This is a genomic window from Ruegeria sp. AB5, from assembly GCF_056542645.1.
The window spans coordinates 224,877-280,413 of record NZ_JBQGAE010000004.1 but is presented as its reverse complement, the minus strand read 5'-3'; the positions used below and the strand labels follow the sequence as shown (position 1 = coordinate 280,413).

Below are 55,537 nucleotides of genomic sequence, written 5' to 3'. Positions count from 1 at the left end.
GTATCTGTTCGATTTGGATACATCACCCGATTTCCTGTCATACGGCTTTGAACAACAGGGCGCCATCGTCGAGGAATATGTGTGCTGCCGCGCGCTGGACCCGCAGGCACAGCGCACCCGGCGGCTACACGACATGTTGGGCGCGCATTTCGACCTGTCTCCGCTGCCCCTGAAAGGTCGCGAGCGAGATGTTGCGATCCCCTGGGACGACGCAAAGATCGAGGGGATCTGCAGTTGAGCCTCTAGTTCTCCTGCAAGGTCTTGAGATATTCGACCAGATCCACAATAGGCTGGCTGGTCAGGATCGGCTGACCCTCGGGTGTTTTGATCGCTGTATCCTGCCCATCGAAATACGGCCCATAAACAGGCATCGGGCTGCCATGGCTGACCAGGGGATCACGGCCATCAATCCTTGCAATGACCCGCATCAGGGGGAACACGCCATCCGCATCGTTCAAGGTCGTCAGATCAGTGGGCTGAATAATCAAAACACCCGCCATAGGTCCCTGACCTTTGGCATCGATTCCGTGGCATGTGGCACAGTAGTGCCGGTAAAGCTCAGAACCGGTTTCGACATCCTGCGCCCAAACGGTTGACGTGTTAACGACCAGCGCCAAAGACGCTGAGGCGCAAATGTGTCTGATCATCGCATCCTCCTATTCCAATTGACAAATACAGGCTTGCCCGTCGTGCGTCTGGGCGCAATGATCCAGATCAACGCCAGCCGTTTCGAGAGAGGACAAGCCATGACACAATACGCCGCCATTATGCTGGCCGCCGGAATTGGTGTCCCAATTCTTGCGGCGCTGAATGCGGCCCTTGGCAAGCTGATCGGATCACCCACAACGGCGGCCGTGGTTCTCTTTGCAATTGCCTTTGGGTCATCGGCATTGGTGATGGTTGTGTTCCCCGGCTTCGAGGCGCTGTCAAAAGTGGCTCAAGCCCCAAAACATCTGCTTCTAGCGGGCGTACTGATCGCCTTTTACGTTTTGTCGATCACCCATGTCGCACCGCATTTCGGCGTTGGCAATGCAGTATTCTTTGTACTTCTGGGGCAATTGATCAGCACGGCAGCGATTGACCATTTTGGTCTGTTTGGCGCGCAGGTCACGCCGCTTACCTTGATGCGCGCGGGCGGCATTGCGGTCATGGCAGTTGGAGTGGCGATCACTCAACTGGCCTGAGCACCCCACTCTCTAACCGCACAGTCCGATCCATCCGCGCGGCCAGATCAAGGTTATGTGTCGCGATCAGCGCGGACAGGCCCTGATCCCGCACCAGGGTCATCAGGGCATCAAAAACCTGATCCGACGTATCCGGGTCGAGATTGCCGGTCGGTTCATCTGCCAGCAATACACGTGGGGCATTGGCCAGCGCGCGACAAAAGGCAACCCGTTGCTGTTCCCCTCCGGACAGCGCCGCCGGGCGGTGACCCGCGCGCGGGGCGACACCGACCCGGTCCAACAGAGACATCGCCCTGGACTGCGCGTCCCGCTCTGACACACCATTGGCCAGTTGAGGCAGAGTAATGTTCTCAAGTGCGGTGAATTCAGGCAGCAGGTGATGAAACTGATAGACGAAACCCACGTCCTTGCGCCGAACGGCCGTGCGTGTGCGGTCCCCTCTGCCCGAGAGGTCCTGCCCGGCAATCTCGACACTCCCTGTGTCGGGTGCATCCAGCAATCCTGCGATATGCAGCAGGGTCGATTTGCCCGCACCGGACGGTGCTACAAGCGCGACCGCCTCGCCCGCCTGCAACTCCAGATCGATGCCACGCAGCACCTGCACTTCGCCCGGCGTGCCTTTCAGGTAGGTTTTGCTAAGGCCGGTCAACCGCAAGGTCACATCATTCATAGCGCAGCGCCTCAACCGGGTTCAGCCGCGCCGCGCGGCGGGCGGGGAAGTAGGTGACAAGAAAGGACAGGCCCAAAGACAGGCCGACTGCCTTCATCACATCGCTCAGATGCAACTCGGCGGGCAAGGCATAGATGCCTCGGATCGACGGGTCCCAGACCCCGCCGCCCATGGCGAAGTTGACGAACGAAAAAATCGGATCGATGTAGAGCGCAAACAGGCTGCCGAGAATCACACCCAGCGCGGTGCCGATGAGCCCGGTAAAAGCCCCACAAATGAAAAACACCCGCAGGACCGAGCCTTCGCTCAACCCGATGGTTCGGAGAATACCGATGTCGCGACCCTTGTTCTTGACCAGCATGATCAGGCCCGAAACGATGTTCATCGCCGCGATCAGGACAAGGATCGACAGGATGATGAACATCACGTTGTCTTCGACCTCAAGCGCGCGCAGAAAACCGCCCGAGGCATCCTGCCATGTCCAGATCTGGCTTCGCTCGCCTGCTGCCTCAAGGATCGGAATCAGGATCGGGTTGAGGTCTTCCGGGTGTTCGACCATGACTTCGATCTCATCCGCAACGCCCTCGCGGTTGAAAAAGCCCTGCGCTTGCGAAAACGGCATGTAAACCCGCGTGCGGTCGATGTCATACCGCCCGGCCGAGAATACATAGACCACGCGGTAGGCATTGACGCGAGGTGAGGTACCAAAGGCGGTCTTGACCCCGTTGGGCGAGGTCAGCTTGACCGTGTCTCCAACCGTCGCACCGATACTGCGGGCCACGCCCGAACCGATGGCAATCACGTCTTCACCCGTTTGGAACTGGGACAGATCGCCTACTGCCTCTTCACTTTCGGCAATCCCCGGCAAGTCGCGCAGATCATCTGGCCGCATCCCGAACACCTGAACCCCGCTGCTGCGGTCGCGATTGGTGATCAGCACCTGCCCTTTGACCAAAGGCGCCACCCGTTCGACCCCGGGCACCTGAGCGATGCGGGAAGTTCTGTCTTCAAAATCCACGATTGTCCGGTCCACCCGGCCTTGCGCATCAATATCGCCTGAAGAATAGACCGTCACATGCGCATTCGCGCCCAGAATGGTGCCAACGAATTCAGCCCGGAATCCCGAACGGACAGCCAGTGTCGCAATCAGTGCAAAAACGGCCAGCGTGATCCCGATCAGCGAAATCCAGGTCATAACACTGACGCCACCTTCGGCGCGGCGGGCACGCAGGTAGCGCCAGGCGATCTTCCATTCAAAAGGGGCGAAAGGCGGGGGTGTTTTGGCCATGCCTGCTCCGGGTTTTTCTGGGTTGCCGCGACCCTTTCGGCATTTCGCGGAATGGTCAAGCGGGTTATCCGGTTGGATCAGGCCGAAAGCGCCGAAGTTTGCGCAAGAATATCATCCGCCACCTGCTGCTTGCAGATACCGCGCGCTTCAAGGGTCGCGTAGACCTGATACCGCAGGTTCTCGGGCAGATTGGCAACCGCGCGATTGTGCAACCCAAGGCTCAGCGATGCATCATCTTGCAACCGTGCGACCAGCCTGGCCAATTGATCCTGAGAATATGTGGGCCACAATCCAATATGCGCAGGATCAGCTGGTTCAAACCATGGCGCATGACCCTCGGAAGATTTCAGGCAGAACGCGTTCAACAACATGAATTCAGACGGTCGCTTGCGGGACGCAAAAAGCGCCTGAACCGAGCCGTAGCGCGCGTTGATCTCATCCAGAAGGGCAAGTACCAATGCCCGACGCACTGGAAACGGCGTCGAAAATGTTGTGGTGCGCATGTCGTTGGGCTGCGCAAACGTGACGTCCAGCGCCTCGAGGCTCTGGTTCAGCCAGTTTCGATGGTAGTCACTTTTTACCGGCATGAACTGAATGCGCGCCGGGCCTTTGGGCGAAAAGAATTCATCCTCATCGAACGGGCGCAGGAAAAGGTTCTTGGTATCCAGTATGATCAGATTCTCGGCTTCTGCGACACGCGCGGCGCCCAGTTTCAGAACCTGCTGCATGCGGTAGCCGTTATTGCCGCGCCATCCACCCTTACGGATCATCGGAATGCGATACCGGTTTTCAATTAGCACCCGGTCCTGCAACGGTCTGCGCGCGCAATGGCCCTCACCCAACAAAACCTCTTCGCCCGCCAACACCCGCACTTTGGGGCGCAACGGGCCATAGGCCTGTAGGATTGGCTCGACCTTCGCGGTCAGCCCGGCCTCATCAACATCGTTAAGAATGACATGAATCGAGGCGACCTGCTCTGGCGCAACAAACCGGGCAATGGACATCGCCTGAAGCGTCAGCAAAGGGTAGTCCTTGGAATAGACGATGGTGGCGAAACTCAGCAAACCAGGTGGCCTCTCTCTGTAACGTGACCCGTCTACCAGCAAATTGCACGAGGTCAAATTTGCGCCAGAAAACAGGGAACGCGAATCACTCGCCGCGTTTCCGCCCCCCTTTTCGAATAAAAGTAGTCTTTTGCACCAACCAGTTACACCTGAGGTTGTGACGCTCTTCACAGACTGATCGCTATTGTTTCAGCTATGAAGTCAATGTCGGCATTGCGTGAGGGACTGAACTCGAAATGCCACAATTATTAAGCAATATTATTTCGCTTTTTGCTTAATCCACGAAACTTTGTCACCCTGATTGTGGGGGAACACATTTGAAAGAGCGGGGGTCGCTCATGAATATTCAAAATACGACACACGGATTGGGTCCGATTTTGACCCACAAAGCTTCATCAGACCTGGATTGTGAGACCGCAGCGCTGCTGCGGGCAGCGATCCGTCCGATATTTGCCAGCGCTGCAAGCTGGAGCACTCTGTCAGACATTCTGAAGGACAAGGGTTATCTATTGGCTTTTCGCCAAGGGCGTCTGTGCATCACCGACCAAGAGACGGGTCAACGCATCTGCGGGCTGCGCTTTCTAGGATTGGAGTTTCGGGAGCTGGTGCGCCGCATGGGGCGTCCAATCGTTGTCGCACGCGGCAACAGCGCAGACGGAGATTTCCTGACAACGCGTCCGGTCACCCGGTCCTAGAAGCTCCGCCAAAACTGGACAGACCGGCGTATGGTTTTTGCCAGGCTATGACGTGCTGCGGTTTTGATTGGCTCGGGCGTTCCGGGCCGACGCAACACGTCCCAGATCAAACCTGCGGGCATGTGGCCCCGCCGATAGAATCCGGCGAAGTCGTCCAGGGTCAGGCCCTTTGCTGATTTGAAACCTGCGTAATAGTTCATCCACACGCGCGCATAGTCTTGACCGGTTGCGTTCTGATCGCTGGTCGCGCCTCGATCCCAGAACAATGATATCGGGTCGTCCATACGCTCGCCCTGATAGCCGCCACCGATCAAACGCAGCATCAGGTCGTAGTCTGCCGCGATCCGGAACTGTGTGTCGTGCCCGCCCAGCGCCTGAAACACATCCCGCCGGATGAAGACCGAGTTGTGGCAGAACGGCATGCGCTGCAAGATGGCTTTCAGCGACATGCGCTTTTCCATCGTCTCACTGCCGTCCTCATAATGCCGCAGCGTTGATCCATAAAGGAAATCCGGCTTCGTCGCCTGCAACCGGTCCGCAGCCTGATTCAGGATATTGTCCGAGGCCAGAGAATCGTCCGAATTCAGGAACAGAAGGTATTCACCTGTCGCCGCCTGCGCGCCCTTGTTCATCGCATCATACAAACCACCATCTGGTTCGCTGACCACGACGGTACGCGGCACGCCATCGGTCAGGGTTCCCAAAAGCGCGACCGTGCCATCGGTTGAGGCACCATCCTGAATGATATGCTCGGCCCGCCCGCAGTTCTGGCGCTGCATACACTCGACAACGCCTTTGAAACTGTCCTGTCGGCCTTGCGACAACAGGTTGTAGGTCGCTGTGATGACCGAGATCAAAGGCTCAGGCGATGTGTTCATAAATCCCGGCGATCTTGGTGACGGCGGCCTCGGGGCTCAGTTCCTCGCTTTCGCCGGTGCGGCGGCAGGTCAGCTCGACCACGCCGTTCTTCAGGCCGCGCGGGCCAACAGTGATGCGCCATGGCAGACCGATCAGGTCCATTGTGGCGAACTTGCCCCCGGCCCGTTCGTTACGGTCGTCATAAAGCGGCTCAAGCCCCAGCGCGGTCAGCGCGGCATAGAGCTTTTCACAGGCCGCATCGGCTTCGTCATCGCCTTGCTTCAGATTGACGATACCGCAATGGAATGGCGTCACGCCCTCGGGCCAGATGATGCCCTTGTCGTCATGGCTGGCCTCGATGATCGCGCCGATCAGGCGGCTGACACCGATACCGTGGCTGCCCATATGCACCGGAACCGGCTTGCCATCGGGGCCTTGAACGGTTGCGCCCAGAGGTTCGGAGTACTTGGTCCCGAAATAGAAAATCTGCCCCACTTCGATCCCCCGCGCCACACGGCGTCGCTCTTCGGGCACCTGATTGAACAGCGCCTCGTCATGGGTTTCGTCCGTGCGGGCGTATTTTGAGGTGAATTCTTCCAGAATAGCCTGGCACTGATCGCGGTCGTCATAATTGATGTCACGATCACCAAAGGTCAGGTCGGTCACCGCGCTGTCATAGAAGACCTCGGATTCACCGGTGTCCGCCAACACCAGGAATTCATGCGTGTCATCGCCACCAATCGGACCGCTATCGGCGCGCATCGGAATCGCCTGCAGGCCCATGCGCTCATAGGTACGCAGGTAGCTGACCAGATGGCGGTTATAGGCGTGCAGCGCGTCTTCCTTGGTCAGGTCGAAATTATAACCGTCCTTCATATAGAACTCGCGCCCCCGCATCACGCCAAAGCGCGGACGGATTTCATCGCGAAATTTCCACTGGATTTGATAGAGCGTCAGCGGCAGATCCTTGTAGCTGTTGACGTGGCCGCGAAAGATATCGGTCACCAGTTCCTCGGCGGTCGGCGTGAACAGCATATCGCGGTCATGCCGGTCTTTCATCCGCAACATTTCCTGGCCGTAATCGTCATACCGTCCGCTTTCGCGCCACAGATCGGCCGATTGGATGATCGGCATCTGGATCGCGATATGACCCGCGCGCGCCTGTTCTTCGTGTACAATGTTTTCCAGCTTGCGCAGCACTTTGAAGCCCATCGGCAGCCAGGAATATATCCCGGCCGAGGCCTGTTTGATCATGCCCGCGCGCAACATCAGCCGGTGGCTGACGATCTGAGCCTCTGACGGGTTTTCCTTGAGAACGGGCAGAAAGTAACGGCTGAGGCGCATTGCGTGACCTTTAAAGGTGAAAATCGACTGCGACGGTGATTATGCCAAAGCCCCGCCGGGGGCAATCATACATTGGCGAAATTGCGACGTCAGGCCCGTCGGTTTTTTGATTGACCCGTCGATCAGGACCTCCAATTGTGACAGAATTGTAAAATCACGAGGCGTCGATGCTGACAATCAAGGAACCTGCGCGCGACATCCCGGTCGTCCACAAAACGGAAATTCTGGTCGTGGGCTCGGGCCCCGCCGGGCTGGCCGCCGCATTGGCAGCCGCGCGGGCCGGGGCCGAGGTGTCGCTGGTCGACAGGTTCGGCTGCATGGGCGGCAATATCACCGCTGTGGGCGTCGAAGGTTTCGCCTGGTACCGCCACGAGCAAACGGTCGAGGCAGGCGGCATCGGTATGGAATTCGAAACCCGCGCCAAAGAGATGGGTGCGGCGGTGCCCGAAAGTCAGTCACTGAGTTATGAGCTGGACAGCGAAGGGTTCAAGCTGGTCGCCGACAAGCTGGTCGAAGAGGCCGGCGTTAACCCCATGCTGCACCGGCAATTCGTCGCCCCGATCATGGACGGCGACCGGATTACCGGCATCATCACCGAATCCAAAGCCGGGCGCGAGGCGATCCTGGCAAAGGTGGTGATCGACGCCACCGGGGACGCAGATGTCGCCCACCGCGCCGGGGCGCCCACGCATAAAACCGCACGCGAGGATATGATGGCGGCCTCGGTCATGTTCCATCTGGCGGGCGTCGACAAGCGCGCCTTTATGGAGGGCGTCAAGGCCGACCCGCAGACCTATAAGGATTGGGGCGGCGGCGGTGAGTGGAATATCGAGACCTCGGGCAAAGAAGACGACATGTTCTCGCCCTTTGTGCACAAGCCGTTCCAGCAGGCGATTGATCAGGGCCTGATCCCGGCACATCTGAACACCATCGCAGGCACCTGGGGCGCGATGCATGACACGGGTGAGCTGACCTATATGAACCTCATCCATCTGGCTGAGATCGACGGTACTGACCCTGACAGCCTGACAAAGGGCGAGATCGAGGGACGGCGGCAGTCGATGCTGGCCATCGAGGCGCTGCGCCGGTTCATGCCCGGTTGCGAAAACGCACGGCTGCGCAATTTCGGAATGACAATCGGCATCCGCGACACCCGCAAGATCGACGCGATCTATAACATGACCGAAGACGATGCCCGCCATCAGGGCCGGTTCGAGGATACAATCGGCATCTATCCCGAATTCATCGACGGCTACGGTATTCTGATCCTGCCGACCACTGGGCGATACATGCAGATCCCATATCGGTCGATGCTGCCCAAAGGCGTCAAGGGCCTGCTGGTCGCGGGCCGGTCGCACGGCTCTGACAAGGTGGCCCACGCGGCCACGCGTAACATGGCTTGCTGTGCGGTCATGGGTCAGGGCGCAGGGATTGCGGCGGTACAGGCGCTAAAAAGCAACCGAGAGCTGGACACTCTTGATTTATCCCCCATTCACAAGGAACTGAACCGTCAGGGCGTGAGGATCAATTGATGGAGGCGATCCCCACCATAGATGTTTCGGCATTGGCTCATCCGGAAGGGCCCGCTTATGACGTGACAGTACAGCAGATTCTCGACGCCTGTACGGGGATCGGATTTTTGTCGATCACCGGAACCCGTGTGTCTCAGGACACGGTGGATCGGGTCCGGCAGACGGTGCGGGAAATCTTCAACATTGAAACCACCAGAAAGTGGGAACAGGCCATCACCCGCGACAACTACCGTGGGTTCATTCCGATGGGGTTTTTCACTCCGAATGACGGGTCGGGACAGGCCGACAAATACGAAGGATACAAACTGCATCACGAGGTCCCGGAAGCCGCCGACATCCGGCAGGCCTGCGCGCTTTATGGTCCGAACATCTGGCCAAAGGACGTCCCGCAGGCCCGGCAAGTCATTCTGGACTACTGGACCCAACTGGACGACCTGACTGATCTACTTCTGGGCGCGCTTGAAGCCGGGCTGCATCTGAACCCCGGCGCCTTGCGGGACGCCTTTCGCGACCCGATGACCAACATGACCCTGCTGCACTATCCTCCACAAACCCCGGATGACGTAGGATACGGCATTCATCCGCACAAGGATACGGATGCGCTGACGATCATCTCGCCCGACCCTGTTGGCGGGTTGGAGGTGCAAACCCGTGACGGCCACTGGGTCTCACCGAAATGCCCCCCGGGCGGGTTCATCGTCAACATCGGCGACATGCTTGAGCTGTGGTCGGGTGGCCGATTGAAATCCACGCCGCACCGGGTGGTCAACCGATCCGGCAAGGAACGGTATTCCTTTCCCTATTTCGCGGTGCCGCGACACGATGTGGTTGTCGAACCGCTTCTGCCGCCCCTGCCCGGTTTTGACCGCCCTTCTGTGCATTGCGGTCATTGGTCGGCTGAAATCTGGCGCACCAACTGGCCTGATGAAGACGCCACGGGTGACACGCCCGAATTGGGAACGCTTGAGGGCTGATGGGCAAAATCTTCGGGCCATGAACCGCTTGCATCACAGGTCTGCATAAGCCAAGAACACTCTGGACGGTCGCAACAAGGGGAGCGCCATGGCTTTGCCGGTAAGGGATCAGCTGAGATACTGGGGCGTAGCCACTGTTGTCTTCGTTCTGATCCTGTGGGCCTTGGGGGATGTGCTGCTGCCGTTCGTGATCGGCGGGGCCATTGCCTATTTCCTGGACCCCGTGGCAGACCGTCTGGAAAAGCTGGGCCTGTCCCGCATGGCAGCCACAGGGGTCATCACCGTTGTGGGCATGCTGACATTTGTGCTGGCCATTCTGATGGTTGTCCCGGCCCTGATCACCCAGTTGCTTGAGTTGGTCGAAGTCCTGCCCAGCCTTTTCAAACAGCTGCGCGGCTTCATCGAACAACAATTCCCGTCGCTGCTGGATCGGGAATCCAGCACCCATCAGATGCTGGTGTCTTTTGGCGAAACGCTGAAATCCAAGACCGGGGAAGTGCTAGAAACCGTTCTGACCTCGCTGGGCTCGGTCATAAACATCGTCGTGCTTCTGGTCATCGTCCCGGTTGTCGCGGTCTACCTGCTGCTGGACTGGGACCGCATGATTGCCCGGATCGGAGAGTTGCTGCCCCGGGACCATGCCCCGACCATCAAACGGCTGGCGGGTGAGATCGACGACGTCCTGGCCTCGTTCGTTCGGGGTATGGGGACCGTCTGTCTGATCCTGGGCACATACTACGCCGTTGCCCTGATGCTGGTCGGCCTGCAATTCGGCCTTATTGTTGGGTTCATCGCTGGTCTGGTGACGTTCATTCCCTATCTCGGCGCGCTGATCGGCGGATCTCTGGCGATCGGACTGGCGCTGTTCCAGTTCTGGGGTGACTGGGCGCATATCGGGCTGGTTGCCGGTGTCTTTGCCCTTGGTCAGGTCACCGAGGGCAACTTCCTGACACCGAAATTGGTCGGGCATTCGGTTGGGCTGCACCCTGTCTGGCTGTTGCTCGCCCTGTCCGTGTTTGGTGCATTGTTCGGCTTTGTCGGCATGCTCGTGGCAGTGCCGGTCGCGGCTGCTTTGGGTGTGTTGGCGCGGTTCGGGACCTCGGTCTATCTGGACAGCCGCCTCTATACCGGGCTCGAAGGTCAGGAACAGGACAGCGAATAAATGGCGCGACAGCTGAGTTTCGACCTGCCCGCCAAGACGGCGCTGGGGCGAGAGGATTTCTTTGTCTCACCGGCCAATGCGCTGGCCGTCGCCATGATCTCGGCCACGTCCTGGCCCGGCAACAAACTGGTGCTGAGCGGCCCTGCCGGCGCGGGCAAGACCCATCTGGCCCATGTCTGGGCTGCTGAGACGGGCGGGCGTATCGTGCAGGCGCGCACGCTGCTCGATGACGACGTCCCCGAACTGGCACGCGGACCGATTGCTGTCGAAGATGTTCCGATGATCGCGGACGATATTGAGCAACAGAAAACCCTGTTCCACCTGCACAATCTTGTTCTGGCCGAGGGCCACGCCTTGTTGATGACCGGTCGTCTGGCACCGAAATTCTGGCAACTGCCGCTTCCCGATTTGCAAAGCCGCGTCGAAGGTGCGCACCACGTGACGCTCGACCCGCCGGATGATGCGTTGCTGGGTGCCGTTCTTGCGAAATTGTTTGTGGACAGGCAACTCAACCCGGGGCCCGATGTAATCGCCTATCTGGTCAAACATATGGACCGTAGATTCGAGACCGCTGCCGACGTGGTCGCGCAGCTCGACCGCCTCGCCCTGTCGGAAAAACGCGACATCACGCGCAGATTGGCCATTCGGGTCTTGAACATGAACCCGGATCAAGGCGATACGGACAATTGACCCGCGCCCGTCGATTGCGCATCCTGACACCGGACATTCAGGGAAAGACATGGATCAGACCGTCGAAACCGACATTCCTGATTGGGGGCCTTTCGGAAAACCTTTGTTCGATGACCCCGGTGCGCGGGCTTTGTCGCGCGTGGGCGTCGTGGATGTTGGGTCGAACTCGGTCCGGATGGTGATTTTTGACGGCGCTGCCCGGTCGCCGGCCTACTTTTACAATGAAAAAGTGATGTGCGAATTGGGCGCGGGCCTATCGGAAACCGGTCGCCTTAATCCGCGTGGGCGCAACAGGGCGATGGCGGCCTTGCGACGGTTTCGACGCATCGCTCAGGATCTTGGTCTGCCGGGGCTGCACGTGGTAGCCACCGCAGCGGTGCGTGAGGCCGAGGATGGCCCTGCCTTCTGCAAAGAAGTTATGGCTGAAACCGGCCTGCATGTCTCAGTTATTGACGGTCAGGAAGAAGCCCGTCTGTCCGCTCAGGGCGTTCTGCTGGGCTGGCCCGGAGCTTATGGGCTGATTTGCGACATTGGCGGGTCATCCATGGAGTTGGCCGAGATCGGCGGAGGTGAGGTCGGTCGACGTTTGACCTCGGCGCTTGGGCCACTGAAAATGCGCGATATCAAAGGCGGACGCCGGGCGCGCAAGGCCCTTATCAAAACAACGATGGAAGAGTTGCGCGGCCAGTTGGGTCAGCAGCGTGATCGCCTGTTTCTGGTCGGCGGCAGCTGGCGTGCCTTTGCGCGACTGGACATGTTGCGGCGCGGTTATCCGCTGAACGTGCTGCACGAATACCGCATGACCAACCAGCAGGTGCGGGAAACGATCAAATTCATCGAAGCACACGATCATGACAAACTGCGCAGTCAGGCCGGCGTGTCGAGTTCGCGTATGGCGCTGATCCCTTACGCCATGGATGTGCTGGCCCGGTTGATTCGCGCGTTCAAGCCAAAGGATATTGCGATCTCAAGCTACGGTATCCGCGAAGGTTTGCTGTATGAACAGATGTCACAGGAGCTGCGCGACCGGGACCCGCTGATTGAGGCCTGCCGTTTCTCGGAAGCGAAAGACGCCCGGCTGCCCGGCATGGGTCGACACCTGTTCGAATTCGTGATGCCGCTGTTCAAATCCGCCCCGGAAACGCGGGTCCGGCTGATCAAGGCGGCCTGCCTGTTGCACGATGTCAGCTGGCGGGCGCATCCCGACTACCGCGCCGAGGTCTGTTTCGACAATGTCACCCGTGCCAACCTGGGCGGCCTCAAACACGCGGAACGTGTGTTCATCGGCCTCGCCCTGCAACATCGTTACCGCAACAAGCGCGAGGGGAACCGCTTTGCCCCGCTTTATGATCTGCTGAGCGAAAAGGATCAGAAACAGGCCGAGATTCTGGGCAAGGCCATGCGCTTTGGCGCTATGCTGTGCATGGATACAGATGCGCATATCGGCAAGCTGCGTTTCTATCCCCAAAAGCGCGAGCTTGATCTGTTGCTGCCCAAAACGGTTCAGCCCCTGTTCAACGAAGTCGCCGAATCACGGTTGAGTTCGCTGGCAAATGCGCTGAAATCCGAGGTTCGGGTCATCATCAAGACCTGAACTGGCCTGCCGTCAGATATCGGTGCCGCCGTCAGGTTTGTTCGGCACCGTGTCGGGGTCTTCCAGGCTGTCATCGGTCGGTTTCTTGCGAATGATGATGTCGCCATTCGGCAGGATCTCTGGCGCCTGATAAGCACTCCAATCCTTCACTTCGGCGGCCAGTTCTGCCAGCGCAGGCCCCATTTCCTTTAGGAAAGACTGCATCGCTGGACCAAGTTGATCTACCATTCCCAACATCTCATCCAGAGCCGGTTCCATCTCTCGACGCAGACCCTCAAAGAACAACTCGGCCCCTTGTTCCATCAGGCTTGGAGCGTCATCTTCCTCTGCCGCTGACGGCACAGCCACAGCGGCCAACATCGCACTGATCAAAAGAGCATGTTTCATGACCAAAACATAAACCGCCTTGATCGAGGTTGAAAGGTCACAGCTCGATATCCAGCGTGACGGGGAAATGATCCGAAGCCGCCAGCAAGGCTTCACGCAGGTCTGGCGCAGACCAGCAGGCGGCATCGCGAAACGGGTGCCAGATGCGCCAGGCCGGGCGTCTGACCTGCAAGTCCGCGCTGATCATGATGTAGTCCAGCAGAGCTTCGAGGAACTTGCCTTCGTTTGGACGCGCAAATCGCGCCGTCGAAGGCACTGACCCCGGGCGCGGCCCATACGCCGTCGCCGCATGAGGATCGAACAGACCCGCCTGAAGCAAGATTTCGACCGAGGATCGCCCGAACAGATGTTCAAATTCATCCAGACCCGGCCCGTCATTCAGATCCCCCAGCAGGATCATCGGATCACCCACATCCACATGATGCGCGACCCGTCGGGATAGCCAGATCGCCTGAGCCAGCTGTTTGCGGCGGTTTGCGATCGAGATTCGGATCGCCTCATCCCGCGACCCAGCCCCATGCGGGGCCTTGGACTTCAGATGCGCGCCGATCAGACGGAAACCGAACCCATCCCGCGTTTGCACGGCCAACTCCATCGGCGGTTTGGAAAACTGCACCACGTCCTGCGTCGCGTCCACATCCAGATCGATGCGGAATTCGCGGTCAAAACGCGGCGCGTCCTCGCCGTCTTGCGGATCGTGACGCACGGACAGCACCTCAGGGTCGTACAGAAACGCAAGTTCCTGATGTGTGTCATTGGGAAATCCCATGATCGCATGTGAGGTGCGCAAATCGAACACCTCGGCAAATGCCTGCAACGCCCGTACGGTATTCTGCCGCTTGCCCGTGTTCGGAGCTTCAACAATCAGAATCCCATCAGCGTCTATCGCGGTGAGAACCTTGGCTATGGCTTCAACCTGCTGCGCTTTGGTCACGTTGTGCCGACCAGACCAACTGTCATCCACAATCAGCCTGTCATTGCGATCAAACAGGTTGGCAAACCACTCGATGTTGTAGGTTGCCAGACGCATCGTTCAGACCGTCGCACCGTTGATCTCATCCCACGCGCGGTTGATGTCGATCATCTTTTTCTCGGCCAGGCGAATTGCCTCTTCCGGAACGCCACGCGACATCATTGCATCTGGGTGGGTCTCGCGCACCAATTTGCGCCATACCTTCCTGATTTCAGAGATCGGCATATCCGGCGAGACCCCCAGAACAACGTAAGGGTCGTTTGGCGCGTCCGGGACGAACCGGGCGCGCAGGGCCAGAAACTGCGCATCTGTCTGCCCGAATATACGGCTGACCTCTTCCAGAAACTCGTTCTCATTGGGATGATAGAACCCATCAGCCATCGCGATATGGAACAACCCCTCCATCAGGTCGCACAATGTGGTGCTGTCTTCCGAGAACATCCGGGCGATCTTGCGCGCATAGTCCTGATATCCGGCCACATCCGTGCGGGCCATGTTGAAGACCCGCGCTGCGCCCTCTTCATCCTGCCGCGCGATCTGGAACACGTCGCGAAACGCGGTCACCTCATCTCGGGTAACCTGACCATCCGCCTTGGCCATCTTCGCGCCAAGCGCGATCACCGCAATGGTGAACGCCACCGAACGTTCGGGCGGCGAGCGCAGTTTTTCGAAGACGGCCGTCAGGCTTTCGCCTTGGGACAGGGCACTCAGCGCGTCGGATATACGGGTCCAGATCGACATGGGCGTACCCTAGCGTCCCGTTGCGGGACTGTCAGGTGCAACAGATCACTCGGAAGAAAGAATTTTCTGCATCAGCACAAGGTCCAGCCTCTGCCCCCATTTGCACCCGACCTCGGGCATGCGCCCGACTTCGTCAAATCCAAGTGCTGCATGAAACGCAATGGCTGCGGGGTTCGCAGAAGAGATACCGGAGACAAGGACATGAACCCCTTCACTGCGGGCCACCTCCTGCAACTGATGCATCAGGGCGCGGCCCAGGCCTTGGCCTCGGGCCCTTCCGGACAATTGAATCGTGATTTCGCGGCACTGCGCGTAACCCGGTCCGGATCGGAACAGATTGTACGTCGCAAATCCAACGACGCGGCCGTCATCTTCGGCAACAAGAAATGAGGGGCCTTTTGCACGGATATCGTCTGCAACTTCCGATGGGCGACGTTCGTCTGTGGTGAAAGTTATCAGTGTGTCGCGGATGATCCCATTGGCGATCACAGCGATGTCGGCCGCGTCCGAGGCCTGGGCCTGGCGAATCCTCATTCGAGAGTGCGAGGCCCGTGTGGCGTCTCAAACTCGGCGCGCATCGCAGCTGGGCCTGTATCAAAAGCCACCAGATCGAGCGCCCCCAAATGTTCGGCCAGGCTCAGCGCATCCGGGTGGTATACGACCAGCCGCTTGAGACGACAGCCACTGTCCTGAAGCATCTTTGCCGGATGCAAATCCCCCTGCCACTGAATAAGAGCGGGAAACAGATTGTCGAAGGGCAAGCGGCCATTGGGCGGCACCGCCATGCGCCAACTCAACGCGCCTCGGGTCAGATCAATCGGCGTGCCAACCCCGTCGGGAAACACGGCCAAAGACGCTTCGATGTCGGGGACACGGCAAATCCAGTTGGTCAGGCGCGGGACGCCTTTGAACCGATCCAGATCGAACCAGCGGGTGCGACCGGGCGTCGGGGCATTGGGGTCGATGGCAATCGCTTCCAGATACAGACCATCCCTGAGGCCCAGCAGTCGGTTATAAGTGCCAAATTTCTCGTGCTTTCCGCCAGCCTGCAGCGAAACGCCCAACGCCTGTTCGATATGGGCTGATGCATCCTCAAGCGTTTCACCCGCAACGGCAAGATGATCCAGTAGCATGCGCGCCCTCCAAACTAAAACGACCAGACCGCAGCGGGTCTGGTCGCATGATTTCGCCAATCGCGCGATATAACAAGATGATCGTCAAACAATCTTGGGGATATCAATCGCGCGCGTCACGGATCAGGCGCAAAATATCCTGAGCAGCCTCGGGGATATTGGTGCCCGGACCAAAGATCGCCTTCACGCCGTGATCGTAGAGGAACTGGTAATCCTGCTGGGGGATCACGCCACCGCAGATCACGATAATATCCCCAGCCCCGGCTTTCTTAAGTTCCTCAACAAGTTGCGGTGCCAGCGTCTTGTGACCTGCCGCCTGAGACGAAATGCCCACGACATGGACATCGTTGTCCACCGCATCCTGCGCCGCCTCGGCAGGTGTCTGGAACAGCGGGCCAACGTCGACATCAAATCCGATATCGGCAAAGGCCGTGGCGATCACCTTGGCGCCCCGGTCATGTCCGTCCTGCCCCATCTTGACGACCAGCAGACGCGGGCGGCGGCCCTCGGCTTCGGCGAAATCCTCGATGGATTTCTGGATCGCGGCAAAGCCTTCGTCGCCTTCATAGGCCGCGCCATAGACACCGGCCAGGGTTTTTACTTCGGCGCGATGGCGGCCGAATTCCTTTTCCATTGCCATGCTGATCTCTCCTACGGATGCGCGGGCACGGGCGGCTTCGACAGCAGCGGCCAGCAGGTTGCCGCCGTCGCGGGCGGTGGTGGTCAGGGTGTCCAACGCCTGTTGACAGGCGGCCTCGTCCCGCGTGGCACGGATGCGTTCCAGCCGAGCGACCTGCGCCTCGCGCACTGCCACGTTGTCGACATCCAGAATGTCGATCGGGTCCTCTTGTTCCTTGCGGTACTTGTTGACGCCGACGATCACCTCGTCACCCCGGTCGATCATCGCCTGACGACGGGCAGCGCTTTCTTCGATCCGCAGCTTGGGCATACCGGATGCGACGGCTTTCGTCATGCCGCCCATCTCTTCGACCTCTTCCATCAGGGCCCAGGCCTTTTCGACCAGCTCATTGGTCAGGCTTTCGATATAGTAAGACCCGGCCAGCGGATCGACCACATCGGTCACGCCGGTTTCTTCTTGCAAAACTAACTGAGTATTCCGCGCGATGCGGGCCGAGAAATCGGTCGGCAGGGCAATCGCCTCGTCCAGAGCATTGGTGTGCAGCGACTGCGTGCCGCCCAATACGGCGCTCATCGCTTCATAGGCGGTGCGGATCACGTTGTTATAGGGGTCCTGTTCCTGCAGCGATACGCCCGAAGTCTGGCAATGGGTCCGCAACATCTTGGAGCGTTCGGATTTCGCACCAAAGTCGGTCATCACCCGGTGCCAAAGGGTACGGGCGGCACGCAGTTTGGCAATCTCCATGAAGAAGTTCATGCCAATGGCAAAAAAGAACGACAAACGGCCTGCGAACTTGTCGACATCCATGCCCGACTGCGTAGCGGCGCGGACATATTCGCGACCGTCGGCCAGCGTATAGGCCAGTTCCTGCACCAGGTTCGCCCCGGCCTCCTGCATGTGATAGCCCGAGATCGAAATCGAGTTGAATTTGGGCATCTCGTTCGAGGTGAACTCGATGATGTCCGAGATGATCTTCATCGACGGCTCAGGCGGGTAGATGTAGGTGTTCCGCACCATGAATTCTTTCAGAATGTCATTCTGAATGGTCCCGGACAGGACGGATTTGTCATGCCCCTGCTCTTCGCCCGCCACGATAAAACTGGCCAGAATTGGGATCACCGCGCCGTTCATCGTCATCGAGACCGAGACCTTGTCCAGCGGGATGCCGTCGAACAGGATTTTCATGTCCTCAACACTGTCGATGGCCACACCTGCCTTGCCGACGTCGCCAACGACGCGCGGGTGATCACTGTCATAGCCCCGGTGTGTGGCCAGATCGAACGCGACCGAAACACCTTGCTGTCCGGCCGCGAGGTTGCGGCGGTAGAAGGCGTTCGATTCCTCAGCCGTCGAGAAACCCGCATATTGCCGGATCGTCCATGGGCGCCCGGCATACATCGTGGCCTTTACACCCCGTGTAAACGGACCAAAGCCAGGCAATGACCCCATATGCGGAAGATCTGATGTATCTTCCTGTGTATACAAGGGTTTGACATCGATGCCTTCCAGCGTTTCCTTGGTCAGATCGTCCAATGGCCGTCCGCGCAGCTCTTTTTCGGCCAGCGCGCGCCAGTCCTTTGTGTCGGTCATTGAGGGGTCCTCTTGTCATTTCGGGTCGCGGCGCGCCGCCATCCGTTCGTGTCATGGTTCAACATGTGATCAGCAAGGACAGCACGCGACAAAATGAGCATCTTGTGCAAATCGCCAGTCGCATTCGCGCGCACAGAGGCTATATTCAACGGAACAGGAGGCCCCATGAACAAAACGCTTGCCCTTGTTTTTTCGGCACTAATCCCGCTGGCCGCCATGGCTGCCGACGGGTCCGCACCTGCTGATGATGAATTTGTGCGCCCCGTGGGCGACAGTGAGTTAAGCGATTTCCTGTGGACCCACCGGCCCATCATTGTCTTTGCCGACACGCCCGCTGATCCGCGGTTCCAGCAGCAGATCGACATGCTGCTGGACGGAGAAGACGCCATGCGAGACCGGGATGTGGTGGTCTTGACCGATACCGATCCGGAGGCGCGATCCGCAATCCGGTCAAAACTGCGGCCGCGCGGGTTCCAGATGGTCTTTGTCGACAAGGATGGCGTGGTCAAGCTGCGCAAACCCGCCCCGTGGAGCGTGCGCGAAATCGGTCGTTCCATCGACAAAACCCCTTTGCGTGAACGCGAAATCCGTGACCGGCGCGAGGGTGGCTGAACGCTTTTGTCACACCCAAAACCCCCGGCGTCATACGCCGGAGGCATCTGGAGATATGACGGCAGCGTGGTCATGATCACTCGAACTCGATGATCACATCGTCCACGGCAAGACTGTCGCCGGGGCCTGCGTTGATCTTGGCAACGGTGCCTTTCTTCTCGGCACGCAGGATGTTCTCCATCTTCATGGCCTCGACGGTGCAAAGGGCCTGACCCTCCTGAACCTCCTGCCCCACTTCGACATCGATCTTCACGATCAGACCCGGCATCGGGCAGAGCAGCATTTTCGAGGTATCCGGCGGCAGTTTCTCGGGCATCAGCTTGGCCAGTTCGGCCTGACGCGGGCGACGCACATGCACTTTCAGGTCGGCCCCCCGGTTGCGGATGCGGAATCCGCCCGAAACCTTGCCCACCTTCAAAACCAAAGGACTGCCATCGACATCCAGTACGGCCAGTTGATCACCCGGTGTCCAGTCAGAGGCGACACGAAGGGTCGAGCCATCTTCGAATTTGACCGTGGCCCCTTCTTTGTCGGCGTTGACCTGGACCGCAAACTCGTGGCCCTCCAGCGCGACGACCCAGCGCTTGCCAACTTTGCGTTCGTGGTTGTCCATCCGACCTGACACGCGGGTACGGCGAATTTCGGCAACACGGTGCATCGCCGCGCACGAGGCGGCAATCCGGCGCAGGTCAGGTTCAGGCAGGGCAACCCCGTCGAAACCATCCGGGTATTCCTCGGCAATGAAAGCCGTCGTCATGTCGCCGCTTATGAATTTCGGATGATCCATCACGGCAGACAGGAACGGCAGGTTGTGCCCGATGCCTTCGACCTCGAAACTGTCCAATGCCACGCGCATCGCTTCGATTGCGGCCTCTCGGGTCGGCGCCCAAGTGCATAGTTTGGCGATCATCGGGTCATAGTACATGCTGATTTCGCCGCCTTCATAGACACCGGTATCATTGCGCACAGCGGCGTCACCCTCGGGCGCTTCACCTTGCCACTTACCATTCACCAGCATCGGGCCAGACGCTGTTTCCTGAGGCGGCCGATAGCGGGTCAGGCGGCCAATCGAGGGCAGGAAGTTGCGATACGGATCTTCCGCATACAAACGGTTTTCAATGGCCCAGCCGGTCAGGGTTACTTCGTCCTGCGTGATCGAAAGAGGCTCACCTGCGGCCACGCGGATCATTTGTTCCACCAGATCAACGCCCGTGATCAGCTCGGTCACCGGATGTTCAACCTGCAGACGGGTGTTCATTTCCAGGAAGTAGAAGTTTTTCTGGCCGTCAACGATGAACTCAACAGTACCCGCGCTGGCATAGCCCACGGCCTTGGCCAGTGCCACAGCCTGTTCACCCATTGCCTTGCGTGTTTCAGGGTCGAGGAAAGGCGACGGCGCCTCTTCCACCACCTTCTGGTTTCGGCGCTGAATCGAACATTCGCGCTCACCCAGATAGATGCCGTTTCCGTGGCTGTCGCACAGAACCTGAATTTCGATGTGGCGCGGCTGGGTCACGAATTTCTCGATGAAAATCCGGTCGTCGCCAAAGGAATTCGCAGCCTCGTTCTTGGACGACTGGAAGCCCTCGCGCGCCTCTTCGTCATTCCATGCGATCCGCATGCCCTTGCCGCCGCCCCCGGCGCTGGCCTTGATCATGACCGGATACCCGATCTCATTCGAAATCTTTACCGCCTCTTCGGCGTCTTCGATCAGGCCCATATAGCCGGGAACGGTCGAAACACCTGCCTCCTGAGCGATCTTTTTCGAGGTGATCTTGTCCCCCATCGCCTCGATCGCGCCTTTGGGCGGCCCGACAAAGGCGACGCCCTCGGCTTCTAGCGCTTCGGCGAATTTGGCGTTTTCAGATAGGAAACCATAGCCCGGGTGAACCGCCTGGGCACCGCTTTGTCGGATGGCGTCCATCACCTTGTCGATCACGATATAGGATTGGTTCGCAGGCGGTGGGCCGATATGCACCGATTCATCCGCCATCGACACATGCAGAGCGTTCTTGTCCGCGTCCGAAAAAATGGCAACGGTGCCGATACCCATCTTGCGGGCAGTCTTGATGACCCGGCACGCGATCTCGCCCCGGTTGGCGATCAGGATCTTATTGAACATGGAACGTCCTTTGGCTTGGTGTTCTGGAAACGCAAAATGCCGCCGCAGGGAAACATCCCCACGTCGGCCTGATGCGTGATGACGGACGGGACGGCGCGCGCCCCGAAGATCTGGTGTTAGCTACAGGTGTTCTGCGTTTTGCAGTAAAGCACGTTGCCCGCAGCCCCAACTGCAGCACCGAAGAGCGGATCGGCACTGAGCACTGCGGCCCCAACCGCACCGGCGCCGCCGCCCAGGATAGCTTGTTCGCCCGTTGTGTCGCCGCAGGCGGCAAGACCCGCGCAGGTCGCCGCAACAAGGAGGAAACGTGAAATTCGCATGATGTCTGCCCTTTTTGTTGTGTTGTTATATTTGAGGGCAGTTGCCGCAATTGACCACTGTTATTCAATATCAAGCCCTTAAAACCCACGTTTTGCGCAGGTTTTTGCCGCTTGGTGCTTTGGGTTAAAACAAAGAAAAACGCGGGCAGGACATTGTGGGGAACACAAGCCTGCCCGCGGAAGGAAGGGGTACGGAATAGTAGGTGCATGTGCGACGCAGGCAAAGTAGAGCCGCACGGCTGAGACAGAATGCACGGCACAGTCTTTGTCGCAAACACAGTATTGTTTCCAACTTGGATTCCGGCCAGAATCTGCCCATCCTGCGAAAACCCGCGCAACAATGCGCCGACACGGGGCAGTCCCCGTTGGGCCGAACCTTCGACGGATGTCGCGTTCAAGGCGCGGCTCACGCGAACTTCCGACGCGGTGTTGCTCTGCCCCGCATTGGGTGTAGTCATGACCAAACAGGTCTGGATATGAGGTGTGATCCGCTGCACGTCTAGTCCGCTCCGAACACATCGGGAAAGGACGCACGCGCGGCATCCAGATCGAGTATCAGCAGTGCGTCGTAGCTGGCCGGGTCAAAGGGGTCTTCGGCCGCTATGACCTCTCGCTCGAACAACCAGCTTAGCCGCCCTGCGTCCAGATTGCCCCGCTCAAACGGCTGATCACCGAAGTTCTCCCAAAGCGCGCGCAGGAAAGCTGCATCCGCACGGCGGTCCGCCGGTTTACGGTCCTGGAACCTTTCGCGCCGGGTCAGGGGTGTCACACCCTTGGGGTTGGCCCGACGGATGGTGAATTGAAAGTCGGTACCTGGCAAGCGCCCCGGAAATCCGCGATGTTTCAACATGATGACGCCTCGTCAGCCGATATCACATGAATTGAGAAATCGCACCCGTGCAGGGATGAGTTCATTTTGCGCACCTCCAAAGCCGCATCCGTGATCTGAGACGCTTTGAAGTCATAAAGACGGATCATGATCAAAGCCCCTCCCAGATACACCGGGACTGCTCCAGCCGGTAGGCTTCGAAAAACTGTGTTGCATCCGGGGCGGCATCACCAAATTCGACTGGTCGATCCGACAGGGAAATCACCACAATCGCCGGGTTCAACTCGTGTCGGTCGACATAGGCTACGGCCAGTGTCTGGCACAGATGCTCCATGTCGTTTGAGGCCACGTCATATCCGATCCGTCCGATTGTCGCGCCGATCCGAGGGGCGATAAACCGAAACCGCAGCCAAAGCTCGCCGGGGTTGTTGTCCAGAAGTACATCGCTCAAATGCACCGGCTGGCCCGAGGGCACAGGCAGCAGCGCTTCGGCTTTAGCAACGACGGGCAGCGCTAAAATGGAAACACCCAGACATATGGCGCGACCCCAGACCCGCCAGAGGCAGGCTCCTCCTTCCGGGATCGCGCGCGCAGTGCTGTTGGCCTGCGCGGTTCTATATCTGATGGGTCGGATCATTTAACCATTTTGCGAATATTGTCAATTCTGCCTTGTTTTTTGGCGGATTGAGAACAATTTCAGCTCGTTTGCTTTGACGTGGTTCGAGTGGGGAAACCCACACGACGGCTCTACAGCGGAATATTGTCGTGTTTTTTCCACGGGTTCTTCAACTGTTTCCCGCGCAGGCTGGCAAAGGCTTTTGACACGCGACGACGGGTGGAATGCGGCATGATCACCTCATCCACAAAGCCGCGTTCTGCTGCGACAAAGGGATTGGCGAACCGGTCTTCGTAGTCCGCCACGTGCTGCGCCGTTTTCTCGGCATCACTCAGATCCGCGCGATGAATGATCTCGGTTGCGCCTTTTGCGCCCATAACTGCGATCTCGGCGGTGGGCCACGCATAGTTGAAATCACCACGCAGGTGTTTTGACGCCATAACCACATAGGCACCGCCATAGGCCTTGCGGGTGATCACGGTGACCTTTGGAACCGTCGCCTCGCCATAGGCATACAGCAGCTTGGCCCCATGCTTGATCACACCGCTGTATTCCTGCTGTGTCCCCGGCAGGAAGCCCGGCACGTCCACAAGCGTCAGGATCGGGATTTCGAAACAATCGCAAAACCGCACAAAACGCGCCGCTTTACGAGAACTGTCGATGTCCAGACATCCGGCCAGAACCATCGGCTGGTTCGCCACGACTCCTACAGTCTGCCCTTCGAGACGAATGAACCCTGTGATGATGTTTTTGGCGAAGTCTTCCTGAATGTCGTAAAAGTCACCTTCATCCGCGATTTTGGTGATCAGTTCCTTCATGTCGTAGGGCGTATTCGGGTTATCCGGCACCAACGTGTCCAATGATTTCTCGACCCGATCCGGCTCGTCAAAGAACGGACGCACCGGAGGTTTTTCGCGGTTGTTGAGCGGCAGGAAATCGACCAGACGCCGCACCTCGGCAAGGGCTTCGACATCGTTTTCAAACGCGCCGTCAGCGACCGAGGATTTCCTGGTATGGGTCGACGCCCCACCTAGTTCTTCTGCGGTCACGACCTCGTTGGTCACAGTCTTGACCACATCCGGGCCCGTCACGAACATGTAAGACGAATCCTTCACCATGAATATAAAGTCGGTCATGGCCGGGCTATAGACCGCGCCACCGGCACAGGGGCCCATGATCACGCTGATCTGAGGCACCACACCCGAGGCAGTGATATTGCGCTGGAAAACCTCGGCATACCCAGCCAGCGACGCCACACCTTCCTGAATACGCGCGCCGCCTGAGTCGTTGATCCCGATGATCGGCGCACCATTCTGCACGGCCATATCCATGATCTTGCATATTTTCTGCGCGTGCGTCTCAGACAGAGAGCCCCCGAAGACGGTGAAATCCTGGCTGAACACATAGACCATGCGGCCATTGATCGTGCCCCATCCGGTCACAACCCCATCGCCGGCAGGCTTTTGGTTTTCCATTCCGAAATCGGTGCAGCGATGACTGACAAACATGTCGAACTCTTCAAAGCTGCCCTCGTCCAGCAACAGCTCGATCCGTTCGCGCGCGGTCAGCTTGCCCCGCCCGTGCTGTGCATCGATGCGCTTTTGCCCACCACCCAACCGGGCCGCGTCGCGGCGTTCCTCAAGCTCGGAAAGGATGTCTTTCATCGCGATAGTCCCCTGTGAAATCTGAGCGGACCCTACCCTGTGTGACCCTGTAGCCAAAGTTCTTTTCGGCAAATTTGCAAATCTTTGGAAACCAGTGGGTTAAAAATTGTAAATTTGCTAACTATCACCATGAGACGATCAAGCATCTGGCAATCCCATTGCCAGAGTCTATACCTGTGAACCATGCAGTTCAGTTCTTCGGCGACCGGCCGTACACCACCCACAATCGGCACACTTGTTCTACTCTCGGGGCTATCCGCGCTGAGCATGAATCTGTTCTTGCCCAGCCTGCCGAATATGGCCCTGTATTTCGACACGGATTACAAGGTCATGCAGCTGTCTATTGCACTGTACCTGCTGATCAATGCGGTACTGCAAATCCTTATCGGACCAATCGCCGACAAGGCGGGCCGCAGACCTGTTCTGCTGTGGGGCCTGACCCTGTTTCTGCTGGCGACCCTTGGGTGCATCTACTCCCCAACGGCCGAAGTATTCCTTGCCTTCCGGATGTGTCAGGCCGTGGTTGTGGTCGGCCTCGTCCTCAGCCGGGCGGCAGTCCGCGACCTCTATGATCAGGACCAGGCCGCATCCATGATCGGCTATGTCACCATGGGCATGGCCGTCGTTCCGATGATCGGCCCCGCGATCGGAGGCCTGCTGGAAGAGAGCTTTGGCTGGAAAGCCAATTTCTGGCTGCCCTTCGTATTGGGCGCATTGACCCTTGCCCTGACCTTTGCAGACTTTGGGGAAACCGCGACCAAAAGCGGCAAAACCCTTCTGCAACAGTTTCGGGAGTACCCCGAGTTGCTGACATCACCACGGTTCTGGGGCTACTCCTTGTCGTCCGCTTTTTCTTCCGGCGCGTTTTTTGCCTATCTCGGCGGAGCGCCCTTCGTCGGAACCGAAGTCTTCGGCCTCAGCGCAGCCGAAGTCGGGGTGTATTTCGGCGCGCCCGCTGTTGGGTATTTTCTGGGGAACTTCTTCAGCGGGCGATACTCGGTACGGTTCGGTGTCAACCGCATGGTATTGTGGGGAAGCTGGCTGAACGCCGCCGGCGTCGCTCTGTCCGCCGCGCTGTTTCTGGCAGGCATGGGCACAGTGTTTAGCTTTTTTGGCCTCATGACCTTCGTGGGCATCGGCAATGGCATGACCATACCCAACGCAACCTCGGGGGCGTTGTCCGTGCGCCCGCATCTGGCCGCCACTGCATCCGGCCTGAGCGGTGCGATCATGCTGGGTGGCGGCGCGGGCCTCAGTGCATTGGCCGGGGCCTTGCTGACCGTTGAAACCGGGGCGATGCCATTGTTGTGGCTGATGCTGACAACCGCAATTCTGGCGATTGCGGCCATCGGTATGGTTATCTGGCGGGAACGGCAACTAGGCCTATAACACAGCTTGCCGGGAGCGGTTTGCAAAGTTAGCCTGCAGCTAAAGTAAATCTGCAAAGGCACGCCATGGCGACCCAGAAGCTCTATGCTGGTGCGAAGCTGCGCGAGATGCGCACGCGCCTGACTCTGACCCAGAAGGAATTCGCAACGAAACTGGGCGTTTCACTCCCCTATCTGAACCAGATGGAGAACAACAACCGCCCGATTTCCACCACCGTTGTTCTGGCTCTGGCTCAGGAATTCGGAATGGATGTCACCGAGCTCAGCACCGGTGACAGCGAGCGTCTGGTATCGGATATGCGTGAAGCGTTGGCCGATCCGGTCTTTGCTGACGACACACCGCCACTGGCTGATTTGCGGCTGACCGCATCAAATGCCCCGGCGCTGGCCCGCGCCTTTCTTGAACTACACAGAAGCTACCGCCAGACCCACGAACGCCTCGCTTCATTGGACGAGGCACTGGGACGCGAAGATGCCCGCACGCAGGCCAGCCCGTGGGAAGAGGTTCGCGATTTCTTCCACTATTGCGACAACTACATTGACGCCGTCGACCGCGCAGCTGAACTGTTTGCAAAGCGCGCTGACGGCCCCGGAGGCATTCGCCAGGCCGCTCTGCAAAGCCTGCAAGAGCGCGGCATTCAGGTGATATTCTCCGAAATCAACTCACTGCGCAGCTACGACAGCGAAAGCCGAACGCTGCGCTTATCGTCGCGTGCGGCCCCTCAAACACAGGTTTTTCAGTTGCTCCTGCAAGTGGCGCTGATCAGTCAGGACAAGCTGCTGGAAGCCACCCTGGACTTTGCGAAATTCCAAAGCGACGAGGCGCGCGCAATCGCCAAGATCGGCCTTGCGAACTATTTCGCCGGAGCATCGCTCATGCCGTATGGCACATTTTTGGCTGCCGCACAGGAAGACCGCCACGATCTGGAACTGCTCAGCAACCGGTTCGGCGCGTCGATCGAACAAGTGGCCCATCGCCTTTCGACCCTGCAACGCCCCGGCGCAAAAGGCATCCCGTTTTTCTTTGTACGGGTCGATCAGGCCGGGACGATCACCAAACGCCACTCGGCCACACGGCTGCAATTTGCGCGTTTTGGCGGGGCCTGCCCGTTATGGAACGTCCACCGTGCTTTTGAAACACCGGGCCATTTTCTGCGCCAGCTGGCCGAAACCCCGGACGGCGTCCGCTATATCTCATTGGCACGGGATGTTTCAAAATCAGGTGGGTCTTTCGGCGCACCCGTCCGCCGATATGCCATCGCGCTGGGATGTGAAATCCGCCACGCCGAGGCGCTGGTTTATGCGGACAATCTCGACATCAATAATGCCAGCGCCTACGAGCCCATCGGCATTTCCTGTCGCATCTGCGAACGACCCAACTGTCACCAACGGTCGGTCCCTCCGCTGGAGCGCCGCCTGACCATCGACACTCATACCCGCGGCACCCTGCCCTACGAGGTCACCTGAACTTCACCTGGCTCAAAATATCCCGGGGGAGTCGCGGCCTGCCGCGACGGGGGCAGAGCCCCCGTCTCAACCTCAGGCTTTGGACAACATCGCCCAAATCTCATCCTTGAGCGCCGCGCGTTTCTTGCGCATCTCGCCTTCAACCAAATCTTCCACCGGCTCGACATTGGTCTCGGCCCGATGCACGCGCCGATTGATCTCGTGATACTCATCGGCCAGACGGGCAAAATGGGCATCCGATTGCTTGAGCTGGCTCATCAGGTCGACCTTGTCGGGAAACTCTTCGGCCAGTTCATGCGGTGTGTGGGACATTCCTGTTCGCTCCTGAATTAATGTCATTGCGATTCAGGTTTACTGTAAGTCCATGCACCCCACTTTGACGCGGATCAAATCACCGCTGCGCCGTGGCCCATTGCGGGTGAATCCAGGGCCGGTCATTGGCCTTTGACAGAGCGACTTTGCCCAGCAGGTGATCCGACATCTTCTCACCCACCATGATTGACGGCGCGTTCAGGTTGCCATTGGTGATCTGCGGAAAAATCGAGCTGTCGGCGACCCGCAAACCATCAACGCCGATCACACGCCCCTCGGGGTCGACCACCGCCATTTTGTCATCTGCGCGCCCCATCCGGCAGGTGCCGCAGGGGTGGTACGCACTTTCAGCATGTTCCGCAATGAAGCTGTTGAGGTCTTCATCACTTTGCACGTCGGCACCCGGCTGAATTTCCTTGCCTGCGTAGGGCTTGAAGGCCTTTTGGCCAAATATCTCCCGGGTCAGGCGGATGCATTTGCGGAAATCCTCCCAATCCTGCTCGTGACTCATATAGTTGAACTTTATCACGGGTGCGTCCTCGGGCTTGTCCGAGCGCAGTGTGACCGCACCGCGAGACGGAGATCGCATCGGACCGACATGCGCCTGAAACCCATGTCCTTCTGCCGCAACCTGGCCATCGTAGCGCACCGCAATGGGCAGGAAATGATACTGAATATCAGGATACTCGACACCCGGCGCAGACCGAATGAACGCAGCGCTCTCAAACTGGTTCGAAGCGCCAAGCCCGGTTTTTGTGAACAACCACTGCGCCCCGATCAGGCCTTTGCTGAACAGGTTCCAGTGTTTGTACAGCGTGATGGGCTGCAGCGAGGCCTGCTGGATGTACAGTTCCAGATGGTCTTGCAAGTTTGCACCCACGCCCGGACGATCTGCAACCACCTCGATCCCATGCGCGGCCAGATGGGCCGCTGGGCCGATCCCTGATAACATCAGCAACTTGGGCGAGTTGATCGAAGACGCCGCCAGGACAACTTCGCGTCGGGCGCGGATGATTTCCTTTTGTCCGCTGCGGATCAATTCGACACCCGTGGCGCGACCGTTCTCCATCACCACCCGAGACGCCAAACCTCGCACAATGTCACAATTGTCGCGTTTGAGTGCCGGTTTCAGATATGCATTGGCTGCCGACCAGCGCCGTCCCTTCCAGACGGTCTGCTCCATCGGGCCAAAACCTTCCTGTTTCTCCCCGTTATAGTCGCCGGTCACCTGATATCCGGCTTGTTGTCCCGCATCGACAAAGGCCTGAAACAAAGGGTTCTTGCGCGGACCACGAGACACATGCAGAGGTCCGTCCTTGCCCCGCCATTCGGGATCACCCCCGTGGCCGCCGTCATGCCACGTTTCCATGCGTTTGAAATAGGGCAACACATCCGCATAAGACCAGTTGTCAGCCCCCATGTCGGCCCAGGTGTCAAAATCGCGCGCATGGCCACGCACGTAGACCATGCCGTTGATCGATGACGACCCGCCGATCACCTTGCCGCGTGGGCAGGCCAGACGGCGGTTGTTCAAATGCGGCTCGGGCTCGGACTGGTATCCCCAATCATAGCGCGACATGTTCATCGGATAACTCAGGGCTGCGGGCATCTGAATAAATGGCCCGACATCCGTACCCCCATGTTCGATCACCAGAACCGAGGCCCCGGCCTCGCTCAGGCGGTAGGCCATCGCGCAACCGGCGGATCCGGCACCCACAATGACAAAATCGGCTTCCATATTCAGGTCTCCTTCGCGCGCGGGCCAGACTATCCGTCGAACAATTCTGGTGCCTCGGGCGCGCGTATTCTTAATAAGATGAGTAGGTTATTCGCCGCGCGGGAAACGTTGGCTTTCTTCTACGATGTTCAGATCCATGTGATTGCGCATATAGCGCTCCGAGGCTTTCTGCAGAGGCTGATAGTCCCACGGGTAATAGCCGCCTTGCCGCAGCGCCTCGTACACCACCCAGCGTCTGGCCTGGCTGGCCCGAACATCGGCATCGAACTGATCCAGATCCCAGCGGGCCTCGGATTTCGCACGCAAGGTCTGCAAGGTTCCGGCATGCGCAGGGTCGTCCGCGAGATTAACCTGTTCATGAGGGTCGGCCTCGAGGTCGAACAGCTGATCGGGATCCAGCGCGCAACGGTTGTATTTCCACTTGTCGTAGCGCAGCGAAACCAGCGGGGCATAAGACGCTTCGGCGGCGTATTCCATTGCGACGGGTGCTGTGCGTTCCTTACCTTTTGCCAGGGGCACGAGGTCTTCACCATCCGTCCAGGGCGCGATTTCGGCCATATCCACACCAGCCAGCGCGCCCAGTGTGGGCGTCACGTCAATGGTCGATACCGGTGTGTCAATCCGACCTTCGGGTAAGTCCGGGGATGAAATCATCAAAGGCACCCTCGAAGAGCCTTCGTAAAAGGTCATCTTGAACCATAGCCCGCGTTCACCCAGCATGTCGCCATGGTCTGAAACGAAGAGGATGATCGCCTCTTGCCGCGTGCTTTCCAGCACGTCGAGGATTTCACCGATCTTGTCATCCAGATACGAGATATTGGCAAAATAGGCGCGTCGGGACTTGCGGATGTCTTCTTCGGTGATGTCGAAGCTACGCCAGTCATTCGCATCGAAAATGCGTTGGGAATGCGGGTCTTGATTGTCATATCCAAGATTGGCGATCTCGGGTAGCAGATGTTCGCAGTCTTCGTAGAGGTCCCAGTATTTCCGACGCGCGACATATGGATCATGCGGGTGGGTGAAGCTGACGGTCACACACCACGGGCGTTCGTCATTGCCGCGGGCCAGGTCATAAAGCTTGGCCTTGGCGTTGTGGGCAACCTCGTCATCATATTCCATCTGGTTCGAGATTTCAGCGACACCCGCGCCCGTGACCGAGCCCATGTTGTGATACCACCAGTCGATCCGTTCACCCGGCTTGCGATAGTCCGGCGTCCAACCAAAGTCGGCAGGGTAGATGTCGGTGGTCAAACGGTCCTCGAACCCGTGTAGCTGATCGGGGCCAACAAAGTGCATTTTGCCCGACAAGCAGGTGTAGTAGCCCGCTCTGCGCAGGTGGTGAGCGTATGTCGGAATATCGCTGCGGAACTCTGCAGCGTTGTCATAGACTCCGGTGCGTGACGGCAGCTGGCCCGACATGAAACTTGCCCGCCCCGGCGCGCACAGTGGCGAGGCGGTGTAGGCGTTCGCAAACCGGGTAGACCGTTCGGCCAGTTTCTTCAGGTTGGGCGCATGGAGCCAGTCTGCGGGACCATCGGGGAAAAGGGTCCCGTTCAACTGATCCACCATCAGGATCAGAATGTTCGGCTTTGTCATTTTTCGGCCTCGAGCAGAGTGTTCAGGACGCGCATGGCGTGATTGACGGCCCGTTGCGGCTCTTCCGGTGCGCCAAGGGCCGAATGGATGTAAAGACCATCGATCAGGGCAATCATGGTCTCAGCCGCAGGGGTGGGATCGTTCAGCTTGGGTCGCAATGCATGAACCAGATTTGACCGAATGCGCGCCTGATAAAGCTTCCAGAGCCTTAGCGCCTGATCATTGGTTTGCGCCAGAACGTAAAAGGTCATCCAAGCGGCGATCACATCCGGCGTAAAGCACGATGGTGCAAAGCAGGCACGGATAATGGCCTGCGCCCTTTGATCTGGTGTCGCGTTTTTGAGCTCGGTACGTGCCTCTTTGCCGAAATCTGACAGGATATGCCGCATGGCGGCCAGAAAGATCTGATCCTTGCCACCGAAGTAGTGATGCGCCAACGCGCTGGACATGCCGGCCCGTTTGGCAATCTGGCTGACCGTGACGTCCAGTGACTTCTGAACGCCCAATTCTGCAATCGTCGCCCGCACGATCGCATCACGACGGATAGGTTCCATTCCGACTTTTGGCATCGCTTCCCCCTGATCGCAGGATCCGGAGAGAACGCTAGGCGGTTTTTATTGACTCGTCAATCAATCTCCGCTGCCGGCCATCGGCTTCACAGTTTGGGTCCAATTGTCGGAGGGGTCACGTCCCGTCGATTCAGGACAGCTTCGCGCCAGGAAATGAAACTGACTGCGGTCAGGATCAATGTTCCACCGGCCACAACCCAGATGTCAACGCTTTCATGGAACACAACCGCGCCCAGCATCGTGGCCCAGATCAATTGCAAGAAGGTGACCGGCTGGGTTGCGGCGACCGGTGCCGCCTGCAGCGCCAATGTCATGAAATAATGGCCCGCAGTTGCGAAACACGCCACCAGGAACAACACGCCGATATCCCTCAAGGTCGGCGGTGACCAGACCGCGATTGCAAACGGGATCAGGGCCAGCGTTACCCAGATCGATAGATGCGCGACAACAACCGCAGGGGGGATATTGCGGACCAGCATCTTGGCCAACAGGTATGATGCCCCCAGGGTCAGCGCAGCGCCCAACATGGCCAGATGCCCGCTCGAAACCTCGCGAATTCCTGGCCGCAGGATGATCAGGACGCCGATCAACGCGACGAGAATCGCCGCAAGGCGTCGGAAAGCGAGTTTTTCGCCCAAGAACAGGGATGCGCCGAGGGTGACATAGATCGGGGTCATGTAGTTCATGGCCGTCACCTCGGCCAAGGGAATGCGGGTCATGGAGAAGAACCACAACATGACTGCCACTCCGTGGATGATGCCGCGCAATCCGAACAGGGTGAGATCGCGTTTCGTCAAACGTGTCGCCAGAATCACCCGCAATGCGGGCAAGAGGAACACCAGCCCCAGAACATAGCGAATAAAGGCGGCCTGGATCGGGTCCATCGTCGACCCAAGGGATTTGACCAATGCTGTCATGACAACAAAGGACAAGCCTGCTGAGAACATCCAGAACATGCCCACAACCGGGCGCGAAGAAGCGGCGACTGGTGTCATGTCGACGGTTGAACACCGAATTTGCGCGTGGAACAACCCTTCACATGACAAGTAGCTTCCATGCAATTCCCAGCATCACCACTCCAATCACTACATCCAGAATCTGCCAAGCTCGTGGTCGGGCAAAGACAGGCGACAAAACACCGGCCCCGTAGCCCAACGAGAAAAAGAATACAAAGCTGGAGGTCATGGCCCCGATCGCAAAACCCAGCTGGTCTTCATACTGCGCCGAGATCGATCCGATCAGCACAACCGTATCCAGATAGACATGCGGATTCAGCCAGGTGAAGGCCAGCACCGTCAACACGGCCGTGCGCAAACTGGTGCGCTGAGTGTTGCCGATCTCCATCACGGCACCGCCTTGCCAGGCAGACCACAGACTGCGGAGGCCATACCACGTCAGAAACGCTGCCCCGCCATAGCGCATCACCGTCTCGAACCATGGGGCAGCCTGCGCCAATGTCCCGAACCCGGCAACCCCGGCCGCGATCAGGATGGCATCCGAGGCTGCACAGGTCAGACACAAGATAAACACATGCTCGCGGCGCAGGCCTTGTCTTAGGATGAAGGCATTTTGCGCCCCAATCGCGAGGATCAGGCTGAAGCCGAGCACGAAACCGGCGATGAGCGATACGGACATGGAACCTCCTGGTGTCGGAAGGTTTGACTAAACGGCTTGGCTTCATCTATCAAATTAAAGAAGGTAATCTGGATTAAGTTTGGCTAATGTTACTGGACCCCAACCACCTGAACGCTTTGGCGGCGATCCTGCGGCATGGTAGTTTCGAGGCTGCGGCGTCCGAACTGGGTGTCACACCTTCTGCTGTCTCTCAGCGGATCAAGGCGCTTGAGGATCGCGTCGGTGCCAGCCTGATCAATCGCAGTACCCCCTGCACTGCCACACCCGCCGGTCTGCGCATTGCCAAATATGCCGAGGATATCGGGCTGCTTGAGGCCCAATTGACGCGTGACATGACCTTGGACAGCAGCGCTGGACCGGCGCGGGTAAGAATCGCACTGCCCGCTGATGTTCTGGCGACATGGTTCATTGACGCGATGGCGCAGGTGCCGGACATGCTGTTTGACCTCGTGATCGACGATCAGGAACATTCGGCTGACTGGCTGCGGCGGGGCGAGGTCAGCGCCGCAATCACAGTCGGCGGGCAGCCCGTCACGGGGTGCGACACTCATGCACTTGGGGCGTTGCAATATGTCGCGACAGCCAGTCCGGCGTTTGTCGAGCGTTGGTTTGGCAATGGTTGGAACGCGATGTCTTTGGCTCAAGCGCCGTGCCTTGTTTTCAACCGCAAAGACAGCCTGCAGCGCGCGTGGATATCGGCCCAAACGGGGCGCCGACTGACGCCGCCTTCACATTTCGTTCCGTCATCCCATGGGTTTGTTGACGCTTCCTTGGCGGGGCTGGGATGGGGCATGAACCCCGAACCATTGGTTCGCGACGCTCTTCAGGATGGAAGACTTTGCGAGGCGGTGCCCAAGGCGCCCTTGGATGTAACGCTAAGCTGGCAGGTCGGTCGCGTGTTGACCTCTGCCCTGACACCGCTGACCAAAGCCGTAAAACAAGCGGCGGCGCAGGCCTTGATCCCGGATGCCGACCGCCGGATAAAGGGCCAAAATCCGGAGTAGACCTATGTTTTCACAAGACGCGCTCAGCTACGATCCCATCCCTCTGCCCCACCGATCCGAGATGAGCGATGCCGAGATGCAAGAGGCCGTGCTGCTCTTTTTCAACAAGATGCGCCAGCGACATACGGTTCGCGATTTTACCGACCGCCCCGTCGACCGCGCAGTGATCGAAACCTGTATACGCACCGCAGGCACGGCCCCGTCGGGCGCCAACCATCAGCCCTGGCACTTTGCCGCCATTGCGGACCAAAGCCTGAAACGCCGCATCCGCAACGAGGCCGAAGAAGAAGAACGCCGGTTCTACGCAGGCGGTGCCGGGGACGAATGGATAAAGGCACTTGAGCCTATCGGCACCAACGCCATCAAAGAGCACTTGACGGTCGCGCCCTGGCTGATCGTGGTCTTCGCGCAGCGGTGGGGCGCATTCGAGGACGGAACGCGGTACAAGAATTACTATGTCCCCGAAAGCGTCAACATTGCCACCGGCTTTCTGCTGGCCGCGCTGCATCACGCAGGGCTTTCGATGCTGACCCACACACCGAACCCGATGAAGTTTTTGAATGGCGCACTGGATCGTCCCGCATCCGAAAAACCGTCAATGATTATCGCTGTTGGCCACCCGTCCGAAAATGCAACCGTTCCGGCGGTAGCCAAATTAAAAAAACCACTGGACGAGATTTCCTCGTTTTTCTGAGGGAACCGAGAGGGGCTCAGCCGCCCGTTGGGCTGCCTTGAACGGCGGGAGTATCTGCTTTGGGCAATACCAAACGATAGCAGGCAACAGCTGCGATCACACTGCACAGCACAATACACGCGACGGCCAAAGACACCTCATGCATATGCGCGACCCCGGCCAGCGCTGCGGATACTACGACCCCTGTCAGGCGCACAATGCTTTTGATCGCGGCTGAGGCCCGTACTCTGTCCTCTTTGGGTGCAACATCCAGAAAGTACAGCTTTCGGGCACTGCCGATGCCCGTCACCGCGACCGTGATAATGAACAAGGCGATTGCGTGTAAGTGAACTTCGTGATCAATCCCCAGGTAGTGAATCGCAAGCAGAACAACACCGGTTGCGGCCACCATCAACGTTCCGGTTACCATGACGGCGCGGTGCGACTTCATATTCACAATCTGCCAAAGCGGTGCTGAGACCAGATAGCCCGACGCGGAAGAGATGATCATCGCCGTCAGCCCCTTGGCCGAGCTGTGATGGGCCTCGGCCGCGATCAGGGCAAAAAACGGTACTGACAAGGACACCACGACCAGCGGCATGCGCATGACCATGTAACGGCGGAACCACTCGTGCTGGAACATGCCGACCACAGATTCATAACTCGCTTTCAAGGACAGATTCGGCGCTGTTTTTTCGGCGGATTGACCACGGCTGGCCTGACCGATTTCTGCCATGGCGAGAATGGACAGAGCCGACAACAGAAAGAACGTGACCGAGACAGCGATGACGGCTGAATGTCTTGAAAACGGCGGGTTGTCCTTGGTAATTTCGTGCACCAGCAACGCTAGGCCAATCGCACCAAGACCACCTGCGCCCAGTTGCAGATAGTGCATCAGCATTCTTGATTTCGACTGCACGTGGTCCCCGATCAGATCCGTGTACATCAGGTTCTGGACCTCATCGAACAACCCGATCAGGAAGAAAATCGAGATGAACGCAACCGCGATCAGGGGCACTACCCCCGTTGCGGCAACGGCTATGGCAGTCAGCAGGCAGGCACCAACAGCGACTTCGGTCATTGCGATACCGCGCTTTTTCTCGGGCTTGGCGGCGATCGTCCGGGCCAGAAAGAAATCAGCGATCATGCTGCCGACCATACGAACCGAAACCAACGCCCCGGCTATGAACATCGGCAATTCAAATGAGACCGCCAGAAACGGCAGGACAACCGAAGGGCTGCCCAGGGTCCACGCGACCTGTGACAGAATGCTTTGCCCGGCCAATACCGGAACATTGCGCTTTGCCAGGGTCGTTGCGTCACGTGCCATTCATGCGTCTGGCGCCAAGAGCTTGTCGCGCACCAGCCTTTTTAAGTCATCGCCTTCTGATTGAAGACTATTCTGTTCCACCGGTCCGGCCAAGAACCGCGTCGGAAATCCGAGCACAAAAGCCCGACCGCAAGTGGTCGGGCTTTTGTGTCTGCAGTGTTCTGAGCGCTTATAGCTGCGCCATAACCTCGTCGGTCGCTTCGAAATTGGTGGTGACGCGCTGTACGTCATCGTCATCTTCCAGCGCATCAACCAGTTTCATCAGCTTTTGCATGTCTTCCAGGCCCAGCTCGGTCGTGGTGGTCGGCTTCCAGATCAACTTGGTCGACTCGGATTCGCCCAGCGCCCCTTCCAAAGCATTTGACACGTCGTTCAGGTCTGTATCTGCGCACCAGATGATGTGACCATCTTCTGAGCTTTCGACATCCTCGGCCCCAGCCTCAATCGCGGCTTCGAAAATCGTATCCGCATCGCCAGCCTCTGCCGGATAAACCACCTCGCCCTTGCGGTCGAACATGAACCCGACCGAGCCGGTCTCGCCCAGGTTTCCACCGTTCTTGGAAAAGGTCGAGCGCACGGTCGAGGCGGTCCGATTGCGGTTGTCGGTCATCGTCTCGACAATCACGGCCACACCGTTTGGGCCGTAGCCTTCGTACCGGATTTCTTCGTATTCGTCGCCTTCGCCTGCAACCGATTTCTTGATCGCGCGGTCGATCACGTCCTTGGGGACCGAGTTCGACTTGGCCTCTTTCACCGCCAGACGCAGGCGCGGGTTCTTGTCGGGATCAGGGTCGCCCATCTTGGCGGCGACGGTGATCTCTTTCGAAAGTTTGGAAAACAGCTTGGACCGCGCGGCGTCCTGACGTCCCTTGCGGTGCTGGATATTGGCCCATTTGGAGTGGCCTGCCATGGTGCGTCCTCGTCATCATGTTTGCATGTTCGGCGCTCATATAGACGTTAGCGGCGCCAAGGATCAAGAGAGCGGCTTGCGAGACGCCCCCTTGCGGGTATGGTGGCCCCATGACAACAGATCAAATCATTCTTTTTACGCTTTTCACTACTGTATTCGGGCTGCTTCTGTGGGGTCGTTTTCGATACGACCTTGTGGCATTCACTGCCTTGATGGTGGGCGTTGTTCTGGGTGTCGTACCGGTGGACAACGCTTTTGCAGGGTTCGGTCACCCGGCAACAATCATCGTTGCGCTGGTATTGGTAGTCTCGGCCGGACTGGTGCGGTCGGGGGCCGTGTTCCTGATCACGCGCACTTTGGTGGATGCCTCGCGCGGGCTGGGCGCTCATATTGCTCTGATGGGCGGGATCGGGGCGGTTCTGTCGGCCTTCATGAACAATGTGGCCGCTCTCGCCCTGCTGATGCCGGTAGATATTCAAACCGCACGCAAGGCCGGGCGTGCGGTGGGGCTGACCCTCATGCCGCTCAGCTTTGCGACGATCCTTGGCGGCATGGCGACCCTGATCGGCACGCCTCCGAACATCATCATCGCCTCGATCCGGGCCGAGACACTGGGTGAGCCGTTCAAGATGTTCGACTTTGCCCCGGTCGGAGGGCTCGCCGCCATCGCCGGGCTTGCCTTTGTGTCTCTGGTCGGTTGGCGGCTGATCCCCAATCGAGGGCCGCAGGAAGAGACATCCGAAGCGCTGGCGGAATACATCGCCGAACTGACCCTGCCCCCCGATTCCGCTCATATCGGCAAACGAGTCAGTGAACTCTATGAAGTTGCAGAGAAATCGGATGTGGCCATCATCGGTCTGATCCGGGATGGCAAACGGCGCTACGGTCGGTCTGCCCATGCGACGTTGAAAGAAGGTGACGCGCTGGTGCTGGAAGCGCGGCCCGAAGCGCTGGACGAATTCCGCGCCGCGCTCAAGCTGGATTTCTCGGATACGCGTCGGCAAGAGGTTTTAACCGCCGAAGGCGACGGGCTTGAAGTCATCGAAGTGGTCGCCACTGAAAACGCGCGCATCACGGGCCGCACCGCGCAAGGGCTGGGCCTTGCCTGGCGGCAAAGCACCGTTTTGATGGGCATCTCGCGCCAGGGTCGCCGGATCACCGAACAAGTCCGCAAGACCGAGGTAGAGGCCGGTGACATCCTGCTTCTGCTCTGCCCCCGCGACCGGGGCACGGATGTTACGGAATGGCTGGGCTGTCTGCCGCTGGCCCAGCGCGGGCTGAACGTGACGGCAAACGACAAGGCGTGGCTGGCTATCGGCCTGTTTGCTGCCGCCGTTCTGGCCGCGAGTATCGGGTTGATCTATCTGCCCATCGCCCTGGGGTTTGTGGTGGTTTCCTACGTCCTGACCAAGATCATGCCGATCAGTGACATCTACAACCATATCGAATGGCCTGTTGTCGTGCTGTTGGGCTCGATGATCCCATTGGGTAGTGCGTTGGAAACCTCGGGCGGCACACAACTGATCGCAAATGCCCTGATCCAACTGACCGATGGTCTGCCCGCGTGGGCCATTCTGACCGTTCTGATGGTCGTCACCATGACCCTGTCGGACGTGCTGAACAATACCGCCACCGCCATTGTCGCCGCTCCGGTCGGCATCCAGATGGCCCGCACATTGGAAGTTTCACCGGACCCGTTTCTGATGACCGTCGCCGTGGCTGCCTCGGCCGCGTTCCTTACGCCCATCGGACACAAGAACAACACGCTTGTGCTGGGCCCCGGAGGCTATCGGTTCGGGGATTATTGGCGTATGGGTCTGCCGCTGGAAATCCTGATCATCGCGGTGTCGGTCCCCGCCATCCTTGTCTTCTGGCCGCTTTGACGGGTAAAGCCAGCCCATGAAACGCTTTCTGATCCTTCAACTGCGCCCCGAGACCGATGCTTCGGATGCCGAGTATGCGTCGATCCTGGACAAGACGGGCCTGACACCCGAGCAGACCCACCGCATCCGGCTGGATTGCGAAGACCTGCCCGGTGGCTTGGACGTGACCGACTATGCGGGTGTCATTGTCGGTGGCGGCCCCGGTTGCGTCAGCGACGATCCCGGGACCAAATCTGCGCTGGACGCCAAGATTGAAGGCGCAGTCATGGGCTTGATGCCACAGATCACCAAGCAGGATCATCCGTTTATGGGGTGTTGCTATGGATTGGGTGTTTTGACCGCGCACCTGGGTGGGGACGTAAGCAAAGCCCGCTTTGGCGAACCGGTCGGCCCGTCAGCCTGCCGCGTGACCAAAGACGGTACGAACGATCCCTTAACCGCAGGGCTGGCCCCGGAGTTTGACGCCTTTGTTGGCCATAAAGAGGCCGTCCAGGCGCTGCCCGAGGGCTGCGTGCATCTTGTCGCCTCGGATCCCTGCCCGTTTCAGATGATCCGCTGGGGCCAGAACGTCTATGCCACGCAGTTTCATCCCGAAGCGGATGCGAAGGACTTTGAGCAGCGTATCAACATCTACAAGCATCACGGCTACTTTCCACCCGAAGATGCCCAGCGGCTGATCGACATCTGCAACGCGGCAGATGTCACCCAACCCGGCGAAATCCTGCGTCGCTTCGTTGAACGCTACAAATGACCTAACGGCGCGGTTGCTTGCGGGTTTGATGCTCGCATAGGCTGATCCAACACGACTTTGGGAGGAGTTGTTCTTGGACCTGTTAATCAATGTCGGCCTGCCGATCTCGCTGGCCATCATCATGCTGTCACTGGGTGTGGGGCTTGAGATCGCGGATTTTCGGCGTGTGTTGAATCGCAAGTACCCATTTGCAATTGGTGCGGTATGTCAGGTGGTACTTCTGCCCATTGCCGCATTCGCCACCGTCAAGCTGCTGGGCCTCCCTCCTGAAATCGCGGTGGGTTTCATGCTGATCAGCTTTTGTCCGGGCGGTGTCACAAGCAACATCCTGACGAAACTGGCCAAAGGGGACGTGGCCCTATCCGTCAGCTTGACTGCGGTGATCAGCATCCTGTCGATCCTGACCGTCCCCATTCTGGCCGCGTGGTCGATCACGTATTTCATGGGGGAAAACGCACCCGAAGTGTCGATCAGCGGGCTTGCCATTGCCATGTTCCTGATCACAACCCTTCCCGTGGCCATCGGGGTTAGCATCCGCAGGTTTGCGACCGGGTTTGCAAACCGTATCGAGGATGGTCTGACAAAAGCTGCATCCGTGTTGTTCGTTCTGATCGTCTTGGCGGCAATCGCCGGAAACTGGCAACTTTTGGTCGAAAACTTTGCCATCATGGGCACAGGTTTGATTTTTTTGAACATTGCGCTTTTGCTGATCGGGCTGGGGATCGCGCGCGCCGCAAACCTGTCATGGCCCGAGTGTAAGAGTATCTCGATTGACACAGGCATCCAGAATGCGACGCTGGGAATCACGCTAGCCGCCCTGATCACAGGAACACAGAGCGGGTTCAGCCCGCTGGCCCTGCCCTCGGCGGTCTACGGGGTCACGATGTACGCCGTTGTATTGCCGTTCCTCGTCTGGTTTCGCAAACGCTGAAAGGACACTTGATGACCAAAAACACGGCAGATGCGATTGTTGTCGGAGGTGGATTGGCGGGCCTTGCAGCTGCGGCAGAACTGGGCGACCGGGGCAAAAAGGTGATCATTGTCGATCAGGAGCCCGAGCATTTTCTGGGCGGTCAAGCGTTCTGGAGCCTGGGTGGTCTGTTTATGGTCGACACCCCGGAACAGAGGCGCATGGGGATCAGGGACAGTCACGATCTCGCCCTGCGCGACTGGATGGGAAGCGCCCAGTTTGATCGGGACGACGACACCTGGCCCCGGAAATGGGCCGAAGCTTATGTGGAATTCGCAGCCGGTGAAATGCGCCCCTGGCTGCACGACATGGGCCTGCGCTGGTTCCCGGTTGTCGGCTGGGCGGAACGGGGCGGATCCTTTGCCAACGGGCACGGCAACTCGGTGCCTCGCTTCCACATCACCTGGGGGACAGGACCCGGAGTGCTGGAGCATTTCATCCGCCGTGTGCAAGAGCATGTCAGCGCCGGGCTGGTCCAGCTAAAGTTCCGCCATCAGGTCAGCCACATCATCATGCAAAATGGCTGCGCAAAAGGTGTGTCAGGCGAGGCTCTGGCAGAAGACACGGCCCAGCGCGGCGGCAAGACCAACCGGGAAGAGGTTGGCGAGTTCGAATTCTATGCCCCATCGGTCATCGTGACATCCGGCGGGATTGGCGGCAATTTCGAAATGGTCCGCAAGAACTGGCCCAGCGACCGCTTGGGCGAGCCACCAAAGCAGATGGTGGCAGGCGTTCCCTTCCACGTCGATGGTCGCATGATTGCGATCAGTGAAAAAGCGGGCGGCCATGTGATCAATGGCGACCGGATGTGGCACTATACCGAAGGGGTTCGAAACTGGGATCCGATCTGGCCAGCGCACGGCATTCGCATTTTGCCCGGCCCCAGCTCAATGTGGTTTGACGCCACGGGGAACCGAATGGAACCGCCATGCCTGCCGGGGTTTGACACCTTGGGCACGCTGCGTGAAATTCTGAAAACCGGCTATGAATACAGCTGGTTTGTGCTGACGCAGAAGGTGATCAAGAAAGAGTTCGCCCTGTCTGGGTCAGAGCAAAACCCTGATTTCACTTCGGGCAGTTGGAAAGAGGTCATCCTGCAGCGCGTCCTGTCCGGCTCCAAAGCGACCGCGCCTGTTGAAGCCTTCAAGGAAAAGGGCGAGGATTTTGTGGTGGCCAATACCCTGACTGAACTTGTCAGCGGGATGAACCAGTTGGGTGACGGCCTGATTGACGAGGCGCATTTGCGGGCTCAAATCGAGGCGCGAGACTCACAGGTCGACAATCCGTTCTCGAAGGACGCGCAAATGATGGCGATTCTGGCAGCGCGCAATTATCGCGGAGACAAACTGATCCGCACCGCCAAGCCGCACAAGTTTCTTGATCCGTCCAACGGCCCGCTTATCGCGGTCAAGCTGCACATTCTGACCCGCAAGACACTGGGCGGGCTTCAGACTAATTTGGACAGTCAGATGATTGGCGCAGACGGGCAGGTCGTCCCGGGTTTGTTTGCTGCCGGAGAGGTCGCAGGTTTCGGCGGCGGTGGCTATCACGGCTACAACGCCCTGGAAGGAACCTTCCTGGGCGGCTGTATCTTCTCGGGACGCAATGCAGGACGATCCCGCGCTGTCGCCTGACCCGGGTTATCGAGTGCGCACCAGCTTGATGACCGGTTCACCGGCGGCGTCCAGAAGGGCCAGCGCGTCCCCTTGGCTGGCATAACTGGTCACGCTTTGCATGGCTTGAAAAAACGCGCGCTCGACCTCATCCAGGGGCGGCGGGCATGCCATAAGGGTCGCGGCCATGTTGTCGGGAAACTCGATTTGGTTTCCCGCAATCTCGGCCTGACCGGTGAACCGGTTGCACCCGCCAGTGCCAGAGAACGCGCCACCTTCCGCAAAGTTCAGTTCTGGCCGTCTGTCCGTTTCAATCGGCGCGCCGTTCAGGGTTGCAGCTGTCCATTGCGTATTCTCCAACATCGCGGCCCCTTGTGCCTGAACCTGCACCAGCAAAAGATCGGCTGAATGGCCTGCGCCGTCCGTGATCACCGGATAGGCAGAATCCGTCGTGAACAGCAGCTTTTGACCCTGCGCGATGGACGCCCGGACGAGATAGCGATGCCCATCCCTTATCAGGGCATCATCATAGGTCAGTTCAAATCGCGACGGAACCGCATTCAGGGCATAGCGTTGCGCCGCAAGCGTCACCGCCGGGGCATCGGCAAGCGAGACGTCCTGAAGCTCGACAAACAGGCTCGCATCTGGTGGCACGGCGATTCTTTCACGATAGGTGGCCGATCCCTCGACCGTTCCGGCCAAGCCAGAGCTGCCAAGCAACGCCAAGAATGCCCCTGTTGCCAAAAATACGCGTCCGGTTCCCAGCATGGATCAATCCCCTTTTGCAAATCTCATTCACAAAGTTTTGTCTGTTCGTGCAGATTTACAAGTGTTCCGGCAAAGTGACGGCGGGTCCATGCCGATCTCAAAGCGGCCAGATTAGCGGGATCATCAACGAGGCCAAAAGACCAACTGTCAGGTTCAGCGGGATACCGACCTTCATGAAATCCGTGAACCGATACCCACCTGGACCATAGACCATCATATTGGTCTGATACCCGATGGGGGTCGCAAACGACGCCGAGGCCGCGACCATGACGGCTACGACCAAAGGGCGCGGGTCGATACCGACCGCCTGCGCCAACCCGATTGCGATGGGTGTGACAACCACCGCCACCGCGTTGTTCGAGACCAGCTCGGTCAGGACCGACGTCAGCAAATAGACCGCCCAGATGATCAGGAAAGGAGGCAACAGACCCAGCGAAGGCGCAATGGCTTCCACAATCAAAGACACCGCGCCCGAGGCGTCCAGCGCCGCCCCGATTGCCAGCATGGCAAAGATCAGGGCCAGCAAACGCCCCTCGACGAAGGAAAACGCCTCATCCGCGTCGATGCACCGGGTCAACAGCACGACCGCGACGGCGAGGATCGACAACAGCAGGATCGGCGCCACGCCCAACGCGGCAAGCGCGACAATCCCGATCAGTGCCCCGATCGCGATCGGGGCGTGACTGCGACGGAAAGCCCGAGCCGACGGTTGAGTCACATCCACCATGTCCATATCGGCGGCCAGCTTCTGAATATCCGCCGGAGACCCTTCCAGAAGCAGAGTGTCCCCAACTCGTACCACCAAATCATCCAATTGGCGCCCGATATTCTGGTTTCGCCGATGCACAGCCAGCACATAGACACCATAACGGCGGCGCAAACGCAGCGCGCCCAATGTGCGACTGACCATACGGCACCCAGGGGTGATCAGAACTTCGACTGTCTTGGTCTCAACCGCCGAGACCTGATCGACGCGTTTCAGCTCTTTGTTGCTCTGCAAGCTCAGAAGCTCGGTCATCTGAGTGCGCAGGACCACCCGGTCACCGACATTCAGGGTGACACCTTTCAGGTTGCGGCGCAGTGAGTCATCGCCCCGGATCACGTCGATCAGGCGGACACCGGGGCGTTTGAACAACTGAACTCCCGTAACCTCACGCCCGATCAGGTTGCTTTCGGGTGGAATGACCGCCTCGGTAAAGAACTTCATCTTTGACCGGTCGCTGAGCAGTGTCGCCATGCTGTCTCGATCCGGCAACAAGCGCGGCGCGACAAAGCGCAGGTAAAACATGCCGTAGATAACCAGTGCGATGCCAAGCGGCGTTACCTCGAAAATCGTAAAAGCTGCCATGCCTTGCGACCGGGCCACACCATCCACCAGCAGGTTGGTCGAGGTTCCGATCAGTGTCAGTGTGCCGCCCAGTATCGCGGCATAGCTCAGGGGGATCAGCAGTTTTGACGCTGGCACGTTCAGTGTGCGTGCAATCTGGACAAAAACCGGGATCATCACGACCACGACCGGCGTGTTCGACACAACGGCCGAGGCCACCACCACAAACGCCATCAACAGAGCGATTGCGATGCGCGGATTTACCTGAGCCTGTTTTTGCGCGGTTGACGTAAACGCATCTAACGCCCCTGTTCGAACCAAGGCCCCCATAATGATGAACATTGCCGCAATGGTCCAAGGGGCCGGGTTTGACAGAACCGCCAGCGCGCTTTGATAGGGTAATATGCCTGTGACCAGCATCAGCGCGACGCCTCCGATGGCCACAACCTCGGTCGGGTAGACCTCGCGCAGGAACATGACGAACATGCCCGCAACAATCAAAAGCGCCAGAACTGCGCTGCCCATGTCTGTCAGTGGAAGGAATTGCATTCGTGGTATTCTGTCCGAACCCTGGCCCAAGCGCCTGACAGGTAGCTTCCCGCATTGAGCGGGGCAGATCAAGCCTTTACGGGCCCGCCTGCTCTAACCGCCCCCCGACACGCACCATGCGCACGGTTTTTGCGCTTCCGTCCGGATCGTTGGTTTCGACGAAAACACCGCTCAGAGTTGCCTCGCCATTGGCCGGGGTAAACCGCGCCTTGGGCATTCCGGTGATGAAACGACGCATCGGCTCGACCTTGTCCATGCCAATCACCGAGTCATAGTCGCCGCACATCCCCGCATCCGTCAGATACGCGGTGCCACCGGGCAAGATCTGCGCATCCGCCGTCGGGACATGGGTGTGGGTCCCCACCACAAGGCTTGCGCGCTTGTCACAATAGTGACCCATCGCCATTTTCTCGGACGTGGCCTCGCAATGCATATCAACGATGATGGCGTTTGCCTGACCACCACGCGGGTGGGACTTGAGGATGGGTTCAATCGCCGAAAAAGGGTCGTCAAATGGCCGCTTCATGAAAACCTGACCCAGTACCTGAACCACCAGCACCTTGCGGCCACCGGGCGCATTGAACAGGCGATGGCCGCGCCCCGGCGCGCCTTTCGCGAAATTCACCGGGCGCACGATGCGAGACTCTTTTTCGATGACCTGAAGCATATCCTTCTGGTCAAAAGCGTGATCGCCCAGCGTCACGCAATCCGCGCCCGCATCCAGCAACAGCTTGGCATGATCGCCTGTCAGCCCCATCCCGTTCGAGGCGTTCTCGCCATTGACCACAACAAAATCCAGCCGCCAATCGTCGCGCAGACGTGGCAGGTGTTGCTGAACGGCCGTGCGTCCCGCGCGGCCCATGACGTCACCCAGAAAAAGTATCCTCATCCGATTTGTCCTAAGTGTGGTCACAAGCAAGCACAAGCAGTTAAGATAAAGGAAGCTGAATCAATGCCCTTTGGATCGGAGAAACCTGATGTCACGCATGCTTTTGCCAACTCTCGGCCTGACCGCCCTCATCGCTTGCGATCAAGCCACCTCCACCGAGTCAACCGCGCAGCTGGCGAACCCGGCGGCGACGTACTGTGTCGAAAGCGGAGCGCAATACGAAATTCGTGACGGAGAAAACGGACAGTCCGGTGTGTGTATCTTGCCGGATGGCCGCGAGGTGGACGCCTGGGAATACTTCCGCGAAAACCACTCGATCTGAGGCGCTCAGCCTTCGAAGGTGATAACACGGCTTTCCGTGACAACCATGTCTAACGGCTGATCGGTCGGCTCCAGCGGCAAGTCCTCGGCTTCTTGCGCGTCAAAGGCAAAGCCAATGGCAAATGTCGGGCGCTTGGCGCGCAGCCCTTCCAGCGTGCGGTCATAGAAACCACCGCCGTATCCCAGCCGCCCCCCTTGCGCATCGAAGGCCACAAGTGGGACGATCAGAATCTCGGGATCGAAATAATCATCCAACTCGGGCACTTTCGCGCCAAACGGTCCGTCCTTGAGGGTGCCTTCGGGTGTCCAGCGCGAGAACTTCAGCGGCTGCCCCGCGGCCTGGATCACCGGAACTCCGACTGAGCCATAGGCAGAGGCTTCGGCCATCGCCGGAAGCGGGTCGATCTCTGTTCGGATCGGCATGTAGCCTGACAAGGGCACACCGCGATGGCCGGCCAGAACCTCCGACAACCGTCCGGCGGCTCCGGGTACGCGTGTATCAAAGGCGGTTTTACGACGGGCAAAGGCCGATTTGCGGGCCAAAGCCTTGATTTCAGTCAGATCGGTCAAAGAAGCACCACGCTTGCAAGTCCCAAGAAGATGAAAAAGCCCATGACATCCGTTGTGGTTGTCACAAACGTCCCCGACGCCAGAGCCGGGTCAACACCCATGCGGTCCAACAAGACCGGTACTACCGTACCCGCAAAGCCAGCGATGACCATATTCACGACCAAGGCGGATCCAATCACGACGCCCAACAGCGGAGAGTCGAACCACAGCATACCGACCGTCCCCAAAACGATGGCGAAACACAGACCGTTCAGCATGCCCACCAACAGCTCTCGCCGGATAACGCGCATGACGTTTGACGCGGTCAAGTCGCGCGTGGCCAGCGCCCGCACGGCAACCGTCAGCGATTGCGTCCCGGCATTACCACCCATCGACGCAACGATCGGCATGAGAATGGCCAATGCCACCAATTGATCGATGGCGGCTTCGAATTGCGAAATCACCAACGAGGCGCAAATGGCTGTACACAGGTTCACCGCCAGCCACGGCAGGCGCCGACGGCTGGTCGCCGCGACACTGTCCGACAGCGAGCTTTCGTCACTGACGCCTGCAAGACGCAGGATATCTTCTTCATGTTCTTCATCCAGAACCACCATGGCGTCATCAATGGTGATCACACCGACGAGGCGGCCATCTGCATCCACCACGGGGGCCGAGATCAGGTGATACTGGTTGAAGGCATAGGCCACATCCTCTTCGTCCTGATCGACAGGGATGACATGAAATTCCTCTTCGGTCAGATCATTCAGCGGCACGTCTCGCCGTGTCGCCATCAGCTTGCCCAGCGTAACCTGCGCGACGGGCTTCAGGCGCGGATCAACCAGAACGACGTGGTAGAATTGTTCAGGCAGATCATCATTGGCCCGCATGAAATCGATGGTCTGCCCCACTGTCCAATGCTCGGGCGCCATGACGACCTCGCGCTGCATAAGGCGCCCGGCCGAATTTTCGGGGTACGAAAGGGCCTGTTCCGCCGCAACCCGCTCGGAATCCTCCAGCGCGTCCAGAATAGTTTCCTGCTGGGGTTCCTCGAGATCTTCAAGAAGGTCGACGACATCGTCGCTTTCCATGTCCCGTACGGCTTCGGCCAGAACATCAGGATTCAGGACGCTGATGATCTCTTCCCGCACGGATTCATCAAGTTCAGACAGGATGTCCCCGTCGAACTCTTTGTCATAAAGACGGATCAGGCGGGCCCGGTCATAGGGGTTTATCTGTTCCAGAAGGTCGGCGATGTCCGCCGCGTGCAGCGGCTCCATCAGTTCGATCAGCTTGGCGCGGTCATCCACGTCTACGGCATACAGAATCGCCGCCACGGTCCGGCGGTCCAGCGCATAGACGTCGTCATCGGTGGCGGGGTCGACTGCGGGATCATCAAAGCCTGTTGTCATGTGCTGCTCCCGCCTCTTTCATGCCATTGGCCCCTAATTAGAAGAAGCAGCTACCGGAAAACAATGACAATGCGCCGATTTACCCGCATCTTTCGCCCGCATATGCTGATCGGTGGTCTCAAACAGCTAGGGAACAGGGCGAATGGCGCAAAAGACGCTTTTGAAAGGGCGCGTTCTGAGTTTCGACGGATCACCGTTTGACGGGGAACCCACTGACGCGACCCGGCTGGACGAAGCGGTGCTGATCGAAGACGGGCGTGTGCAGGGCGTCGGCGCATTGGATGTCCTGACCGCCGCACATCCGGACGCCAAAATCCGGGACTACGGCAACCACCTGATCATGGCCGGTTTCATCGATCCCCATGTCCACTACCCGCAGACCGCCATGATCGCGAGCTGGGGCAAACGGCTGATCGACTGGCTGAACACTTACACCTTCCCCGAGGAAATGAAATTCAGCGATATCGACTATGCGACCAAAATTGCCAACCGGTATCTTGATCTGACTACCGCGCACGGCACCACAACCATGTGTAGTTTTGGCACGATCCATCCTGAAAGCGTCGATGCGTTCTTCTCGGTGGCCCAACAGCGCGGCCAGAGGGTTGTCGCAGGCAAGACATGTATGGACCGCAATGCGCCCGAAGGGCTGCGGGATACTGTACAGACGGCCTATGACCAGTCCGAGGCGCTGCTGGAGAAATGGCACCGTGTGGATCGCCTGTCTTACGCCATCACCCCCCGGTTCTCGCCCACGTCAACACCTGAACAGCTTGAGGCATTGGGTGCGCTCTGGTCCGAGCACCCGCACTGCCTGATGCAAACCCATCTGAGCGAACAGACCGATGAGATCGAATGGGTCCGGTCCTTGTTTCCCGAGGCCCGGGACTACCTTGATACCTACGAGAAATTCGGCCTTCTGGGACGGAATGGTCTATACGGCCACGTTATCCATCTGGAAGACCGTGAGCGCGACCGGCTGCGCGAGGTAGACGCAGCGCTGGTGCATTGCCCGACCTCGAACACTTTCATCGGCTCGGGCCTGTTCGACATGAATGGGCTGATCCATGACGGCCACCGCGTTGGGCTGGCCACCGATACAGGTGGCGGGTCTAGCTTTTCGATGCTGCGTACCATGGCCGCCGCCTATGAGATCGGCCAATTGCGTGGGCGGCCCCTGCATCCCGCGCAACTGCTTTGGCTGGGCACCGTCGGCTCGGCGCAAACTCTGCGGATGGCGGGCTGCGTCGGCAATATCGCACCGGGGATGGAGGCAGACCTTGTGGTCGTCGACCTCGCCTCGACCCCGGCCATTGCCCAGCGCGAAGCCCATGCGGATGACCTGTGGGAGGCCGTGTTCCCGACCATCATGATGGGCGACGACCGCGCCATTGCCGAGGTCTGGATCAACGGGCAGCGCGCAGGTTAACCCCGCAGCGCCCGGGCCAGAGCATTCTGCCGCTCTATTGCCAAAGGCAGATCAATCGTTGTGATCTGGCCGCCCCGCACGATTTGACGGCCCTCGACAAACAGGTGTTTGACCTGCATCGGCCCCGCCAGCAGCAAAGCCGCCGGGTCCCAACTGCCCGCGCTTTCAATACAGCCAATATCCCAAACGGCGATGTCGGCGCGTTTGCCGGGCATCAGCCGCCCGCAATCGGGCCGCCCCAGAACATCCGCACCGCCTCGGGTTGCGATCTCCAGCGCCTCGCGGGCAGACATGGCGTCGGCTCCGTTTGCGACACGTTGCAACAGCATGGCGTGCCGCGCCTCTAGCATCAGGTTGCCATTGTCGTTGCTGGCCGAGCCGTCCGCGCCTAAGCCCACCTTCACACCCCGATCCCGCATGGTGCGAACCGGTGCAATACCCGAGCCAAGGCGGCAGTTCGAGCAGGGGCAATGGGCAACACCGGTTCCCGTTTTTGAGAACAATTCGATCTCGGCCACATCCAGCTTGACACAATGGGCGTGCCAGACATCTGGCCCCGCCCAGCCCAGATCCTCGGCATATTGCCCGGGGCGGCAGCCGAATTGCGCCTGGGAATAGGCGATATCCTCGTCATTCTCGGCCAGATGCGTGTGCAGCATGACGCTTTTGTCGCGCGCCAACAGGGCCGTATCGCGCATCAGATCTCGACTGACCGAAAACGGCGAACAAGGGGCAAGGCCAACGCGGCACATCGACCCGTCGCTGGGATCGTGAAACGCATCAACCACGCGGATCATGTCATTCAGGATATCGGTTTCAGCCTCGACCAGACTGTCCGGCGGCAGACCCCCATCGCTTTGCCCGATGCTCATCGCGCCGCGTGTGGGGTGAAAGCGCAGACCCAATTCCGAGGCGGCGGCAATCGTGTCCTCCAACCGGGCACCATTGGGGTATAGGTACAGATGATCGGAGCTGAGCGTACAGCCCGACAAGGCCAGTTCCGCCAGCCCGATCTGCGCCGAGGCAAACATCTCGTCCGGCCCGAACCGCGCCCAGGTCGGATAGAGCGTTTGCAGCCAGCCGAACAACAGCGCGTCCTGCCCGCCAGGAACCGCTCGGGTCAGAGTTTGGTACAGGTGATGGTGCGTGTTTACCAACCCCGGTGTGACCACGCAGCCCGAGGCATCGTGAACTTCGCCGCGTGTCGTCAGCCCATGGCCCAGTTGCGCGATCTGGCCGTCGCGGATCACAATATCCGCTCCGACTAGTTCCCGACGGTCGTCATCCATCGTCAGGATCGTATCGGCATTTTTGATGAGAAATTCAGTCATAGCAACGCTCCTGCATTTGCCTGTCTCATGCAAGGAGTGCGTCAACCGGTGGAAAACAGGCGCAAGAACCGGCTGGGTCCAGTCTATTCACGGACCGCATCTGCGGCAATTAAAATCAGTAGTTAAGCAGAATTTCCAAGGCCGCTGCGTGAAGCGCGGCGTTGGCGGCCGCCAAGGCGCGGCCTCCGTTGTGGGCAGGTCCGCCCTGCCAATCGGTGACGATACCGCCGGCAGCCTCGATCACGGCAATCGGAGCTTGAATATCGTACGCGTTCAACCCGGCCTCAATCACCAGATCAGCTTGACCGGCGGCAAGCAGCGCATAGGCATAGCAGTCCATGCCATAGCGTGTCAGTTGAACGCGGTCCGAGACGGCCTCAAAACCTGCGCGATCCTTGGGCGTCCCGACCTCGGGAAACGTCGTGAACAAGGTGGCCTGCTCCAACGCTTGCGTTGCGCGCGTTTTCAGTGGGGACGTACCCAGAGGGCCAGTCAATCGCGCAACATCCGATCCGCCAACGAACCGCTCGCCGATATAAGGCTGGTCTACCACCCCCATGATCGGTCCATCCGGTGTACTGAGTGCAATCAGAACGCCCCAAGTCGGTGTTCCGCTGACAAAACCGCGCGTGCCGTCGATCGGGTCGAGCACCCACATGCGACCGCTTGAACCATCGACCTGCCCGAACTCTTCGCCCAGGATACCATCCTTGGGACGGTGGCGCGCCAGGATAGACCGCATAGCGCGTTCCGCTGCGCGGTCGGCCTCGGTCACGGGATCAAACCCGTCTGATAGCTTGTTCGATGTTTTGAGATCGGCTTGCCTGAAAAACGGAAGAATGGCTGCGCGCGCGGCGTCAGCCATTTCTTCGGCAACTTCGAGATCTGTCAGGTCGGTCTGGCTCATGCAGCAGACGTGCTTTCAATGCACGATGCTGTCAAGCCGTTCCGATCAGGCAACGTCGCTGAGCACTCGTGCCAGTTCGAACAGACGGCGGCGTTGGTTTTCGGGGATCGCATAGTAGGAACGCACCAAATCCAAAGCTTCTTTGTCCCCCATCAAGTCTGCGGGCACCGACTTCTTTTCCGACTTTTCTTTTTGGCCCTCTTCAAGACCTTCAAAGAAAAAGCTCACCGGTACATCCAGAGCCTCGGCAATATCCCACAGGCGGGAGGCGCTGATTCGGTTTGCACCGGTCTCGTATTTTTGGATTTGCTGAAACTTGATACCAACTTGCTGCGCCAATTGCTGTTGGGTCATCCCAATCAGCCAGCGGCGATGCCGGACGCGTTTGCCCACATGGACATCGACGTGATGGGTCATTGGTATTCTCCTCTACTACACACACATCTGTTTGGGATTTCGCGCAGTCCACAAACATCAGGTTAGAGAGACCCCCTTAACTATCCCCTAACCCGGCTTGTACGATCCCCCAGAACAGCACTGACTGCCTATATTGCCGCATTTGAATTTTTTTTCAAGCTGGTTGAATCGGAATCTCGGTACAATGGTTTGCGGTTGTACCGCCCTGATACCTCGTCAGATTGCCCTTGCAAATGACCATGTTGCGCGACCGATCGCCCCCATAGCGCAGCAAATGGATTGACAATCCCAGCACTGCGACGACCTATGCAGAAAAAGGAGATGAGGCACTATGCGGGCATATCGTATCGAAGCTGAAGGAGCAAAGCCGCAGCTGCGAGACATCCCTGTTCCAACCCCGGATGCGGGGCAAATCAGGGTGGCGATAAAGGCCTGTGGGTTGAATTTTGCGGATCTGCTTATGCAGAAAGGTACCTATCAGGATACGCCTGCTGCTCCGTTTACCATGGGAATGGAAATCGCCGGGATCGTCGATGCGGTGGGTTCGGGCGTTTCCGCCTTGCAACCCGGAATGCGTGTCGCCGTCTACTCGGGTCAGGGTGGGTTGGCCGAGTTCGGCGTGTTCGATGCGGACAGGGCCGTGCCTCTGCCGCAGACAACCGGTTTTGAAGACGCCGCCGCCATCCAGATTGCCTATGGCACCAGCCATCTGGCGCTTGGGCATCGTGCCCGATTGCAACCGTCCGAAACCTTGCTGGTGACCGGCGCTGCAGGTGGGGTCGGATTGACGGCGGTGGAAATCGGCAAACTGATGGGGGCAACAGTGATCGCTCAGGCACGTGGGGAAGACAAGCTTGCTGTTGCCCGCGCGGCTGGGGCCGACCACCTGATCGATGCCTCGGAAGACTTGCGCGCATGTGTCAAGGCTTTGGGCGGCGCAGACGTCGTTTACGACGCCATAGGGGGTGACGTTTTCAAAGACGCATTCCGCGCCACAAATCCCGAAGGTCGCTTGCTGCCTATCGGATTTGCAGGCGGTAACGTGCCTCAAATCCCCGCCAATCACCTGTTGGTCAAGAACCTGACGGTGATCGGCTTCTACATCGGCGGGTATCTGAATTTTCGCCCCGAAATTGTACGCGACAGCTTTCTGACCCTGTTTCAGTGGCACGCAGACGGGCAGATCAAGCCCCATATCAGCCACACCTTGCCATTGCAGGATGTCGAACACGGCCTGCGCCTGCTGAAAGAGCGGAAATCCACGGGTAAGATCGTCATCACGCCCTGACGCGCCCTAGCCCGCAACCGCGCGCAACTGGCTGCCCCCCAGCATACGAAAGTTCTGGCGCACGAGTTGAGCCAGAGCTTCGATCACGGCATCCCGCCCCGAGTCACCTCCGTATAGGTTGATCATATGCGCAGGAAGCTCGGGCAATGCACCGCCGGACTCTATCTGCTCAAGATGCGCGGCCTCGGTCCCGTCCAGCATCGCATGCACGGCCAGGTCTGCGCTGACCGTGGCTTCGATGGTGCGGTCATTCTCGGTCTCGACCGACAACTCCCATGGGACGCCCGCCGCATCCAACGCCGCGATCACCTTGGGACGGAACATGCAGCGCCGCCCCAACGCAATCGGCAAGGGGTTCCTGCGCCATGCCGAACCGCCCGGCGCACCGATCCAGCGCAATGGCAGTTCGGCAATGGTTTCCGCCCCTTCCGCCGGCGACGGTTCGGTTGTCAGGATCAGGTCGCATTCTCCCCGCTTGAACATATCCTTAAGCTGCATGGAATATGATGAGATCAATTGCACCCGAACTCTTGGAAAGTCGGCGTTGAAGCGCTGCAACACGCGCGGAATGGCCGGATAGACGATGTCGTGGGGCACGCCCAGGACCACTTCACCTTCAAAGGCCTGATCGGTGAGTTTCGAAATCACTTCATCATTCAAAGCGATCATGCGGCGGGCATAGGCCAGAAGCTGCTCGCCCGAGGCTGTAAGCGCAATGGTCCGTCCGCTTCTGTCCAGCAACTCAAGCCCCAATAGTTCCTCCAACCGCTTGAGTTGCATGGATACGGCGGATTGCGTCAGATGAAGAAACCCTGCAGCACGCGTAACGCCGCCCTGGTCCGCGACAGCCACAAAAGACCGCAAGGTGGTTATGTCCAGATTCCGCATCTTCACGATTCCTTATGGGTGTGATCAAAAATATTCGTTTTGAAAATATGACATGATCCGCCATATCAATCAAGGAAGTTGATGAAATGAACGCCAATCATCAAAAACAGAGAAAGGACACGTCATGACCCAGGTTGCCCTGAACCGTACTTGCACCCGGCAAAAGCGCTCGATCACGGGCTGGATCCGGACTGCGATATCCTTGCAGCGTCAACGCAACCAATTGGCGCGACTGGATTCCCGTGCTCTCGAAGATATCGGCGTCACGCGATCTGAAGCAGAAACCGAGGCTCGTCGCCCGGTATGGGACGCCCCTCGATTCTGGAAAAGATGAGTTTGAAACTCGATTTTTGCCAAGAACGGGCGGCCTGCGGCAGCAGGTCGCCGTTTTTGTTGCGTATTTTAGCCGGTTTTGCCCGAGAAAGTCTTGAAACACAGCCTGTAGTTGCCGATATTTGCAGGGAAAGCGTCCCGCGACCGCGGGGCGTACAAAAGACATGAAACGGGAGACCCTTTGATGGCACAATTCGACACGATCCGGACGGTATCCGGTACGCGCGCCGCCGAGATCGATCAGGGCCTGCGCGCCCATATGAACAAAGTTTACGGCACAATGTCCGTCGGCATGCTGATCACAGCGCTGGCGGCTTGGGCAATTGCCGGTCTGGCGGTGACGTCTGATCCGACGAACGCAGTCGCTCAGATCGGCGCTGATCGTTATCTGACCGGGTTGGGCGCAACTCTGTTCATGTCGCCGTTGAAGTGGGTGGTCATGTTCGCACCGCTGGCCTTTATCCTGTTTGGCTGGGGCGCACTGATGCGTCGCGGGTCGGCCGCAACGGTACAATTGGGCTTTTTCGTATTCGCCGCCGTGATGGGCGTGTCGATGAGCTCGATCTTCATGGTCTTCACGCCCTATTCGATCGCGCAAACCTTTCTGG

General features: G+C 58.8%; 57 protein-coding genes (2 of these 57 only partly in view). 22 read left to right on the top strand and 35 right to left on the bottom strand.

All coding sequences use genetic code 11. The features are described from left to right. Positions 1 to 238 carry the 3' end of a hypothetical protein gene (locus ACR0L4_RS10630; protein WP_480512794.1) on the top strand. 428 nt of this gene lie to the left of the window's left edge, so only the last 238 of its 666 coding nucleotides appear in the window; its start codon lies beyond the left edge, outside the window; its stop codon occupies positions 236 to 238. A 4-nt stretch (positions 239 to 242) separates the two neighbouring features. Here the strand turns inward: ACR0L4_RS10630 and ACR0L4_RS10625 are convergent, their stop codons facing one another. Beyond that, positions 243 to 647, bottom strand: a complete 405-nt coding sequence (locus ACR0L4_RS10625; RefSeq protein WP_170750658.1) for a c-type cytochrome — start codon at positions 645 to 647, stop codon at positions 243 to 245. 99 nt (positions 648 to 746) lie between these two features. On the opposite strand from ACR0L4_RS10625, the gene ACR0L4_RS10620 reads away from it, so the two are divergent. After that, a complete protein-coding gene (locus ACR0L4_RS10620; protein WP_480512792.1) occupies positions 747 to 1,184 on the top strand; it encodes a DMT family transporter in 438 nt (145 codons plus the stop codon). Here ACR0L4_RS10620 and ACR0L4_RS10615 read toward each other — a convergent pair. From ACR0L4_RS10615 to ACR0L4_RS10605, 3 genes are all read right to left on the bottom strand, one after another. Continuing rightward, positions 1,168 to 1,854 (bottom strand): ABC transporter ATP-binding protein, encoded by a 687-nt coding sequence (locus tag ACR0L4_RS10615; RefSeq protein WP_480512790.1) that lies wholly within the window; start codon positions 1,852 to 1,854, stop codon positions 1,168 to 1,170. The two genes, ACR0L4_RS10620 and ACR0L4_RS10615, sit on opposite strands and share 17 nt — an antisense overlap. Then, positions 1,847 to 3,142: a lipoprotein-releasing ABC transporter permease subunit gene (locus ACR0L4_RS10610; RefSeq protein WP_480512788.1), complete on the bottom strand. Its 1,296-nt coding sequence runs from the start codon at positions 3,140 to 3,142 to the stop codon at positions 1,847 to 1,849. Before ACR0L4_RS10610 ends, ACR0L4_RS10615 begins: the two co-directional genes overlap by 8 nt. A gap of 77 nt (positions 3,143 to 3,219) precedes the next feature. Continuing rightward, complete coding sequence (locus ACR0L4_RS10605) at positions 3,220 to 4,206, bottom strand: DUF6492 family protein (protein WP_480512786.1); 987 nt, start codon at positions 4,204 to 4,206, stop codon at positions 3,220 to 3,222. Positions 4,207 to 4,544: 338 nt separating this feature from the next. On the opposite strand from ACR0L4_RS10605, the gene ACR0L4_RS10600 reads away from it, so the two are divergent. Then, positions 4,545 to 4,901, top strand: coding sequence for a hypothetical protein (locus ACR0L4_RS10600; RefSeq protein WP_170750650.1), 357 nt, complete (start codon positions 4,545 to 4,547; stop codon positions 4,899 to 4,901). On the opposite strand, the gene ACR0L4_RS10595 is transcribed toward ACR0L4_RS10600, so the two are convergent. Next, the gene (locus ACR0L4_RS10595) at positions 4,898 to 5,779 is read right to left on the bottom strand and encodes a glycosyltransferase family 2 protein (protein WP_480512784.1); all 882 of its coding nucleotides are present in this window, start codon (positions 5,777 to 5,779) and stop codon (positions 4,898 to 4,900) included. The genes ACR0L4_RS10600 and ACR0L4_RS10595 overlap by 4 nt on opposite strands. Next, positions 5,763 to 7,103, bottom strand: coding sequence for a proline--tRNA ligase (proS, locus tag ACR0L4_RS10590; RefSeq protein WP_480512782.1), 1,341 nt, complete (start codon positions 7,101 to 7,103; stop codon positions 5,763 to 5,765). Before proS ends, ACR0L4_RS10595 begins: the two co-directional genes overlap by 17 nt. 167 nt (positions 7,104 to 7,270) lie before the next feature. Between proS and ACR0L4_RS10585 the strand changes: the two genes are divergently transcribed. The 5 genes from ACR0L4_RS10585 (at position 7,271) to ACR0L4_RS10565 (ending at position 13,055) form a co-directional block, all read left to right on the top strand. Next, positions 7,271 to 8,635 carry an FAD-dependent oxidoreductase gene (locus tag ACR0L4_RS10585; RefSeq protein WP_170750644.1) on the top strand — a complete coding sequence of 455 codons (1,365 nt, stop codon included), beginning with the start codon at positions 7,271 to 7,273 and terminating at the stop codon, positions 8,633 to 8,635. After that, positions 8,635 to 9,609, top strand: a complete 975-nt coding sequence (locus ACR0L4_RS10580) for an isopenicillin N synthase family oxygenase (RefSeq protein ID WP_170750643.1) — start codon at positions 8,635 to 8,637, stop codon at positions 9,607 to 9,609. Before ACR0L4_RS10585 ends, ACR0L4_RS10580 begins: the two co-directional genes overlap by 1 nt. An 88-nt stretch (positions 9,610 to 9,697) precedes the next feature. Then, complete coding sequence (locus ACR0L4_RS10575) at positions 9,698 to 10,771, top strand: AI-2E family transporter (RefSeq protein WP_170750641.1); 1,074 nt, start codon at positions 9,698 to 9,700, stop codon at positions 10,769 to 10,771. Continuing rightward, positions 10,772 to 11,461 carry a P-loop NTPase family protein gene (locus tag ACR0L4_RS10570; protein ID WP_480512779.1) on the top strand — a complete coding sequence of 230 codons (690 nt, stop codon included), beginning with the start codon at positions 10,772 to 10,774 and terminating at the stop codon, positions 11,459 to 11,461. It abuts the gene before it with no gap. A 49-nt stretch (positions 11,462 to 11,510) separates the two neighbouring features. Further along, positions 11,511 to 13,055: a Ppx/GppA family phosphatase gene (locus ACR0L4_RS10565; RefSeq protein WP_480512777.1), complete on the top strand. Its 1,545-nt coding sequence runs from the start codon at positions 11,511 to 11,513 to the stop codon at positions 13,053 to 13,055. A 12-nt stretch (positions 13,056 to 13,067) separates the two neighbouring features. On the opposite strand, the gene ACR0L4_RS10560 is transcribed toward ACR0L4_RS10565, so the two are convergent. The 6 genes from ACR0L4_RS10560 to scpA all read right to left on the bottom strand — a co-directional run bounded on the left by ACR0L4_RS10560 (position 13,068) and on the right by scpA (position 18,519). Next, positions 13,068 to 13,442 (bottom strand): hypothetical protein, encoded by a 375-nt coding sequence (locus ACR0L4_RS10560; protein WP_480512775.1) that lies wholly within the window; start codon positions 13,440 to 13,442, stop codon positions 13,068 to 13,070. A gap of 37 nt (positions 13,443 to 13,479) precedes the next feature. After that, on the bottom strand, positions 13,480 to 14,472 hold the full coding sequence (locus tag ACR0L4_RS10555; RefSeq protein WP_170750633.1) for an endonuclease/exonuclease/phosphatase family protein: 993 nt from the start codon (positions 14,470 to 14,472) through the stop codon (positions 13,480 to 13,482). Between the two features lie 3 nt (positions 14,473 to 14,475). Then, positions 14,476 to 15,156: a TerB family tellurite resistance protein gene (locus tag ACR0L4_RS10550; RefSeq protein ID WP_480512772.1), complete on the bottom strand. Its 681-nt coding sequence runs from the start codon at positions 15,154 to 15,156 to the stop codon at positions 14,476 to 14,478. 45 nt (positions 15,157 to 15,201) lie between these two features. Beyond that, positions 15,202 to 15,690, bottom strand: a complete 489-nt coding sequence (locus ACR0L4_RS10545) for an N-acetyltransferase family protein (RefSeq protein WP_480512770.1) — start codon at positions 15,688 to 15,690, stop codon at positions 15,202 to 15,204. Next, the gene (locus tag ACR0L4_RS10540; RefSeq protein WP_480512768.1) at positions 15,687 to 16,289 is read right to left on the bottom strand and encodes a VOC family protein; all 603 of its coding nucleotides are present in this window, start codon (positions 16,287 to 16,289) and stop codon (positions 15,687 to 15,689) included. Before ACR0L4_RS10540 ends, ACR0L4_RS10545 begins: the two co-directional genes overlap by 4 nt. A gap of 103 nt (positions 16,290 to 16,392) precedes the next feature. Continuing rightward, positions 16,393 to 18,519 carry a methylmalonyl-CoA mutase gene (gene scpA, locus ACR0L4_RS10535; RefSeq protein WP_480512766.1) on the bottom strand — a complete coding sequence of 709 codons (2,127 nt, stop codon included), beginning with the start codon at positions 18,517 to 18,519 and terminating at the stop codon, positions 16,393 to 16,395. A gap of 165 nt (positions 18,520 to 18,684) precedes the next feature. Between scpA and ACR0L4_RS10530 the strand changes: the two genes are divergently transcribed. Then, positions 18,685 to 19,131 carry a DUF4174 domain-containing protein gene (locus ACR0L4_RS10530; protein WP_480512764.1) on the top strand — a complete coding sequence of 149 codons (447 nt, stop codon included), beginning with the start codon at positions 18,685 to 18,687 and terminating at the stop codon, positions 19,129 to 19,131. Positions 19,132 to 19,207: 76 nt separating this feature from the next. Here ACR0L4_RS10530 and ACR0L4_RS10525 read toward each other — a convergent pair whose 3' ends face one another. The 6 genes from ACR0L4_RS10525 to ACR0L4_RS10500 all read right to left on the bottom strand — a co-directional run bounded on the left by ACR0L4_RS10525 (position 19,208) and on the right by ACR0L4_RS10500 (position 24,682). Then, positions 19,208 to 21,253: an acetyl-CoA carboxylase biotin carboxylase subunit gene (locus tag ACR0L4_RS10525; protein ID WP_170750621.1), complete on the bottom strand. Its 2,046-nt coding sequence runs from the start codon at positions 21,251 to 21,253 to the stop codon at positions 19,208 to 19,210. A 116-nt stretch (positions 21,254 to 21,369) separates the two neighbouring features. Beyond that, positions 21,370 to 21,573 carry a hypothetical protein gene (locus ACR0L4_RS10520; protein WP_480512762.1) on the bottom strand — a complete coding sequence of 68 codons (204 nt, stop codon included), beginning with the start codon at positions 21,571 to 21,573 and terminating at the stop codon, positions 21,370 to 21,372. Positions 21,574 to 22,072: 499 nt separating this feature from the next. Next, positions 22,073 to 22,423, bottom strand: coding sequence for a hypothetical protein (locus ACR0L4_RS10515; RefSeq protein WP_480512760.1), 351 nt, complete (start codon positions 22,421 to 22,423; stop codon positions 22,073 to 22,075). Then, positions 22,417 to 22,551, bottom strand: coding sequence for a hypothetical protein (locus ACR0L4_RS10510; protein WP_480512758.1), 135 nt, complete (start codon positions 22,549 to 22,551; stop codon positions 22,417 to 22,419). The genes ACR0L4_RS10515 and ACR0L4_RS10510 overlap by 7 nt, the downstream gene beginning before the upstream one ends. A gap of 2 nt (positions 22,552 to 22,553) precedes the next feature. Continuing rightward, a complete protein-coding gene (locus tag ACR0L4_RS10505; RefSeq protein ID WP_480512756.1) occupies positions 22,554 to 23,039 on the bottom strand; it encodes a DUF6497 family protein in 486 nt (161 codons plus the stop codon). Between the two features lie 110 nt (positions 23,040 to 23,149). Then, on the bottom strand, positions 23,150 to 24,682 hold the full coding sequence (locus ACR0L4_RS10500) for an acyl-CoA carboxylase subunit beta (RefSeq protein WP_170750613.1): 1,533 nt from the start codon (positions 24,680 to 24,682) through the stop codon (positions 23,150 to 23,152). 183 nt (positions 24,683 to 24,865) lie between these two features. Between ACR0L4_RS10500 and ACR0L4_RS10495 the strand changes: the two genes are divergently transcribed. After that, positions 24,866 to 26,071: a multidrug effflux MFS transporter gene (locus tag ACR0L4_RS10495; protein WP_480512754.1), complete on the top strand. Its 1,206-nt coding sequence runs from the start codon at positions 24,866 to 24,868 to the stop codon at positions 26,069 to 26,071. A gap of 65 nt (positions 26,072 to 26,136) precedes the next feature. Beyond that, positions 26,137 to 27,537 (top strand): helix-turn-helix transcriptional regulator, encoded by a 1,401-nt coding sequence (locus ACR0L4_RS10490; protein ID WP_170750609.1) that lies wholly within the window; start codon positions 26,137 to 26,139, stop codon positions 27,535 to 27,537. Positions 27,538 to 27,609: 72 nt separating this feature from the next. On the opposite strand, the gene ACR0L4_RS10485 is transcribed toward ACR0L4_RS10490, so the two are convergent. The 6 genes from ACR0L4_RS10485 to ACR0L4_RS10460 form a co-directional block, all read right to left on the bottom strand. Next, positions 27,610 to 27,849 carry an HP1242/YdcH family protein gene (locus ACR0L4_RS10485; protein WP_170750607.1) on the bottom strand — a complete coding sequence of 80 codons (240 nt, stop codon included), beginning with the start codon at positions 27,847 to 27,849 and terminating at the stop codon, positions 27,610 to 27,612. Between the two features lie 79 nt (positions 27,850 to 27,928). Beyond that, complete coding sequence (gene betA / locus ACR0L4_RS10480) at positions 27,929 to 29,587, bottom strand: choline dehydrogenase (protein ID WP_480512751.1); 1,659 nt, start codon at positions 29,585 to 29,587, stop codon at positions 27,929 to 27,931. An 87-nt stretch (positions 29,588 to 29,674) separates the two neighbouring features. Continuing rightward, the gene (gene betC / locus ACR0L4_RS10475) at positions 29,675 to 31,183 is read right to left on the bottom strand and encodes a choline-sulfatase (RefSeq protein WP_480512749.1); all 1,509 of its coding nucleotides are present in this window, start codon (positions 31,181 to 31,183) and stop codon (positions 29,675 to 29,677) included. After that, positions 31,180 to 31,752, bottom strand: coding sequence for a choline-binding transcriptional repressor BetI (gene betI, locus ACR0L4_RS10470; protein ID WP_170750601.1), 573 nt, complete (start codon positions 31,750 to 31,752; stop codon positions 31,180 to 31,182). Before betI ends, betC begins: the two co-directional genes overlap by 4 nt. 86 nt (positions 31,753 to 31,838) lie before the next feature. Beyond that, positions 31,839 to 32,747: a DMT family transporter gene (locus ACR0L4_RS10465; RefSeq protein ID WP_480512747.1), complete on the bottom strand. Its 909-nt coding sequence runs from the start codon at positions 32,745 to 32,747 to the stop codon at positions 31,839 to 31,841. A gap of 40 nt (positions 32,748 to 32,787) precedes the next feature. Then, on the bottom strand, positions 32,788 to 33,387 hold the full coding sequence (locus ACR0L4_RS10460; RefSeq protein WP_480512745.1) for a LysE/ArgO family amino acid transporter: 600 nt from the start codon (positions 33,385 to 33,387) through the stop codon (positions 32,788 to 32,790). Between the two features lie 86 nt (positions 33,388 to 33,473). Between ACR0L4_RS10460 and ACR0L4_RS10455 the strand changes: the two genes are divergently transcribed. After that, entirely contained in the window at positions 33,474 to 34,391 is a 918-nt protein-coding gene (locus ACR0L4_RS10455; RefSeq protein ID WP_480512743.1) for a LysR family transcriptional regulator ArgP, read from the top strand. Positions 34,392 to 34,395: 4 nt separating this feature from the next. After that, complete coding sequence (locus ACR0L4_RS10450) at positions 34,396 to 35,085, top strand: nitroreductase family protein (protein WP_480512741.1); 690 nt, start codon at positions 34,396 to 34,398, stop codon at positions 35,083 to 35,085. A 16-nt stretch (positions 35,086 to 35,101) separates the two neighbouring features. On the opposite strand, the gene ACR0L4_RS10445 is transcribed toward ACR0L4_RS10450, so the two are convergent. Together ACR0L4_RS10445 and ACR0L4_RS10440 are read right to left on the bottom strand one after the other, a co-directional pair. Next, positions 35,102 to 36,394, bottom strand: coding sequence for a permease (locus ACR0L4_RS10445; RefSeq protein WP_480512739.1), 1,293 nt, complete (start codon positions 36,392 to 36,394; stop codon positions 35,102 to 35,104). Between the two features lie 169 nt (positions 36,395 to 36,563). After that, positions 36,564 to 37,304 carry a YebC/PmpR family DNA-binding transcriptional regulator gene (locus ACR0L4_RS10440; RefSeq protein ID WP_170750589.1) on the bottom strand — a complete coding sequence of 247 codons (741 nt, stop codon included), beginning with the start codon at positions 37,302 to 37,304 and terminating at the stop codon, positions 36,564 to 36,566. Positions 37,305 to 37,414: 110 nt separating this feature from the next. Between ACR0L4_RS10440 and ACR0L4_RS10435 the strand changes: the two genes are divergently transcribed. From ACR0L4_RS10435 to ACR0L4_RS10420, 4 genes are all read left to right on the top strand, one after another. Continuing rightward, the gene (locus tag ACR0L4_RS10435; RefSeq protein ID WP_480512737.1) at positions 37,415 to 39,187 is read left to right on the top strand and encodes an SLC13 family permease; all 1,773 of its coding nucleotides are present in this window, start codon (positions 37,415 to 37,417) and stop codon (positions 39,185 to 39,187) included. A 16-nt stretch (positions 39,188 to 39,203) separates the two neighbouring features. After that, positions 39,204 to 39,938 (top strand): glutamine amidotransferase, encoded by a 735-nt coding sequence (locus ACR0L4_RS10430; RefSeq protein WP_480512735.1) that lies wholly within the window; start codon positions 39,204 to 39,206, stop codon positions 39,936 to 39,938. Positions 39,939 to 40,011: 73 nt separating this feature from the next. Further along, a complete protein-coding gene (locus ACR0L4_RS10425; protein ID WP_170750583.1) occupies positions 40,012 to 40,869 on the top strand; it encodes a bile acid:sodium symporter family protein in 858 nt (285 codons plus the stop codon). An 11-nt stretch (positions 40,870 to 40,880) separates the two neighbouring features. Next, a complete protein-coding gene (locus ACR0L4_RS10420) occupies positions 40,881 to 42,542 on the top strand; it encodes an FAD-binding dehydrogenase (RefSeq protein WP_170750581.1) in 1,662 nt (553 codons plus the stop codon). 6 nt (positions 42,543 to 42,548) lie between these two features. Here ACR0L4_RS10420 and ACR0L4_RS10415 read toward each other — a convergent pair whose 3' ends face one another. The 3 genes from ACR0L4_RS10415 to ACR0L4_RS10405 form a co-directional block, all read right to left on the bottom strand. Then, positions 42,549 to 43,289 carry a YbaY family lipoprotein gene (locus ACR0L4_RS10415; protein WP_480512732.1) on the bottom strand — a complete coding sequence of 247 codons (741 nt, stop codon included), beginning with the start codon at positions 43,287 to 43,289 and terminating at the stop codon, positions 42,549 to 42,551. Between the two features lie 97 nt (positions 43,290 to 43,386). Continuing rightward, positions 43,387 to 45,165 (bottom strand): SLC13 family permease, encoded by a 1,779-nt coding sequence (locus ACR0L4_RS10410; RefSeq protein ID WP_170750577.1) that lies wholly within the window; start codon positions 45,163 to 45,165, stop codon positions 43,387 to 43,389. Positions 45,166 to 45,241: 76 nt separating this feature from the next. After that, the gene (locus ACR0L4_RS10405) at positions 45,242 to 46,054 is read right to left on the bottom strand and encodes a TIGR00282 family metallophosphoesterase (RefSeq protein WP_480512730.1); all 813 of its coding nucleotides are present in this window, start codon (positions 46,052 to 46,054) and stop codon (positions 45,242 to 45,244) included. Between the two features lie 88 nt (positions 46,055 to 46,142). Between ACR0L4_RS10405 and ACR0L4_RS10400 the strand changes: the two genes are divergently transcribed. Then, positions 46,143 to 46,376: a putative hemolysin gene (locus ACR0L4_RS10400; protein ID WP_480512728.1), complete on the top strand. Its 234-nt coding sequence runs from the start codon at positions 46,143 to 46,145 to the stop codon at positions 46,374 to 46,376. A 5-nt stretch (positions 46,377 to 46,381) separates the two neighbouring features. Here the strand turns inward: ACR0L4_RS10400 and ACR0L4_RS10395 are convergent, their stop codons facing one another. Next, positions 46,382 to 46,945 carry a 5-formyltetrahydrofolate cyclo-ligase gene (locus ACR0L4_RS10395; RefSeq protein WP_170750571.1) on the bottom strand — a complete coding sequence of 188 codons (564 nt, stop codon included), beginning with the start codon at positions 46,943 to 46,945 and terminating at the stop codon, positions 46,382 to 46,384. Next, positions 46,942 to 48,336, bottom strand: a complete 1,395-nt coding sequence (mgtE, locus tag ACR0L4_RS10390) for a magnesium transporter (protein WP_170750569.1) — start codon at positions 48,334 to 48,336, stop codon at positions 46,942 to 46,944. Before mgtE ends, ACR0L4_RS10395 begins: the two co-directional genes overlap by 4 nt. A gap of 142 nt (positions 48,337 to 48,478) precedes the next feature. On the opposite strand from mgtE, the gene guaD reads away from it, so the two are divergent. Continuing rightward, positions 48,479 to 49,765, top strand: a complete 1,287-nt coding sequence (gene guaD / locus ACR0L4_RS10385) for a guanine deaminase (RefSeq protein ID WP_480512726.1) — start codon at positions 48,479 to 48,481, stop codon at positions 49,763 to 49,765. Here guaD and ACR0L4_RS10380 read toward each other — a convergent pair. The 3 genes from ACR0L4_RS10380 to ACR0L4_RS10370 all read right to left on the bottom strand — a co-directional run bounded on the left by ACR0L4_RS10380 (position 49,762) and on the right by ACR0L4_RS10370 (position 52,420). Further along, on the bottom strand, positions 49,762 to 51,096 hold the full coding sequence (locus ACR0L4_RS10380) for an 8-oxoguanine deaminase (protein ID WP_480512724.1): 1,335 nt from the start codon (positions 51,094 to 51,096) through the stop codon (positions 49,762 to 49,764). The two genes, guaD and ACR0L4_RS10380, sit on opposite strands and share 4 nt — an antisense overlap. Before the next feature lie 115 nt (positions 51,097 to 51,211). After that, on the bottom strand, positions 51,212 to 52,003 hold the full coding sequence (gene hisN / locus ACR0L4_RS10375) for a histidinol-phosphatase (RefSeq protein ID WP_170750563.1): 792 nt from the start codon (positions 52,001 to 52,003) through the stop codon (positions 51,212 to 51,214). Positions 52,004 to 52,048: 45 nt separating this feature from the next. Beyond that, entirely contained in the window at positions 52,049 to 52,420 is a 372-nt protein-coding gene (locus ACR0L4_RS10370; protein ID WP_170750561.1) for a helix-turn-helix domain-containing protein, read from the bottom strand. A gap of 331 nt (positions 52,421 to 52,751) precedes the next feature. Here ACR0L4_RS10370 and ACR0L4_RS10365 point away from each other — a divergent pair, with 331 nt between their 5' ends. Next, on the top strand, positions 52,752 to 53,708 hold the full coding sequence (locus ACR0L4_RS10365) for an NADPH:quinone oxidoreductase family protein (RefSeq protein WP_480512721.1): 957 nt from the start codon (positions 52,752 to 52,754) through the stop codon (positions 53,706 to 53,708). 6 nt (positions 53,709 to 53,714) lie between these two features. Here the strand turns inward: ACR0L4_RS10365 and ACR0L4_RS10360 are convergent, their stop codons facing one another. Beyond that, on the bottom strand, positions 53,715 to 54,596 hold the full coding sequence (locus ACR0L4_RS10360) for a LysR family transcriptional regulator (RefSeq protein WP_170750557.1): 882 nt from the start codon (positions 54,594 to 54,596) through the stop codon (positions 53,715 to 53,717). Positions 54,597 to 54,720: 124 nt separating this feature from the next. Between ACR0L4_RS10360 and ACR0L4_RS10355 the strand changes: the two genes are divergently transcribed. Further along, on the top strand, positions 54,721 to 54,930 hold the full coding sequence (locus ACR0L4_RS10355) for a YjiS-like domain-containing protein (RefSeq protein ID WP_170750555.1): 210 nt from the start codon (positions 54,721 to 54,723) through the stop codon (positions 54,928 to 54,930). Between the two features lie 183 nt (positions 54,931 to 55,113). Then, positions 55,114 to 55,537: the 5' portion of a Bax inhibitor-1/YccA family protein gene (locus ACR0L4_RS10350; RefSeq protein WP_170750553.1), read on the top strand. Its footprint extends 356 nt past the window's final position; only the first 424 of its 780 coding nucleotides appear in the window; its start codon is at positions 55,114 to 55,116; the stop codon falls past the right edge of the window.

Bases quoted from the DNA above. Each gene is read 5' to 3' on its own strand.
- ACR0L4_RS10625 (WP_170750658.1), bottom strand. From the start codon at position 647: ATGATCAGACACATTTGCGCCTCAGCGTCTTTGGCGCTGGTCGTTAAC.
- ACR0L4_RS10620 (WP_480512792.1), top strand. From the start codon at position 747: ATGACACAATACGCCGCCATTATGCTGGCCGCCGGAATTGGTGTCCCA.
- ACR0L4_RS10615 (WP_480512790.1), bottom strand. From the start codon at position 1,854: ATGAATGATGTGACCTTGCGGTTGACCGGCCTTAGCAAAACCTACCTG.
- ACR0L4_RS10610 (WP_480512788.1), bottom strand. From the start codon at position 3,142: ATGGCCAAAACACCCCCGCCTTTCGCCCCTTTTGAATGGAAGATCGCC.
- ACR0L4_RS10600 (WP_170750650.1), top strand. From the start codon at position 4,545: ATGAATATTCAAAATACGACACACGGATTGGGTCCGATTTTGACCCAC.
- ACR0L4_RS10595 (WP_480512784.1), bottom strand. From the start codon at position 5,779: ATGAACACATCGCCTGAGCCTTTGATCTCGGTCATCACAGCGACCTAC.
- proS (WP_480512782.1), bottom strand. From the start codon at position 7,103: ATGCGCCTCAGCCGTTACTTTCTGCCCGTTCTCAAGGAAAACCCGTCA.
- ACR0L4_RS10585 (WP_170750644.1), top strand. From the start codon at position 7,271: ATGCTGACAATCAAGGAACCTGCGCGCGACATCCCGGTCGTCCACAAA.
- ACR0L4_RS10580 (WP_170750643.1), top strand. From the start codon at position 8,635: ATGGAGGCGATCCCCACCATAGATGTTTCGGCATTGGCTCATCCGGAA.
- ACR0L4_RS10575 (WP_170750641.1), top strand. From the start codon at position 9,698: ATGGCTTTGCCGGTAAGGGATCAGCTGAGATACTGGGGCGTAGCCACT.
- ACR0L4_RS10570 (WP_480512779.1), top strand. From the start codon at position 10,772: ATGGCGCGACAGCTGAGTTTCGACCTGCCCGCCAAGACGGCGCTGGGG.
- ACR0L4_RS10565 (WP_480512777.1), top strand. From the start codon at position 11,511: ATGGATCAGACCGTCGAAACCGACATTCCTGATTGGGGGCCTTTCGGA.
- ACR0L4_RS10560 (WP_480512775.1), bottom strand. From the start codon at position 13,442: ATGAAACATGCTCTTTTGATCAGTGCGATGTTGGCCGCTGTGGCTGTG.
- ACR0L4_RS10555 (WP_170750633.1), bottom strand. From the start codon at position 14,472: ATGCGTCTGGCAACCTACAACATCGAGTGGTTTGCCAACCTGTTTGAT.
- ACR0L4_RS10550 (WP_480512772.1), bottom strand. From the start codon at position 15,156: ATGTCGATCTGGACCCGTATATCCGACGCGCTGAGTGCCCTGTCCCAA.
- ACR0L4_RS10545 (WP_480512770.1), bottom strand. From the start codon at position 15,690: ATGAGGATTCGCCAGGCCCAGGCCTCGGACGCGGCCGACATCGCTGTG.
- ACR0L4_RS10540 (WP_480512768.1), bottom strand. From the start codon at position 16,289: ATGCTACTGGATCATCTTGCCGTTGCGGGTGAAACGCTTGAGGATGCA.
- scpA (WP_480512766.1), bottom strand. From the start codon at position 18,519: ATGACCGACACAAAGGACTGGCGCGCGCTGGCCGAAAAAGAGCTGCGC.
- ACR0L4_RS10530 (WP_480512764.1), top strand. From the start codon at position 18,685: ATGAACAAAACGCTTGCCCTTGTTTTTTCGGCACTAATCCCGCTGGCC.
- ACR0L4_RS10525 (WP_170750621.1), bottom strand. From the start codon at position 21,253: ATGTTCAATAAGATCCTGATCGCCAACCGGGGCGAGATCGCGTGCCGG.
- ACR0L4_RS10520 (WP_480512762.1), bottom strand. From the start codon at position 21,573: ATGCGAATTTCACGTTTCCTCCTTGTTGCGGCGACCTGCGCGGGTCTT.
- ACR0L4_RS10515 (WP_480512760.1), bottom strand. From the start codon at position 22,423: ATGTTGAAACATCGCGGATTTCCGGGGCGCTTGCCAGGTACCGACTTT.
- ACR0L4_RS10510 (WP_480512758.1), bottom strand. From the start codon at position 22,551: ATGATCCGTCTTTATGACTTCAAAGCGTCTCAGATCACGGATGCGGCT.
- ACR0L4_RS10505 (WP_480512756.1), bottom strand. From the start codon at position 23,039: ATGATCCGACCCATCAGATATAGAACCGCGCAGGCCAACAGCACTGCG.
- ACR0L4_RS10500 (WP_170750613.1), bottom strand. From the start codon at position 24,682: ATGAAAGACATCCTTTCCGAGCTTGAGGAACGCCGCGACGCGGCCCGG.
- ACR0L4_RS10495 (WP_480512754.1), top strand. From the start codon at position 24,866: ATGCAGTTCAGTTCTTCGGCGACCGGCCGTACACCACCCACAATCGGC.
- ACR0L4_RS10490 (WP_170750609.1), top strand. From the start codon at position 26,137: ATGGCGACCCAGAAGCTCTATGCTGGTGCGAAGCTGCGCGAGATGCGC.
- ACR0L4_RS10485 (WP_170750607.1), bottom strand. From the start codon at position 27,849: ATGTCCCACACACCGCATGAACTGGCCGAAGAGTTTCCCGACAAGGTC.
- betA (WP_480512751.1), bottom strand. From the start codon at position 29,587: ATGGAAGCCGATTTTGTCATTGTGGGTGCCGGATCCGCCGGTTGCGCG.
- betC (WP_480512749.1), bottom strand. From the start codon at position 31,183: ATGACAAAGCCGAACATTCTGATCCTGATGGTGGATCAGTTGAACGGG.
- betI (WP_170750601.1), bottom strand. From the start codon at position 31,752: ATGCCAAAAGTCGGAATGGAACCTATCCGTCGTGATGCGATCGTGCGG.
- ACR0L4_RS10465 (WP_480512747.1), bottom strand. From the start codon at position 32,747: ATGACACCAGTCGCCGCTTCTTCGCGCCCGGTTGTGGGCATGTTCTGG.
- ACR0L4_RS10460 (WP_480512745.1), bottom strand. From the start codon at position 33,387: ATGTCCGTATCGCTCATCGCCGGTTTCGTGCTCGGCTTCAGCCTGATC.
- ACR0L4_RS10455 (WP_480512743.1), top strand. From the start codon at position 33,474: ATGTTACTGGACCCCAACCACCTGAACGCTTTGGCGGCGATCCTGCGG.
- ACR0L4_RS10450 (WP_480512741.1), top strand. From the start codon at position 34,396: ATGTTTTCACAAGACGCGCTCAGCTACGATCCCATCCCTCTGCCCCAC.
- ACR0L4_RS10445 (WP_480512739.1), bottom strand. From the start codon at position 36,394: ATGGCACGTGACGCAACGACCCTGGCAAAGCGCAATGTTCCGGTATTG.
- ACR0L4_RS10440 (WP_170750589.1), bottom strand. From the start codon at position 37,304: ATGGCAGGCCACTCCAAATGGGCCAATATCCAGCACCGCAAGGGACGT.
- ACR0L4_RS10435 (WP_480512737.1), top strand. From the start codon at position 37,415: ATGACAACAGATCAAATCATTCTTTTTACGCTTTTCACTACTGTATTC.
- ACR0L4_RS10430 (WP_480512735.1), top strand. From the start codon at position 39,204: ATGAAACGCTTTCTGATCCTTCAACTGCGCCCCGAGACCGATGCTTCG.
- ACR0L4_RS10420 (WP_170750581.1), top strand. From the start codon at position 40,881: ATGACCAAAAACACGGCAGATGCGATTGTTGTCGGAGGTGGATTGGCG.
- ACR0L4_RS10415 (WP_480512732.1), bottom strand. From the start codon at position 43,289: ATGCTGGGAACCGGACGCGTATTTTTGGCAACAGGGGCATTCTTGGCG.
- ACR0L4_RS10410 (WP_170750577.1), bottom strand. From the start codon at position 45,165: ATGCAATTCCTTCCACTGACAGACATGGGCAGCGCAGTTCTGGCGCTT.
- ACR0L4_RS10405 (WP_480512730.1), bottom strand. From the start codon at position 46,054: ATGAGGATACTTTTTCTGGGTGACGTCATGGGCCGCGCGGGACGCACG.
- ACR0L4_RS10400 (WP_480512728.1), top strand. From the start codon at position 46,143: ATGTCACGCATGCTTTTGCCAACTCTCGGCCTGACCGCCCTCATCGCT.
- mgtE (WP_170750569.1), bottom strand. From the start codon at position 48,336: ATGACAACAGGCTTTGATGATCCCGCAGTCGACCCCGCCACCGATGAC.
- guaD (WP_480512726.1), top strand. From the start codon at position 48,479: ATGGCGCAAAAGACGCTTTTGAAAGGGCGCGTTCTGAGTTTCGACGGA.
- ACR0L4_RS10380 (WP_480512724.1), bottom strand. From the start codon at position 51,096: ATGACTGAATTTCTCATCAAAAATGCCGATACGATCCTGACGATGGAT.
- hisN (WP_170750563.1), bottom strand. From the start codon at position 52,003: ATGAGCCAGACCGACCTGACAGATCTCGAAGTTGCCGAAGAAATGGCT.
- ACR0L4_RS10370 (WP_170750561.1), bottom strand. From the start codon at position 52,420: ATGACCCATCACGTCGATGTCCATGTGGGCAAACGCGTCCGGCATCGC.
- ACR0L4_RS10365 (WP_480512721.1), top strand. From the start codon at position 52,752: ATGCGGGCATATCGTATCGAAGCTGAAGGAGCAAAGCCGCAGCTGCGA.
- ACR0L4_RS10360 (WP_170750557.1), bottom strand. From the start codon at position 54,596: ATGCGGAATCTGGACATAACCACCTTGCGGTCTTTTGTGGCTGTCGCG.
- ACR0L4_RS10355 (WP_170750555.1), top strand. From the start codon at position 54,721: ATGACCCAGGTTGCCCTGAACCGTACTTGCACCCGGCAAAAGCGCTCG.